Below are 56,019 nucleotides of genomic sequence, written 5' to 3'. Positions count from 1 at the left end.
GGCACGCGCCTACGGGACGACCGCCGAACTCTTTCCGCGGATGGGCCACAACATGATGGTCGAACCGGGCTGGCCGGACGTCGCCGAGCGCATCTGCGGCTGGCTGGCGGGCAGAGGCCTCTAGCACGTTAGTTTTCGCGGGCCTTCAAAAAAGTGTGGGAACGCGTCGTACCGGTTGCTCCTACCTGTGAACGCGGCACACGGGCTGCGACAAACCGAAGGAGCAACCATGAACGCCACCACCTTCCGCACCATCGTCAGCGCGGGCGTCGGCGCCGCCGCCATCGCCGCAGGGGCGCTGACGCTGAGCGCACCGGCCTCGGCCGCCACTAGCATCCAGCAGTCCTGCGAACAGCACCCCGGCTCGTACGCCGCGGGCGCGGTCAAGGGCGTGTACAGCACTGTGAAGCGCGGCTGGGATCGCGACCAGATCTGCAAGGTCTACGACGCCAACGGCAAGCTGCTCGGCACGACCACGGTGACCGACTATTACTACTACCGGCTCGCCGGACCCATCGCGCCGCCGCCGGTGAAGTCTGCGGTCTGACCTACTGGCGGGGCCGGCCGGACGAGTCCGGTCGGCTTCGCCGTGGTCACCACCCGGACTCTTCGACATGTGGACTAGTGAAGTCACTGGGCCACAGCAGATCTCGGTATCGCGCGGCGAACTCGAGTCCGTCGTGTCGTAGTCGACGAAATTGCAGATAACGCCCCGCGGACCACCTCGCGTCCTACCGTGAACTCATGTCAGAAGCGATCGAACTCTCGCACCCACCCGAAGCACTGCTTCGCGCGTTCAACCCCGTCCTGCACCTCGCGCTGCGCACACCCCTGGGCTCCGCGCTAAAGGACTTCATGGTCGTCAGCTTCACCGGCCGCAAGTCTGGACGCCACTTCTCGGTGCCCGTCAGCGCGCACCGCGTCGGCGACGACCTGTACGTCCTGCTCAGTGCTGGGTGGAAGTACAACTTCCGCGACGGCGCGCCGGCGGACGTGCTCTACGCGGGCAAGACCACGGCGATGCAGGGGTACCTGATCACCGACGCGGCAGCCGTCGCCGAACTGGGCCACCGGGTCGCGGATTCATACGGGCCGAAGAAGGCCCAACGCTCAATGGGACTGAAGTTCCGCGACGGCACGGTACCCACGATCCCCGAGTTCACCGCGGCCTCGAACCGGCTCGGCCTCGCCGCCATCCGGTTGACCTCGTCGCCGAATTGAATACTGGTCCGGCAGCTTTCGCGCTTCACGGTCCGAGCTGACGTCGAAGTGCCCAGCTCTGAGCGACAGTGTCGCTCAGAGCTGGGCACTAGGACCCTATTGCCAACTGTCGGGGTCAGAATGGAAGTGGAATCCAGATCCCGAAGAAGTAGAAGCCCCACTGGTTGTAGCCCTGATCCCAGATTGGCTGCTCCTGGAAGCCCCAATAGTTGATCGGCGGCGGGGGCGGTCCCCACGCGGGTGGCAGCGGTCCGATCCACGGCGGAGGCGGCGGTGCACCCCAGCCCCACGGCGCGGGTCCGTCGCCCCAGGGCGCTCCGTGCCAGCGCCCATGCCAGTCGTTGTCACCGGGATTCCACGGCGGACGCCAGTCGTGATTGCCGGGTCCACCACCGTGGAAGTCACCGGGTCCACCACCATGGAAGTCAGGTCCACCTGGGCCGCCACCATGGAAGTCACCCGGTCCGCCACCGTGGAAATCGGGCCCACCTGGCCCGCCTGGGCCCCCGTGCCCACCGGGTCCACCTGGGCCGCCACCAGGGAAGTCGGGCGGTGGTCCATCGTGCCCACCAGGTCCACCAGGTCCACCGGGTCCCCCGTGCCCACCAGGTCCACCAGGCCCACCGGGTCCGCGTCCTTGCGGAGGACCTTCTGGTCCGCGACCGCCGCCACCTCCGCCGCCACCACCTGGCCCACCGCACTGAGCACCTGGAGCTCCGCATGGACCTCCAGGTGGGGCCGCGTTGGCGACCCCGGCTTGGAAACCGATGGTGGTGATGCCGAGCGCGCAGCCAACCGCTGCGGTGGCGATCCTTTGTCTGAGTTTCATGTCATAGGCCTTTCGCATCGAGCGATGCCCCCAACCCGTAAGCAAAGCTAAGTAACCAACCTGTGAAAGAGCTATGCGCCCGCTAGCTAGCACATGTGTCCCCGATCGCTAGGGCACACCACATCGAAAGTCGCTGCAAGGTGGGCACTTTGAAGCGCCGAAGTTCTACTCATGCCACCACCGGTCCCGCGCGACATCTGACGGCGCCCATCGTCATCAGCGCGTTTGCACCGATTCGAGCAAGGGCGCAGCAATACTGGATCTCCGCGCGACCAAGGGAGTGGTGCCCATGCTCTGGCTTCTGCAGCTGCCTGCCCCACTTCTCGGGACCGTCACGGTGGCGGTCGTGATCGCACTGTCGGTCGGCGGGCTGATCGTGTTCCGGAAAACGGTGTCGCACACCCGGCTCGAGAATGCGAATGCGGTCTCCGGTCAGGTCTTTCAGCTCGCAGGCGTGCTGTATGCGGTGCTCGTCGCCTTCGTCGTGGTCGTGGTGTGGGAACAGTTCGGCGACGCCGAGAATGCCACCGTGGCCGAGGCCAGCGCCGTCGCCGACCTGCTCCGGGATTCCACGGCCATCCCCGCGGCGTACCGACCGGAAGTGCAGCGCAGCCTCCTCGCGTACGACGACGACGTGATCAACGACGAATTTCCGCGCATGAGCCGCGGCGAGACGATCGAAGAGGAGTCCGACCACACGACCGAGCTCTGGAACGCCTTCCTCAAGGTCCAGCCGGAGACCCGCAACGAGATCGCCTTCTTCGACCACGACATCGTCAAGTTGAACGACCTCAGCGCCAACCGCAAGCTACGGGTTTCGACAGGCGAGTCGGCGATTCCCGGTGAGCTCTGGGTGCTGCTCATCGGTGGCGGTGCCGTGGTGATGGCGTTCACCTTCCTGTTCGGCACGCGGGATCTCCTGGTTCATGCCTGTGCCGTGGCGCTGACGGCCGGCCTGATGGGCTTCGTCATGTATCTGATCTTCGCGCTCGAGCATCCGTTCGTCGGCGCGCTGTCGGTGAAGCCCGACCCGTACGTCAACGTGCTCCAAATCTGGAAGGAAGACCAGCCATCGAAGTAAGTCACGGTTAAGCCGGCAAACACAGGGGTACTTTCGCCAGATGAGAACTAGCCACGTAACACGGGTACTCGGGGCGGCGGTCGTCGCCACCGGAGCAACCCTCGTCTGCACTTCCGTACCGCCCGCGTCGGCCGCACCCTGCCCCGACGTGGAGGTCATCTTCGCGCGCGGGACCGACGAGCCACCCGGCGTTGGCAACGTCGGCCAGGCACTCGTGGACGCGTTGCGCGCGCAACTGGGTCCGAAGTCGGTCGACGTATACCCCGTCGACTACGCGGCCAGCAGCGACTTCACCAACCGCGAGGCGTTCGCTGAAACGGTCATCGCCGGCGTCAGGGACGCCGGGGCGCACGTGCAGTCCACCGCAACGAACTGTCCCAACACAAGGATCGTGCTGGGCGGCTACTCCCAGGGCGCCGTCGTCGCCGGATACGTCACGGCGGCCGAAGCGCCGGCCGGCGTGCCCGCATCGTTGGTGCCGGCGCCGCTGCCGCCCAAGCTGGCCGACCACGTCGCCGCAGTCACGTTGTTCGGCAAGCCATCGCCGGCGTTTCTCACGCAGTACGACGCCCCGGACCTGACCATCGGCCCGAACTATGTGTCCAAGACCATCACCCTGTGCGCACAGGGTGACACCATCTGCGACGGCTCGCCGGGCGGCCTACCGACGATGGCGCACATTTCTTACCCGTTCAACGGAATGGCCGGTCAGGCAGCGGGATTCGTCGCCGACCACATGGCGCCCACCACCTGAGCGCCTATCGCTGCGGAGGTCGTGGAGGCCTCGGCGGCGGCCCTTGCGGCCGTAGCCGAGTGGTCGGCGGTTCGTGGGACTCCAGCGGGCGTGGACGCGTCCTCGGCCCTGGGTAGTACGTCGGAGGTCGCGGGGGCGGCGGCGGTTGTGGCGCGCGGCTCGGCGGCTGCAGCGCCCGGCGAGGAGGACGCATCCGCATCGCTTGCGTCTCGTCGTCAGTCCAATCCCGTTGCACCAGAACGTCTTGCGAGATGCGCTCCAATGCGTCGTGGACTTGGCCACGATCGGGGCGGGCCTGCAACCCGGTCGACTGGGCGAGCCGCTGGGTGAGCCAGTTCATCGTCTCTGCGCGCACGACTTCGACCTGATGCGACCCGGCGGAGGTCAGCCAGAAGTTGTCTCCGCTGCGCTCGGCATAACCCGTGGCAGCGAGCCGGTCGAACGCCGGCGCGAGGATCTCGCGTGGCACCCGGACGTGCTCGGCGACGTCGCCCAGCCGAGCCTGCCCGGCGGCCTGCCCGAAGCGGTACACCTGCATGAGCGCCCACAATCGGCCGATGTCGAGCTTGGCCCCCGGACGCTCCGCCAAGGCACGCAATTGCATGCCGGAGCCTTGGCGAATCAGCCGGCCGACGGCGTTCTCCAGCAGTTGGTCCGGCGAGTCGGTGGTCGGCATCGCGAAGCCCTCACCTAGATCGATGGCGGTGCTGACGGCGTTGTCGCGCAACGGAACTTGTTTGAGCATCAAGGCCAACACGAATCCGACGATCGCGACCGGCGCGGCATACAGGAACACGAGGTCGAGCGCGTCGGCGTAGGCCGCCGCGATCGGCGCGGCCATTTCCGGCGCCAGCTTGTGCAGTGCATCAGGAGACTGCGCCGCCTCGGCTGGAGCGCCGCTTTGTGCGACGGCGTCCGCGAGCCGGCTGTGCAGGAAGTTGTTGAAAAGCGAGCCGAATACGGCCGCACCGAATGAACTGCCGATGGTGCGGAAGAACGTCACACCGGAGGTCGCCACACCGAGATCGCTGAAGTCGACGGTGTTCTGCACGATCAGCACGAGCACCTGCATGCTCATCCCGATGCCAGCGCCGAGCACCACCAGATACAGCGACTGCACCAGAGTCGACGTGTCTGGGCCCATCCGCGACAACAACACGAAACCGATTGCCATCACCGCTGATCCGACCACGGGGAACAACTTGTATTTCCCGGTGCGGCCGACAATCACACCGCTGCTCAGCGACATCGTCAGCATCCCGGCCACCATCGGCAGGGTGTGCAGCCCCGACGTCGTCGCCGAGACGCCGTCGACGAACTGCATGAACGTCGGCAGGAACGTCAACGCGCCGAGCATCGCGAACCCGACGACGAACGACAACGCGCAGCACACGCTGAAGACCGGCTCGCGGAACAGCCGCATCGGCAGAATCGGTTCCTGCGCCCGCAGTTCGACGGCGATGAAAGCGCCTATGGCAACCAGGGATCCGACGAAGAGCCCGATGATCATCGGCGAACCCCACGCGTAGGTGCTGCCGCCCCAACTGGTCGCCAGGGTGAGCCCCGTCGCGCCCAGCCCGATCAGGACGATTCCGGCGTAGTCGATGACTGGCTTCGCCATCCGGCCGAGGTTGGGGATGGCGACGACGGCCACCACGATGACGACGACCGCCACTGGCACGTTGATCCAGAACGCCCAACGCCAACTGAGGTGGTCGGTGAAGAACCCGCCGAGTAGCGGGCCGATCACCGTCGTGACACCGAACACGGCTCCGAGGGCACCCTGGTACTTGCCGCGTTCACGCAGTGGGATGACTTCGCCGATGACCGCCGTCGCGGTGACCATGATGGCCCCACCACCGACGCCCTGAAGGGCGCGCGCAGCCACCAGCATCTCGAACGAGCCAGCCAGGCCGCACAGCACCGAACCGGCCATGAAGAACAGCACCGCGGCGATGAAGATCGTCTTGCGGCCGATCATGTCGCCGAGCTTGCCGACGATCGCCGTCACGATGGTCGACGCAAGCAGATAGCTCGTCACCACCCACGCCTGGTGGCCGGCACCGCCGAGATCAGCCACCACCGTGGGCAACGCCGTCGCCACGATCGTCTGATCAAGCGCGGCCAGCAGCATGCCCAAAACCACGGCCGTGAAGATCAGATTGCGCCTCGGTCCCGCCACCTCGGCGTCACTGGTCTGCGGCGGCTGCGGCGGCCCGGTCGTCGTTGCCGTCATACGTCGTCCTCGCTCGGTGTCGTTTCAAAAGTCGATCCCGTATAGCCATTGTGTAGGAGCGCTACGCATCGGCCGGTCAACGAATCGCTCGCATCGCTTTTGCGGTTGCTACCTCTTGAGAAGTAGCCGACTCGGGCTGTTGGTTCGATTCGCCAGTGGGCGTTGAGCGCACCTCAAAAGTGGCTACCCGAGCGCGTCGTCGCAGCGCACAGCCTCCTACCGGTGGGTACGAAATTCGCTGCGCGTCGACCGCGGGGGTGCCGCAGCAGTGGCCACGCGACGTCCCGCGGCTTGCTATGGAATTCTCCGCAACTGATCCCGTTGCATCCACAGCTGGTGAGCGGCCCGGACCTAGTTCCCGTCACGGCCGAAACACACATTTACGCAGGTGTAGGAGTTTTAGCCGACTCGGAAACCGCCCTATTCACGCGACGAATTCCGTAGTACCGTCGAAAAATCAGTCTCGCCCATGGAAGGGGAGGCGCCATGAATGACATAGGCACATCCCGCCGCTATCGCCCGGATCCGTCCGGAATCGGGCAGCCGGAGACATGGGGACGCGCAAGCGCGAATGCGTCCCTGACATCGAATTGCGTCATCATCGCCGTCGTGGGCGAGCTCGACGCGAGCAACACACCTCAGCTGTCCAGCTATATCGAGCGGCACCAATTCATCGCCGACCGGCTCTATCTCGACTTGCGTGAAGTGACGTTCTTCGCGACCGCCGGACTTGCCGTGCTGTACCACGTCAAGCACGAGCGCGAAGAGCACGGTGCGCCTTGGCGATTGGTCGCAGGCCCCGCGGTCCGCAAGCTGTTGCGCGTATGCAACGCCGGTGGCCTGCCACGCCTCGACAACCTGGATGGGATGCTCGGGCGGGTACGCCCGCTCAGCGCGTCGTTCGCTGTCACAGGTCGCTAACTCGCGGCGCTACAACAACTTTCGCGGTCTTCTCGTCGAGGTGGGCGGCGGGGACATCAACCAGGTCCTCGCCGGTCCAATCTGGTTGGGCGACAACAGTTACGCGACAGATGCTTATGCGGTCGCGAATGACTCGATGTGGTCGATCACAGTGTTCAGTGCGGTCTGCAGTGGCTCGCCGTCGCGCAGTGTCTTGGTGAGCAGCAACCCACCCTGCAGTGTGGTCAGCAGAGTCGTCGCCAATCTGTCGGTGTCGGCGTCGGCGACGAGTTCGCCGCGGTCCTTCATGGCGGCGAGGCCGCCATGAATGGCGCCTTGCCACCGCTGGTAGCTCGCTGCGAGGTCGGCTCTTGCCGCGCTGTCGCTTTCGGCCAGTTCGCTCGCCAGCGAGCCCAATGGGCAGCCGCCCCGGAAGTCGTTGGCGCGTTGCACGTCGACGACCACGTCGGCCCAGCCGCGCAATGCGTCGAAGTCGTCGAGGCGCGCCAGCAGAGGTTCCTGGAATCCGAGGATCGCGTCACTCCAGTACTCGATGACGGCGCGGGTGAGCGAGCGCTTGTCGCGGAAGTAGTGGTACACCTGCGACGCGCTGACTCCCGCGGCGACCTGGACGTCCTCGGTACTGGTGCCTGCGACCCCACGCTCGTGCATCAGGATCGCGGCGGCGGCCACGATTCGGTCCCGGGTGGCCTGGCCCTTTCGGGTGATCATCGTTAGAGGTTACCGATTCTGGAGTTGACAATCCAAAAATCGAAGCGTTTTGTGGAGTGATCAATCCAATTAAGCATCGGAAGGCGGTCGCATGACGACGCACACACCCACCATCGCCGAGCAGGCAGAAGCGATGATCGTCGGCGCAAGCTCGGCGATGCCCGCGGACGTCATGGGTGCCTTCGCTGCCGAGCAGGCCGCACTGGACGCGGGCGGCGTGCCGAACGGCGTCGTCGTGCCGGGAACGGCCATGCCCGATGGCGACCTGCTCGACGTCCACGGCAGACCCACCTCGCTGGCTCGGCTGCGAAACGGCAAACCCGCGGTCGTGGTGTTCTACCGCGGGGCCTGGTGCCCGTACTGCAACATCACGCTGCGCACCTATCAAGCCGAGCTGGTGCCTGCACTCGCCGAACGCGGCTTCGAGTTGATCGCCGTCAGCCCGCAGAAGCCAGACGGATCGCTCAGCTCCACCGAGTCGAACGAACTGACCTATGCGGTGGCATCCGATCCGGGCAATCAGCTCGCGGTCGCGTTGGGCATCCTGATCGAGCCGTCGGCCGATTCCATTGCCGCACAGATCAAATTGGGCCTGGACCTCACCGAGATGAACGCCGATGGCGGAAAGACGCTGCCGATGCCGACGGTCGTGGTGGTCGACGCCGCGGGCGTCATCCGATGGATCGACGTGCACCCCAACTACTCGACCCGCAGCGAGGTATCCGACATCCTGGCCGCCGTCGACGCGGTGAGCTGAATCCGTGGCCGAACAGCGCCACTACAAGGTCGACTGGCGCTTCATCTCGCTCCGAATGATCAACGCGCACATCACCGTCGGCGTTGAGTTGGTCAAGCTGAGCTAGCCGAGCGGGGACGAGTACGACGGGGTGACCGGAGCTACCTCAGGCAACTTCGGGAGCTCCGGAGCCTCCGGAGCTTGGGCCGGGGGCGTGTAAGCCGGGACGGGCGCTGGCTCCGGAGCAAGCGCAGGCGGCTTGTACTCCGGCTCGGGCTCGGGGGTGTACTTCGGCGTCACCACTTCAATCGAGGGTGGCGACGAAGGAGGGCTCGACGGCGGACTGGAAGGTGGTGACGACGGCGGACTGGACGGCGGGCTCGACGGAGGAGAAGAGGGTGGCGACGACGGCGGGCTCGAAGGAGGGCTGGACGGCGGAGAAGAGGGTGGCGACGACGGTGGGCTCGAAGGCGGGCTGGACGGCGGAGAAGAGGGTGGCGACGACGGCGGGCTCGAAGGCGGCGATGACGGTGGCTTCCACGGCGGAGTCCACGGCGGCTGCTGGCCTGGCGGGAAGACGACGATCGGCGGGAGCGGAATCGGGATCGGGATGATCGGCGGGAACTGCGGGACGACGGGGGCCGGAATCGGCGGGACGTCCACCGGCGGCAGCGGCGGCGCTTCCGGCGCAGGGATGTCGACCGGCGCCGGGGCCGACGGCACGTTGCCATTGCTGTTATTGCCCGTCCTCGAGCGCGGCTGGGCAGGCGCGACGGGCGCCGCAGGCGGCGGGGTCAGCACGGCGACGGGCAGCGACACCGGATCGGGTTGGTGCGGAACCGGCGGCAGGTAACGTCCCGGCACGGCATCGGATTGTGCTGCGGGCGTTGGCAAATCGCTGACCGCAGCGGTGGGCCGGACGTTGATGGCGACCGCGACCGCCAGTGTGGCGAAGCTGATGACCAAGAAGCCGACCGCGCTGCCCATCAACAGCATGCGCGGGGGCGCCGGCGTCACCGCGGCGGTGTACTCCGTCGCATCCTCGTCCTGCTCGGGGATCAACTCGCCGAGCGGAGCGTTCGGCATTTCGTCGTACTCGCCCGACTCCATGGGCAACGGTTCGTCATCGGCCATCGAGTAGGCGAGCTGCGGCCCCACCGAGGCCGCGAGCGCGGTCGCCTCACCGGCGGTCGGAGCAGTCGGCGCCAACTGCGTCGCCGGGCCAGCCGGGTCGACGGAGGGAGCCAGTTGAGTGGCAGGCCCAGCCGGGTCGACGGCGGTCTGCGCCGCTCCCCGTGCGATCGCGAAGCTGGCATCGGCGGGCACTTCCACCGGGATCGGCGATTGGATGCCCGCTGCGACGGACTCGAGGTCGGCGCGATGGCTGACAAGCATCACGCGCAGCGGGGCGTCCGGCCGTCCGAGCACGCCTTCCAACACCGCCGCGCAGGCGACGGCCGCACCGGCAGCCCCGATCGGCGCCGACGCCAGCACCGACGTCGTCAAGGAGTCTTGGCCGACGATCGCGAGCGTCGCGGTCTCGTCGTCCACCAGCAGCAACCCGGCATCGGCTGCGGTGTTCCGGATCAGGGCGGTGGCCGCCTCGTCCTCGGAGACCACCTCGACGTCCTGGACCCCGGCGCTCAACAGCACCCGCCGCAGCGTGTCGGCGCGCGCCGCGTCGTCGAAGTAGAGCCGCGTCGCCGACATCCGGTTGCCCGACTCGGCCACCGCACGGTAGGTGCTGACGATGGTGTCCGACAAGTCGGTCGTCCCATCGGCCAGCAGGTCGAGTTCGTATTGGTCGAGCACGTGGCCACCCGTGGCGGGCGACTCCATCAGCGCCAGCCGGGCGACCGGCCCGGTCACCGCTACCCCGAGGACTACGTCCACAGGACTACTCCTTGCCTCCGTCTGCCCGACCAGACCGTCCACGCTACCGCGAACCCTTGGAACATCCTTGGCGTATCCCGGCTGCCGCTTGTGCACCCGACCCAGAATGAGCACAGTTGAGTTCGTGAGCGAAGCTGGCCCCGCCGTGCCCCGGTCCCAAGTCGGCTACGTCCCCGCCCGGGCCAACCGCGTGCGCGACGGGCTCGCGGTGGCGCTGCTCGTCATCGCCACGCTGCTCCCGTGGAGCATCGAATTCGGCGTCGGCGTCCCCGGCAGTAGCGCGCTCGTATTCGTGGTGCTCGTGGTCGTGACGCTGCTGTCCATCGGTGCCGCCGTCGCCCCCTACGTCGGGCCGTGGGCACTGTCCGCGCCGAAGGCCAATGCCCGCCGCACGGCGACGGTTCGGTACTGGCTCAACGCTCCGTACTTCTTCTGTGTACTCGGCTTCATCGTGTTCCACCTCGTGCAGACCGTTCGCGACGGCGGAACCGGCATGGTGCCCCCTGGCGCCGGACCCGGTATGTGGCTGGGTATCGCGGGGGCGCTGCTCGCAGCACAGCCCGTGCTCACCAGTACGACGTTGGAGCGCAACGACTTCGACGGCTGGTACGCAGCCGCGCGCTTCATCGGCATCGGCTCGATTGTGCTCGCAGCGCTGTCGGTGGTGTTCAACCTCTTCTGGCGACTGCGCTACCTCTTCGTCACCGAGGGCGACATCGGCGGCCAGGACGTGGCCGTCGTCGTCACCACGCTGCTGTACGGCGGGGTGGCCATGGTGGCGTTGGTCATCGGTTCGCTATGGCTGGTGCAGAAGACGGCCGCCGCCCGGCTAGCGACGACGGCGCTGGGCGTCTCGGCCGCGCTTGCGGGCACACTCGTGTGGCTGGTGGGCGTCGGCCGCGACGTCGACGCGTTCCACGGGATCGCCGAGAACACGTCGACCGCAGCCGTCGGCTACGAGGGCTACCTGGCCTGGGCCGCCGCGGCCGCGATCGTCGCACCGACCACGCTCTACGCCGTGTTCCTGATCAAGCCGCCAACGCTGGCCGTGTACCGCGGCGCGGCGCTGAAGTGCTTGACGCTCATCGCCTTTTGGTCGTTCGCGGCGGCCGGACTGCGGGTGACCGACTACCTGATCGCGGTCTCGCTCGACCTGCCGCACCGCATCTACGACAGTTTCGCGCTGACGGCGTTCAACGTCGTCACCGGATGCGTCGCCGTATGGCTGAAACGCCAACTGGCCAAGGGCGGGTTGACGTCGACCGTTATCGCCGCGTTCGCCGGGGTGCTCTCGGTGTTCACCGCCGCGCAGTTGGTCATCGGCGTCGCGCTCGCCCCGCGGTACGCAGACCCAGTGCCGCGCAGCGCCGACGCGATCTACGGCAACGACCTCGCGCAGCAGCTCACGAGCACGTTCGACGTCGTGGTCTGCGTGCTGAGCCTGGCCATCCTGGTCGCGGCGCTCGTCACGGGACCGTTGGCGGGCTACGTGTTGCGGCGGCGGGCTGCAAAGCCAACTCCGGTTGCCGAAGCCGCTCCCCCGACCATCGTGCTCGCCCGGCCGCAGCAGAAGACGGTGCCGAGAATCGTTCGGCTCAACGAGGATTCGACCAGGATGCTCGCCGAGGCCGCCCCCACGGCCACCCTGCGAATCCAACGGCGGCCACCGGCGTCGACGTCGGACCCGGACGCGACCGTGCAGGCTCCTGCCGCCGCGCCGGATCCGTTGGGGACGGTGGCCTGGCCCGTCGATCCCGGCGCGGACAAAAGCTAGCCGGCCGCGGTCAGTCCGAATTCGGCGCTATGCGCGAGCACGAATTCAGGGTTGCGCCAGGCTCAGCCCGCGGCGCCGTTCACCGTCGGCTTGTCGATCATGCCCTTCTCGACGCCCCACTTCGTGGCGATGGTCCGGTACTCGCCGGTCTTGACGAGATGCTCGAGGGCCTGCTGCAACGACTGTGCCAGCCCCGAACCCTTGGCCACCGGCCAGCCGTACGCGGCCGAGTCCGACACCTCTCCGGCCGTTTCCAGCGCTCCCGCACTGAGTTTCACCGCGAAGCCCGTTACCGGCGAGTCGGCCGACATGGCGTCGACGTCACCCTTGACCAGTGCCGCGGTCAGGTCGTCCTGGCGGGTGAACACCACCATGTCGATGGGCGACAGGCCGGCGGCGACGCACGCGTCACTCTTGGCGGGGATCTCCTGGCTCTGCTGTAGACCACCTTGCGCGACACCGACTTTCAACCCGCAGGCGGCTCCCGGGTCGACCGTCGACCCGGCCCGTCGAGCCCACAGATTGCCGGCCTGGAAGTACGTCACGAAGTCGACGAGCTTCTCGCGATCCGCGGTGTCGGTAAACGACGACGCCCCGACGTTGAAGTTCGCGCCCTGTACCGAAGGGATGATGCTTTCGAACGCGGTCTCGCGGTAGTCGGGCACCAGCCCGAGCGTGCGTGCCACCGCGTCCATCAGGTCAACGTCGAACCCTACGATCTTGCCGGAGGAATCCTTGAACTCGTTGGGCGCGTAGGGCACATTGATGCCGACCACCAGCCGACCCGTCCCACGAATGCTCTCCGGGACCGTCGCCGCAATCGCGGGCACCGCCCCGTCGGGCGTCTCGGGCGGCGCCGTACTCTCGGCGACGCTCGCAGGCTTGGCGCCTTCCCGGTTGGGTCCGCCCCACAGCTGCCACGCCCCGACCGCGCACACCGCGACCAGCAGCACCGCAGCACTCGAGCCCAGCAGCATGCGTCGAGAGAACCTTGGGGCGGGCGCCTTCACAGGGCGACGTGCGGAATGCCGCCCAGAAGTCCGTCCGCCCTTGGGTATTGGCGCATTCAACGCACGTTGGGCGGCGGCGGCCAGCTCGGCGGCGGTTTGATAGCGCTTGGCGGGCTTCTTCGCCATGCCCTTGGCGATGACGTCGTCGTAGGCCGCCAACTTCGGGTCGAAATCCGACGGCCTGGGCGGCGGCGCCATCATGTGCCCGGCGATCTGCTGCTCGAGGCTGTCCGCCTGATAGGGCCGGTTGCCGGTGAGACATTCGTGCAGCACGCACGTCAGCGCGTAGATGTCGGCGCGCGCATCGATGGGCCCGCCCTCGAAGCGTTCGGGCGCCATGTAGCCCAACGTGCCCAACGTATTGCCCTGCGTGGTCAAGCCCGCCTCGCTCGCGGTGCGGGCCAGCCCGAAGTCGATGAGGTACGCGAAGTCCCGCTTCGTGATCAAGATGTTCGAAGGCTTGACGTCCCGGTGGATCAGGCCCGCCTCGTGCGCGGCATCCAGGGCCGTCGCGACCTGCTCGACGACCGAGACGGCGAAAGCGGGCTCGACCGGATGCTCGCGATCGGCGAGGATCTCCCCCAGCGTCTGGCCGTCGATCAGCCGCATGTCCAGGTAGAGCCGGCCGTCGATCTCGCCGAATCCGTGGATGGGCACCACGTGCGGGTCGTTGATACCCGCGGCGGCCTGCGATTCGCGGCGGAAGCGCTGCTGGAACGTCTCGTCCTCGGCCATGTGGGGCGGCAGCAGCTTGAGCGCGACGACCCGGTCGGTCTTCGTGTCGTAGGCCTGGTAGACCTCGCCCATCCCGCCCCGGCCCAGCAGCTTCTGCAACTGGTACTTCCCGAAAGGTGTCGCATCCACCGGTGAACTCCTCGGCAGCCGCCAATCGGTGTGTCGATAGAAGCTACCCCACCGTTGCCGACGACGCCGAAAATCTTGCCAAGGACGCGGTCGGATCGGAGTCAGAGAGGACGGCACCGGTAGCCGGAATTGCACCCGCACGGACGGCTGCGCGTGGGCGTTCACCTGACATGAGGGCCAAGCACGCGCTGCTCGAAGAGGTCGGCGCCGCGGGCCACGCCACCGGTGGCGGCGAAACCCGCCGCCACCCGTCGCGCTCCGTCGGTCATGGTCATCGCTTCGCGCACCTTTGTGCGGAGGCGCTCCGCGGACAGTCGCTTCGCCGGCAGGCGGGTGCCGCACCCGGCTACCTCGACGCGCCGTGCAACCTCGAACTGGTCGCGCCCGAACGGCACGACGCACACCGGAACTCCGCGGTTCAAGGCCTTTTGCGTGGCGCCCATACCTCCGTGGGTCACCGCACAGACCGCGCGGTCAAGCACCACGTCGTGCGGAATCAGCTGGCAGACAGTCGCATTGGAAGGCACAGCGAAGTCGTCCGGTTGTCCGGCCGGCATCGTCGCGACCACATGCACCGGCTTATCGGCCAATGCGGCCACCGCGACTTGAACAAGCTTTGCGTCCCCCTGCTTCTCCGATGACGTGGTAACGAGAACGATCGGCCGGTCAATGGCGGCAAGCCAGTCGGGAACCGTCTCGGGTCTCGGGTCGAGCGGACACGGCCCGATCATTTGCACTGCATCGCCGTAATCGACGTGGGGATACTCGAACGGCTTGCCGCTCGCGAGCAGCATCAGCGGCGGGCAGCGCCAAAACTCGTCCATCGAACTGACCCGCCGTAGCTGCAGTTGCTCGCGAATCTCATTGATAGATGGCAATCCACTGTTGACAGGCCCGCTCACCATGGTCCGGACTACGGCGTCACGAACGCGTCCGAACAGATTCGGCAAGGGCCTCAGGCCCGGGCCGAAGGGGGGCATCCCGTCTGCGCGCAGAGGGGGCGTGAATGGCGAAAAAGAGGCCCACGGGATGCCGCTGGCTTCGGCTACCGACAACGCGCCCCAGCACAGCACGTCGATAAGCAGCGCGTCAGGGTCGACGCGCGCAATCGCTTCCGTGACGTCGGGGACTTCGAGCTCTGCGCGCCGGCCGAACACCGCGAAGGCCCGCTTCAGGCCTGCACCCGGATTGCTGGCCTTCCAGTCGTCATGTTCAATCGCCTCGATTCGCGGATCGATTGCTTCCGTCGTGAATCCGAGCCCTTGGCCGATTTCCATGCCGCCGGAGAACGTGTGCAGATGAACCGCGTGGCCCCGGCGGGACAACTCCGAGAGCAGCGCGCTGATAGGCAGCACGTGGCCGAGCGCGGGGGAGGTATATGCCAAAATCGTCGCCATCGATGTCAACCTTCCGCGGTTGCTGGCGCGTTGGCCATCCGACGGGCGTCGGCGAGTCGTCCACGGGCGTCGACGTTTTCGCACAGCTCGAGGTACCGCGTCGCCAGGTCGGCGTACCCATCCGAATCACCCTGCGCGTTGGCCAACAAGGCGCGTGACTTCAGCCACCACAAGTCGGCCGCGGGAATGCCTGGCCGCCGGACTCGCCAATCGTCAACTACACGGTGCGCCTCGGCGAAGTCGTCGTTGCCTCCGCGCTCGATCAGCAGCCCGACGAGAGCCTCAGCGGTACAGCCAACTTCGACTCGAATGCCGCTGTCCATGTGGCGCGCGAACAGCGCGCGAAGATCATCGATCGCGTCGTCGCGTCGCCCCTTGCGCGCGGCGTCTATCGCGAGGTCAGCACCGATGGCCGTCATCACGTTCGTCTGCACCTTGTGCTTCTCGATGCTGGCGCGGGCATGCTCGAGGACTTCGATCGCCTCGTCGTGTGAGGCGTCGGCTGAGCGTAATAACGCTGTGCCGTAGGCGAACTGCGCGTCGATGATGCCGCAGATGTCACCGAACGACTCAGCCCGCCGCAGCGCCTCGCGCATCTCGTCGACCAGGTCATCAGGCTGGTACATGCCCATCGCCGCCATGATGCCCCCAAAGCTGAGAATGATTGCGTAGCTGACCGGAGGCAGTTCCCGAGCATGCCGGAGTCCCTCTTGGAGATGCCGTCGGCCGTCCTCATAGTCGCCGAGGCACATCTCCATGACACCCCGCCATGCGAGAGCGCCCGCGAATTCAATTGTTAGTTCTTGTTGAGGCCGTGCCAGGATCGCACCAACGCCCGCTAGCGCCGCGTCGAACTCGCAGTTGGCGTAATGCGCTCGGGCCACGGCGATGCGAATGATGTCGATCTCTGGTAGCGCGTCGCAGTCAAGATGGTTGAGGATTTCTTCGACTTCCGACGCCAATGCGAGCGTCTCGGGAACGCGGATGTCGTTGAAGGTAAGCGAAATAATGCGTCCAGCGGTTCCGATGGCTAGCGACTTCAGGTCGCCGGCTTGCAAGGACAGTTCGCGAAATTCGCGATACTGCTCATCAGCGTCAGCGGCACTGCCAACGAAGGACTCCGTCGAGCTCAGCATGGTGCGTGGCGCAAGCCGCATGCCGATGACGTCGTCGTGGTCATCGGGCAGCTGGTCGGCGATGGGGCGTGCACGCAGCCACTGAGCGCGTGCGGCCGGAATGTCGCGCGGCCGAAGCCATCCCGCTGCGCGCATGTGCCATCGGTACGCGTCGGCGAGTTCGCCGCCCGCTTCGAGGTGTGTGGCGATCAGCGCTGCGTTTTCGTCGGCGGCGGAAGTGTCGCGCGCCTCAATCGCCGCGGCCAACCGGCGATGCGCCTGCGCGCGGACGGCGCTCAACTGTGATTCATAAGCAACCGTGCGCACCAGCGGATGCCGGAAGCAATACCGTTGCCGCGGAACGAATTCGGTCTGATCGATCAACTCCGCCGACACCAAGTCCGCCAACGCAGACGACCCCACATCGGGGAGCAGAACATGCAGGGTATCGACGTCGAACCGGGTACCGATCACCGCCGCAGCATTCACGATCGCCTTCGCCTCTGCCGGCAGCCGATCGATGCGCGCCGCCAGAACGGCCTGTACCGTCGCCGGAACACCGATCTCATCGACACCGCCGACAACTCGATAGCCGCCGCGGCTACCCGAGATCACACCGCGGTCGCCCAGATCCCGCACGATCTCCTCGACGAAGAACGGATTGCCAACCGCCGCCACGGCAATCCGCTTCACCAACGCTGCCACCGACGGGTCGTTTCCGAGAAGCTGACACGCCAGCCGCACCGCCATCGCGTCAGAGAGCGGTTGCAGCGTGATCGTGTCATCCGGATGCTGTTGCAGCGCACCGTCGCTTTCGGGCCGGTACGTCGTGACGAACATCGACGACGTCAGCTTGAGCGCGTCGGCGAAATCCGCTAAGACCTCGTCGCTGGGAGCATCAATCCAATGCGCATCCTCCAAGAGGAACAGCATGTGTCCAGACCCCGCCCGCACCGCCTGGGACATGACCTCCACCAGTCGGCGACGACGGCCGTCGACACTGACCTGCAATTGCGGCACACCAGGATCGTCGATGCCCATCACATCGAACAGGATTTGCGCGTCTGCCGAATCCGATGTCAGCGCCTCACCGCATTGAGCCAGCACCTGCTCGCGGGCATCCGCGTCACTGAGGCCGTCAACTCTGAACATCGCGCGCAACAACCTTGCCAAGGCACGAAACGCCACCCCGGTGGTGTGAGACTCACACCGGGCCAGAACGACGTGCGTGCCCCGACGCTCGGCCATCGCGCTGAACTCAGCGATCAGCCGACTCTTGCCTAGGCCCGGCGCGCCCACCACCGCGACCAACTGACTCCGACCGGTGTCGAAAAGCCCGTGCAGCCGCCCAAGGTCGGCGTCGCGGCCCACCATCGCACCTTCGTTGCGGCCCACGACCGTGCGGCCCGATTCCACCGCGAGCAGTCGCCGCGCGGATACCGGCACGTCGGCACCCTTGATCACAACCTCTTCGACAGGACCCAGCCGGGCGGCGCCCTCCACCAGCCGCGAGGTGGACAACGAACACAAGACCCCACCCGCCGGCGCGGCAGACTCCATGCGCTGTGCCATGCCGACCGAGTGACCGACCGCCGTGTAGCGGCCCGGACCTGAACCGATCGAACCGGCGATGACCTCGCCGGAATTGAGCCCGACGCGAAGCTGCAAGCGAACACCATCGCGACGAAACACCTCGGCTGCGAACTCCTCGGCGCCCGACTGGATCTCGAGCGCCGCAATACACGCCCGCAGCGCATGATCCTCCAGCGCCATCGGGGCGCCGAAGAGTGCCATCAAGCCGTCACCGGTGAATTTGTCGACCGTCCCTTGATAGCGCTGCACCACTGCGGCCGCACGATTGAACAACTCATTCATGATGTCCCGCAGCCGCTCCGTCGGCAGTACCGCGGCCAGCGTCATCGAACCAACCACGTCGGCGAAGAGCACGGTCACCTGCTTGTACTCAGCCGACTGGGCGGCCTGGGTCAGTCTCGTACCGCACTCACTACAGAACTTGGCCGTCGGACTCGACGTCGTGCCGCAGGAACCACAGCACGGCCCCGACGCGGTCAGTCCACCGCCTCCATCCCCGCTGCGGTCCACATCAACATCGTTTCACCGCTGGTCAGCGATGTGCGCGATATCGCATTACCGCCTCTGAAACGAAGTTTCGCCTGTGTCTCTCACTGCGAGGTGGCGCGGAAGAGTTCCGTTTCCTCGGCAAGCCCCTTGAGGTGCCGGAGACCGAGGCTTTCAAAGCGCAACCCCGAGCCGGCTGAAAGATCGCGCACCGTGCGACTCGTGAGCACTTCGTCGGGTCCAGCGATCGCACCTATCCGTGCACCGACGTGCACCGCCATGCCGCTCCACTCGTCGCCGCGTCGCTCGCATTCGCCCACGTGGATTCCCGCGCGGATGAAGATGCCGTGCGCAGCCAACGCGGGCGCGAGTTCGAGCCCGCAGCGGACCGCCTTGGTAGGGCCGTCGAACAGCGCGAAAACACCGTCGCCCGTGTGCTTCACACGACTGCCGCCGTACTTCATGAGAACGCTGTCGACCAATTTGTCATGCGCGTTCAACTGATGTCGCCACCGCGCGTCGCCACGGGCACTGAGCAATTCCGTGGAGCCGACGATATCGGTGAACAGCACCGTCTTGAGCAGTCGTTCATCGACGACGACGCTGGGCCTGCCGGTCACGAAGTCGAGGATCGCCGAACCCAGCGTGTCATCAAGCAGACCGTGCGGCCCCGGTGCCAATTCCTCGAACTCAGCTCCGGGAATGCGGGCAGCCAACGCGGCAACGCCATCGAGTGGAGCCATTCGATCGCCCAGACGCCCGAGCAGCAGAGTCGGGGCGCGGATCGAACCAAGCACGCCGCGAACATCAATCTCCAAGAGCGCCTTCCACAGCCACGCCGCCATCGTCGGACTGGCGCTGGTCCGCTGATATCGACCGTAGTAGTCGCGAAATCCCGGTATGTCGGCAATTTCGTTGAAGAAAACCTCGGCCAATGCCCCTTCACCCCAATGACTTTCGATGTCCTCGAGATGGAGTGCCTTCTCTTCGGCCGTGAATCCCCATGGATGATCGGGCGGCTCGCGAGTGAACCGGGCCATCGCGCCGTAGATAACCAGCGACTGCACGCGTTCGGGGTAAGTCGCGGCGAACAGGAGGCTCATCGGGCCCCCCTCGGACTGTCCGAAGAGCGCGGGACGATCGACATCGGCGGCGTCGAGCACGGCATGGAGGTCATCCATGCGCTCATCGAGTGGCGGGACGTGGCTGGCCGGATCGGAAAGGCCCGTGCCCCTCTTGTCCCACACCACGATGCGCATGGCGTCCGAAAGTTGTGCGATGACTGCAGTTTGCGGTGTCGCCGGATCGTCGTACATCTCCACGTTGCTGAACCAACCCGGGTTCCAGACCAGCGTGGTGTCGCCTTCCCCAAACTCGCGGTACGCCAGGCGGACATCCCCGTTCCGCGCGTACCGCACGCGCCCCCCGTTCACCTGGCCATTCTCTCATTTCACGACCGGTGCGCGGGGAGATTGGCCTTTCGTCAGGCGGCGGCGCGCTCGCCGACGGCTCGGCGGCGCAGGCTCGAGGACAGCAGCGCGGGCGGAAGGTAGGCCTGGTCGAGCGTGCCGATGTCGGTGCCCGGCGCGACGATCTCGTCGATGCGGTCGAGCACGTCGTCGGACAGCGTCACGTCAAGCCCGTCGAGCAGTCCGTCGAGCTGCTGCATGCTGCGCGGCCCGAGCAGTGCGCTCGTCACCCCCGGATGCGTGATCGCGAACGCCATCGCAAGGTGTGTCATCGGCAGGCCCGCCGCTTCGGCGAGCGGAATCAACTGCTCAACCGCGTCGAGCCGACGTTCGTCGCTGAAGGCCTTCAAGAAGCCGGCACGAACCAGGTCGGTCTGCTGCCCCTTGCGGACGCGGCCGGTGAGCATTCCCTGCCCGAGCGGACCCCACACCATCACTCCCATCCCGAAGCGTTGCGCGGTCGGCAGCACCTCGGATTCGATGGCGCGGTTGAGGATTGAGTAGGGCGGCTGCTCGGTGCGGAATCGCTCGAGCCCGCGTCGCTCGGCGACCCATTGGGCGTCGACGATGTCGGAGGGGGGCGTGTTGGACGACCCGATCGCGCGGACCTTGCCGCTGCGGATGAGGTCCGAGAGCGCCGACAGCGTCTCCTCGACATCGGTGTCGGGGTCGAGCCGGTGGACCTGATACAGGTCGATGTAGTCGGTCTGCAGACGGCGCAGCGAGTCCTCGACCGCGGTCATGATCCAACGCCGTGAGGCACCACCTTGATTGGGGTCATCACTCATCGGGCGACCGAACTTGGTGGCGAGCACGACGTCGTCGCGCCGTCCCTTCAGCGCCTTGCCCACGACGACTTCTGAACCACCTTGGGGCGGAATCGAATACGCGTCGGCGGTGTCGACGAAGTTGATCCCGGCGTCCAGCGCCTTGTGGATGATGCGGATCGAGTCGTCGTGGTCCGGGTTGCCGATGGATGCGCCGAGCAACAGCGTGCCCAGCGCGTAGGGGCTGACCTGCATGCCGGTCCGGCCAAGGCTGCGGTACTGCACGAGCTCTCCTGACGTCGGGTGTAGGTCCATTCGGTGACGTACTCTCGACGTAACCGGAATGCCTTTCCGAAACTATATGGAAAGCAATTCCGGTATGCAAGCCTATTTGGAAAGTCATTCCGGTTAACGGCACGAGACGGGCGGGAACATGGCATCGACGGAAACCGAGTCGGCCGAACCCGCGCCGCGGCGGCAACGCTCGGATGCTCAGCGCAACGTCGGCGCCCTGCTCGAGGCAGCGAAGTCGGTGTTTGCCGCTTCGGGAGTGGACGCCCCCGCGAAGGAGATCACCGATGCGGCCGGAGTCGGAGTCGGAACGCTCTACCGGCACTTCCCGCGGCGCTCGGACCTGGTGGCGGCCGTGCTCGAACGCGAGATCGACGCGCTTGCCGATGCGGGTCCGGCCTTGAGCGCGGCACACGAACCGACGGCGACGCTGGTGAAATTCCTTCACCGGTATACCGAATTCGTCGGAACCAAAAGGGGACTCGCCGCAGCCATGCATTCGGGCGATCAAGCGTTCGACGCCCTGCGTGGCTACTTCATGCAGCGCCTCGAACCCGTTGTCACGACCCTGCTCGAGGCCGCCACCGCGACCGGTGAGATCCGTACCGACGTCAGCGCCACGGAGGTGCTGCACGCCGTCGCCCTGTTGTGCCAACCCCTGCCTGGTGAGGAACTCGCGCACAACCAACGCTTGGTCGCGATCTTCGCCGATGGGTTACGCGTCACGAGCGGCACCCAGCGGTGACGCTGATCCCATCCTCGGCCGCTAACTTGCTGGATACTCGCTCCGGACGAGGTCGTAGAACGCGTACGCCGGCACGCCGATTTGGGCCGCCAGCGCGTCCGCGTAGTGCCGCGCGATCGTCGGCCCCTGCAGGCGCTCATCGAAGCTGCCGGTGAGGTCCACCGCGATACGACACCCGAACGTGTCACTCATCAAACCGTCGTCAACCTCAACGCGCACAACATCTTTGGGCACAGGCAACCGCGCGACGGCCTCGCGCACCTCGGCCGCCCCCGCTGCCATGTCCACGTAAACCGAGACGAAGGACCTCATCGTCTAATTGTCGCCTGCGCAAGTCGTGAGCGCGGCCCATCCAGCGGCGAACCCCCGATGGTTGGCGTGGCCTTCATCACGCGTTCACCGACTTGTTAGAAGTAGTTAGCAAGGCGCACGATATACGGGTGGTTAATTCAGAAGAAGAGGATCGGCTCATCGGTGCCGCCATCGGCCGCCTGACGAACGGTCACCCGGACGTTCCCGTGGGCACGGTGCACGACATCGCTACGTCAGTAGGACAACGTTTCGCCGACGCCCCAATTCGCAGCTTCGTCCCTTTGCTCGTCGAACGCCGGACCAAAGAAGAGCTGGCGTACCTCACCGACGCCACCTCGAATTCGGCCTAGACCGGCTCCCACGGCAGCCCCGTTCCGACCGCGGGCGTGACCTCCGAATCCCCTCGTTCCGGAGGTCACGCGTTCATGGAGCGGGCGGTCTGGACACATGCGTGACCGGATAACGCGCGACATTACCTACACGTCAATATCCTGGCAATAGCTAAGCCCCGGCGAGATTTTTCATGATCTGCGATCTTGGGCGTAGGCCCTTACCTGCGGAAACCTCGATCTTGATGCCCCGCACAGCACGATGCCCCTCGCCAGTTGGCGAGGGGCATCGTGGTGGCTACTTGCTCGGTGTGGCTACGCGCAGACCTGCACGAATCCCAACGGGCCGCTCACGCAGGGTGGGCCGTAGCCCCCGTAGCCGTAGTAGGGCGGCGGCGGCGGTGGTGGCGCCCAGTAGCCGGGGCCACCACGCCAACCTCCGTCGTGATCCCAACCGTGCCCGTGCCCGTGACCCCAGCCGGGATCTTGGGCGAACTGGCCTCCGGGCACCGGCGCGGCGCTTGCCACGCCAGTGCCGACACCGAAGGCGCCGAAGCCAAGCGCCCCGGCGATGGCGACACCCGCTGCGATGGACTTAAGACTCTTCATTACGAACCCCTGATAACACTTGCGTCAATAAAATTCCGACTACGAAACACCCCGACATGATTCAAAGTCATTGCAGGACACCAGGCGTCGACCTCATTGCCTACCCCTGGGATCCGTGTTTCACGTTACTCCAAATTCCATGTGAGGACGCTATGAACAACTTAGGTAAGTGGGCTAGCTATTCCCCGTGAGCCGAATCGACCGGGACCACCTGCGAGTTTGGCCGGTCAGACGGTCCGGCAACGCTATGTTGTCCGAAGCTTCCGCGTTGTCGGAAACTGCACGGGGCCCCAATCCGAAGGATCCGCCACAGATGCGCGTTGACGGTCGCGACGTCGCCGTTTCCGGCCGTCTGCTGCAACCGCTCACCCGGCGCACCAATGACATCCTGCGACTTTCCCTCGCGACGGTCTTTCTGGCCGCGGTCATCGCCAGCTCGCTGATCACCCGCCGCGACTGGGTGGCCCTCGAACGCTCCGCCTCGGGCATCGTCGGATTCCTCACGCCCACCCAGTCCAACCTGGTCTATCTGCTCTACGGCCTGGCCATCCTGGGCCTTCCCTTCGCCATCTTCATCGGCCTGATCCTCGCCAGGCAGTGGAAGATGCTCGGCGCCTACGCCGCCGCAGGCCTGCTTGCGGTGCTTTCACTGTCCGTCAGCAGCAGCGGCTTCGCCGCGCCCAAGTGGCACTTCGATCTATCCGAACGGTTGCGCACCACCCTGTCGCAGTTTCTCGACGACCCGAGGTGGATCGCGATGCTCGCAGCGGTGCTCACCGTCTCCGGACCGTGGCTACCGGCCCGCTGGCGACGGTGGTGGTGGGCGCTGCTGCTGGCGTTCGTGCCCATACATCTGGTGGTCAGCGCCATCGTGCCCGCGCGGTCGCTGTTGGGTCTGGCCGTCGGCTGGTTCGTCGGCGCGCTGGTGGTGCTGCTGGTCGGCACGCCCGCGCTGGAGGTGCCGCTCGACGGTGCCGTACGGGCACTGGCTCGCCGTGGCTTCCTCGCCAACGCACTCACCGTCATCCGTCCCGCCGGCCCGGGGGCGCTGATCTTGGCCGCGCGCTCGACGGGATCCGACACCGCCGAACTCGAGTTGTACGGACCCAACCAGCGCAGCGGCGGCACGCTGCGCCAACTCTGGCGCAAACTGCGCTTCCGCGGCGGCGAGACCGCGCCATTGCAGATGTCACTGCGCCGCGAGGTCGAACACCGCGCCCTGATGACGATGGCCGCGACCGATCTCGAGGTGTCCAGCACCACCACGCTCGCACTGGCCACCCTTGACCGCGATTGGACACTGTTTGCCCGCACCCCGGATCGCGGCACCCCGCTCGCCGAATGCGTGGAGTCCACCCCCGTCGCGAACGTCTGGAAATCGCTTCGGGTACTTCACGACCAACAGATCTCGCACGGCACGCTGTACTCCGATGCGCTGACCGTCGAGGACGGTCGCGTCCTGTTCGGCGGATTCGGCAACGCCGAGTACGGAGCCACCGACACCCAACTCCGTTCCGACATCGCGCAATTGTTGGTGACGACCTCGCACCTCTACGACCCACCGTCGGCCGTCGCCGCTGCCATCGAGGTATTCGGCCGGACCGAAGTACTCACCGCGTCCCGGCGGCTCGCGAAATCCGCCATGCCGCAACGACTGCGGAAATCCGTCGGCGACGTCGGCGCGCTCATCAAGACCGTGCGCGCAGAGGTCATGCACCAGACCGGGGCCAGCGCGATCCCTTCGGAGACCATCACCCGCTTCGCGCGCAACCAGGTCATCCAGATGGTGCTGCTCGTCGCGCTGGTGTACGTGGCCTACCCGTTCATCAGCACCGTGCCTGCATTCTTCGGTGAACTGCGATCCGCGAACTACTGGTGGGCTTTACTTGGGCTGGCGATCTCGGCCGTTACCTTCGTCGGGGCCGCCCTCGCGTTGTGGGCCTGCGCCGACGGAAAAGTCAGCCTGCGCGACCTCACGATCATGCAGCTTGCCAACACCTTTGCCGCCACCACCACCCCGGCAGGCGTCGGAGGGCTGGCCCTGAGTACCCGGTTCCTCCAGAAGGGGGGATTGACCGCGATGCGGGCCACCGCGGCCGTCGCCCTGCAGCAGGTCGTTCAGGTGATCACGCACGTCACACTGCTGATCGCGTTCACGGCGATCGCAGGCGCTTCCGCGAACCTGGAGAAGTTCGTCCCGTCGGCCACGGTGCTGTACCTGGCCGGAGGCGTCGCGCTCGGGTTGATCGGCGCATTCATGGCCGTGCCGCGGCTACGACGCTGGCTGGCGACTGAGGTGCGTCCGCGGTTGAAGGAGGTCATCGTCGACCTCAAGGAGCTGGCGCGCGAGCCGAAGCGACTCGGTCTGATCGTACTCGGCTGTGCGTCAACCACTCTGGGCGCGGCGCTGGGGTTGTGGACAGCCATCGAGGCGTTCGGTGGCGACACGTCGTTCATCACGGTGACGGTCGTGACGATGATCGGAGGCACGCTGGCATCGGCCGCCCCCACCCCCGGGGGTGTCGGCGCCGTCGAAGCCGCCCTCATCGGTGGCCTCGCGGCCTTCGGGGTACCCGCGGCCATCGCGGTGCCGTCGGTGCTGCTCTACCGGATCATCACCTGCTGGTTGCCGGTGTTCGCCGGCTGGCCGGTCATGAGGTGGCTCACCAAGAAGGAAATGATCTAACGTTTGAGAACGCGTTCTCGCAAAGCGGTATTGCAGTAGACGGTCAGCGAGAATACGATTCTCGCTGACTGTTCCACCCGGAAAGCTCGCAACGACGGGAGCTCGACATCGACGCCTGGATTCTCGACGCCGTCCGCACACCGCGCGGCAAGGGCCGCCCCGACGGCGCCCTGCACGGCATCCACCCGCAGGCCCTGCTCGCGCAGTGCCTGAGCGCGCTGGCGGCGCGGACCGGCTTCGAACCCGCCGAGGTCGACGACGTCATCGCGGGCAACGGCATCCTGGCCGGTGATCATGGCGACGACATCGCCCGGCTCGCCCTCCTGCTGGCGGGTTGGCCCGAATCGGTGCCCGGCATGACGTTGAACCGCTTCTGCGGATCCGGCCAGCAGGCCATCACGGTGGCCGCCTCCGCGGTCGCCTCCGGCGCCGAGCAGCTCGTCGTCGCAGGCGGGGTCGAATCGATGTCACGGTGGGGAGTCGGCGCCGGCATCCCAACGATAGACGGCGACAACCCTGGCTTCCGCAACCGCTACCCCACTGTCCCGCAGGGTATTTCGGCTGACCTTATCGCCACCCTCGAGAGCTTCACCCGCGCGGACGTCGATGCCTTCGCCGCGGAGAGTCAACGCCGCGCGGCTGCGGCCATCGCCGACGGCCGTTTCGAACGCTCGGTCATCGCCGTCACCGATGACAACGGCGCGGTAGTCCTGAAACAGGACGAGCATCCCCGGCCCGGCACCACTGCCGAGAAGCTCGCCGGCCTCAAGCCCGCATTCGCCGCGATGGGCACGGCCTCCGCCGACGGCGAAGCGCGCACGTTCGACGAGATCTGCGTGGACCGCTACCCCACCATCGACGCCATCGACCACGTGCACCATGCGGGGAACTCCTCCGGCGTGGTCGACGGCGCGGCCGCCGCAGCGGTCGCGTCCTCCGCATGGGCGAAGGCCCACGGCGTGACACCGCGTGCCCGCATCCGCGCCACCGCCGCCATCGGCAGCGAGCCGATCATCATGCTGACGGCGCCGGGTCCCGCCGCCCAACGATGCCTCGACAAGGCAGGCATGCGCGTCGAGGACGTCGACCTTTGGGAGGTCAACGAAGCCTTTGCGGCCGTGCCGCTCAAGACCATTCGCGACCTCGGCCTCGATCCCGAGCGCGTCAACGTCAACGGCGGCGCCATCGCCCTCGGCCACCCCATCGGTGCCACCGGCGCCATGCTGATCGGCACCGTGCTCGACGAACTCGAGCGCCGCGACCTGACCGTGGGTCTGGTCACCATGTGCACCGGCGGCGGTATGGGCACCGCGACCATCATCGAACGGGTGTGACCGTGCCAGAGACAGTGGACCTCGACGGCGCTGGCGACGGCGTCGTCGTGCTGCGACTGAACCGGCCCGACCGGCTCAACGCCATCAACTCGGTCATGCGGGCCGAACTGATCCAGACGCTGGCGGCGCTGGCGACCGACGACGACGTGCACGCCGTCGTGCTGACCGGTGCCGGGCGCGGATTCTGTTCCGGGCTGGACACGCGCAACTTCGGCGACATACCGGCGGCAGAAGACCCAGCGATTGACCGGCTGCGCTTCCAGGAGTCGATGGCCGCACTGCCCGAGGCGATTCGCGCGCTCCCACAACCCGTCATCGCCGCCGTCAACGGGCCGTGCGTAGGTGCTGGGTTCGCGCTGTGTTTGGCAGCTGACATCCGAATCTGCTCGACCGCAGCATCATTCGGTAACGGAGCGATCCTACTTGGGCTCTCGGGCGCGGAAATGGGTATGAGCTACCACCTGCCCCGCATCGTCGGCACGAGTGTCGCCGCCGACTGGATGCTCACCGGACGCACCGTATCTGCAGCGGAGGCGGACCGGCGCGGGTTGGTCAGCGAACTCGTCGATCCCGACCAACTGCGTGCGCGTGCCCTCGAATTGGCGGCTACGGTCGCCGGCCTTTCGCCGCTCGGCGTCCAGCTGACCAAGCGTGCACTGCAGGCCAACACCGATGCGTCGCTCGACTCCGCGCTCGAACTCGAAAACCGCAACCAGGTGCTCAGTCACGCTGACGCAGCACGGATGAGGACCTAGCCGTGTCGTGGGATTTCGAGACCGACCCCGAGTGGGCCGAACAATTGCACTGGGTCGAGGATTTCGTGCGCACCGAGTGCGAACCGATCGACTACGTCGTGAAGGAATCGCACGACCTCGACGATCCCGTGCGCCAGGCGCTGATTCCGCCGCTGCAGCAAGTCGTCAAGGACCGTGGACTGTGGGCCACCCACCTCGGCCCGAACCTCGGTGGTCCCGGGTACGGCCAGATGAAGCTGGCCCTGCTCAACGAGATCCTCGGGCGGTCGGAGTGCGCGCCCATCGTATTCGGCTCGCAGGCCCCGGATTCCGGCAACAGCGAGATCCTTGCGCACTACGGCACCCCCGAGCTCAAGGCCCGCTACCTCGAGCCGCTGCTCGACAACCGCATCATCTCCTGCTTCTCGATGACCGAGCCGCAGGGCGGCGCCGACCCGAAGGTGTTCACCACCACCGCCGTTCAGGATGGCAACCACTGGGTCATAAACGGCGAGAAGTGGTATTCGTCGTTCGCATCGAAGGCGTCGTTCATCATCGTCACGGCGCTGACCGACCCGGACGCCCCGCCGTATCAACGCTATTCGATGTTCGTCGTCCCCGGGGACACACCGGGCATCAACGTGCTGCGCGACGTCGGGCTGGGCTATCAACCACTCGGTGGCGGCGGACGCGAGGGCTACGTACGGTACGAGCAGGTGCGGGTACCCGACGATCACATGCTCGGCCCCCGCGGCGGCGCGTTCGTCGTCGCGCAGACACGGCTCGGCGGAGGACGCATCCACCACGCCATGCGCACGGTCGGGTTGGTGCGACGGATCTACGACATGATCTGCGAGCGCGCGGTGTCGCGGTACACCCAGGGCGAGGTGCTGGCCAACAAGCAGATGGTGCAGGAGATGATCGCCGACTCATGGATGGAGATCGAGGCCTTCCGCCTGCTGACACTCCAAACCGCTTGGAAGATCGACAAGTTCAACGACTACAAGGCGGTACGCGCCGACGTCTCGGCTGTAAAGGCGATGATGCAGAAGGTACTTCACGACGTCTCGGCCCGCGCGCTTCAGATCCACGGCTCGCTGGGCACCTCGCATGAGATGCCGTTCGTTCAGTACCTGACGGAGTCGTTCGTGCTCGGCCTCGCCGACGGCCCAACCGAAGTGCACAAGGTGACGCTGGCGCGCCAGCTGCTCAAGGACGTCGCGCCTGCCCCCGATATGTTCCCGTCGGAGCATCTGCTGCGGCTGCGCGAGGCCGCGGAGGCCAAGTTCGCCGACAAGCTCGCAGGGATTCCGCGCGGCTAGGTTTCCGGACCACTACATGGCTCGAAAACTCAGTATCGCGGGTGATACTACGTTTCGACGTTGGTCCATGGTTGAGTTGCGCGCTCGAGCAACCGGCCCACGACAGGCGCCATCGCTTCCAATTCCGGCTTGGGCGTTGACCTTCGGCGGTTGTGCTTGACGATCAGCGCCCAGGTGGCAGCCGACTTGAAGCAGGCCAACGCCATGAACCACTCGACGTCGGGTACCTCGCCGTAGCAGCGCAGCAAGTCAGTGCGCGGTGGCACGGCGTCAACATATGCTGACGGACGCGAATAGGTGGCCGGGTCGGCGTTGACGAGGAACCACCCGACGTCGATGCGCGGATCGCCGACCGACCAGATCTCCCAGTCGATCACCGCGGCGACGTCGGCTCCGACCGCGAGCAGGTTGCCCAGCCGGAAGTCACCGTGCACGACGCTCGGACCCATCCCCGCCGGGAGCCCGGCGCGCAGCAGGTCAGCGGTCTCGGACCACGCCGGAACCAGCTCCTGGTCGACCGTCCGTAGCGTGGCACACCAGCGCTCGACTTCGGCTGCGGGATCGACGACCGGTTCGTCGCCTACGCCGAGGTGTTGCGGAGCGAGGCGATGCAGCGTTGCCATCGCGCTCGCGGCATTTCGATAGCGCTGCGCGACAACCTCGTTCGGCGTTGCGGTGACGTCGTCGAAGAGCGGCTCGAAGGACTCGCCGCCAACCATTGTCATCACGAATAGCGGCGGTACGTCCGGCGGGGCGCCTGCGTCCTGCCACCGCACACGGGGCACCGGCACATCCGTCGACCGCAATGCATCGATCATCCGCGCCTGCCGCAACACGTCACGGTGCCCGACCGGTTCGTGGCCGGCAGGCGCGACCTTGACCACCACGCGCTCGCCGTCCATCAGCCCCTGAAACGTGAGGCTAGACGCGCCACCCGCCAGCGGCCGCACGTCGGTCACCCCGATGGCGGCCAGCCGGTCATACACCAGGCCAACCGATTTCGCGCAGAAAGGGCTGCGTCTGGGCGATCCGACCCGTCATCGTCTTCGGGTCGCCGGTGCACAACGTGAACGCCGTCTCGGTGATCAGCGCGATGTCCTCGGTGTCGGTCTTCGCCAGGTCCAGCGTGCCCGCTCCCGGGGTAGCGACCGGATTGGTCGGGGCGGCGGCGTTGACGGCGATGCCGTCGTCATACAGTTCGGCCGCAAGGCTTTTCGTCAAACGGTTCAGGGCAGCCTTGACCGTTCCGTAGATGCCGAAGCCAGCGGTCGCGTCGAACTCGGAGAACGGCGGCCCCGGTGGCAGGTCGCCGCCGACCGATGTCACGTTGAGGATCCAGCCCCGTCCGCGTTCGCGCATCGCCGGGACGGCCAGCTGGCTCAGATGCAGCGGAGCGACGACGTGCATTTCCATCATCAGTCGGACCCGCTTCTCAGGGAATCCGTCGAGCGGGCGCAGGAACGTCACCGCCGCGTTGTTGACCAGGATGTCCGGAGCGCCGACGGATGCCACCACCTCGGCGAAGAGTCGCTCGCGGTCTTCGGTCGCCGAGAGATCGGCCTGCACGGCGATCGCCCGTCCCCCGGCGGCGGTGATCTCGTCGCGGGTCTGCAACAGGGAACCGTCGTACTTCGGGTCGGGTTCCAGCGTGCGGGCCGTCAGCGCCACCGTCGCGCCCTCGCGGGCCAGCCGTTGCGCAATCGCCTTGCCCAGCCCACGGCTACTGCCGGTGACGAGTGCGACCCGGCCGTCGCAGGCTCCCATGTGTCCGTCCCTTCCCAACCGCGGAAATGGATTCTCGATAATGGAGAATGCCGTTATCATTGGCCCGCATGAGTATAGGCAGGGGCAGCACATGACGGAATGGTTTCTCTACGTCCCGCAGAGCCGACAGAGCATCGACGACCTGGTCGTCCGCGCGCAGACCGCCGAGTCGGCGGGATTCGACGGCATCGCCTTCCTCGACCACCTCGAGACGCCGATGGCGCCGGCCAGCCCGATCTGGGAGGCGATGACCGTCGCGACGTGGGTGGCTGCGCGGACAGAGCGGCTGCGGATCGGGCACTTGGTGCTGTGCGACGCGTTCCGACATCCCGCGGTGCTGGCCAAGCAAGCCGTCACACTGGCCGAGGCCTCCGGCGGCCGCTTCGAACTCGGGCTCGGATCCGGCTCGATGCCAGACGAACTCGCCAAGTTCGGCGTCGGGGCCGCGACGACGGGCGCGCGCGTCACGGCGCTCGGCGAAACCTTGGAGGCACTCGCGCAGTACTGGGCGCCCGACGGCGAGCGCGCACAGATACCGACGCCCAGCCAACGCATCCCGATCGTGCTCGGCGGCGTCGGGCCGCGGATGCTCGGGCTGGTCCGTCGGCACGCCGACTGGTGGAACCTCCCGGCCAACGCCGTTCACCGACTGTCCGAGCTAAGGCCGTCCATTGGGTCGGCACGCGTCTCGGTGCAACAGATGGTCGGGTTCGTGCGAAGGGGCGACGACGCCGAGGCCGTGACCGCCAAGGCACAGCGGCTATGGGGCATCCTCGGGGCTGGCCTGGTGTGCGGGGATGCCGCTGCCTTGAAAGAATATTTCGCTGCTCTGGAAGGCCAAGGAGTGCAACGCTTCTACGTGTGGTTCGCCGACTTCGCGCCGCCGGAGTCGATCGCCGAGTTCGGCGAATCGGTCATCGCCTGATCTGCGATGCCTAGAAAAACCGGCAGATGAGGAACCCGACCCTGAACACCAGGGCGATGAGGCCGATGATGCTCGCGATGACGCCGAGCACGACAGCCGCGATCGTCGACTTGCGGTTGGTGGCCTCTTCGTACTGGGCCGCGTCCAAACCGGCCAGGCCCAGCGTGATCGCCAGGCTGCCGAACAGCAGTCCGACCAGCAGCGGACTCGTTATCAGAGCCAATATTCCGAGCCCCAGCGCGGTGTAGCCGATTCCGTTCCTGGCGGCGCGTGCGGGCGGCGCCTGCAATGGTGTGGTCATGTGGGGCGATCGTAGTCCTGAGTCCTGGCGATGGACTGTGGCTCGGCTTGCAACTCGAATGCCACTCCCGAGACAACAGCCCTCGTCAACCGCGTCCAATTCAAGATCGACGCTGATCAGCCCTGGGGAAACGTCGCCTCGGCAAGCTGGAGAATCTCCGCTCGATCGGCGGCTACCAGAAAGCCCGCTGCGATCGCTTGATCGAGCGACGACGTGAACCGCTCGAGGTAGTCCCCGACGCCGCCGGGATAGAGCCGCTGCAGAGTGGCGGCGTCGAACACCTCACCCGAACCGAAGAGCGCAGCCATTTCCGTCTCGCCGCTGCCGATGCCCGACGTGTTGGCCACCGGAACGTCCACCCACGGCGTCCGAATGCCGCCCTCGGCAATGCCATTCGCATCAAGAGTGAACGAAAGGGGTTCCGACTCGGTCACCGCCAGCTGCGGTCCGGTCGGCGCAGGCTTGCCAGTGCGCACCCAGCCGAGCAGCGCGGCGAGCGCGGCCTGGAGAACGTAGTGGTGCTGGGGCGCGAAGTTGATGAAATGCGACAGCTGTTGTCCCATCAGCACATTGGTCGGCGCGTAGGCCTTCACGATGTCATCCAGCGGTGCCAATCCGTTGTCGATGAAGCCCACCTGGATCGTGTAGTTGTCGGCGTGCGCACTACCGGGCACCTCCCACACCCGCAGGAAGTCGTAATCGGGCTGTCTCGCCGGGTAGTAGCCCGAGATGACCAACGCGCCAACCAAGTCGGTTTCGGTGATGAACGCCAGCGTCGGCGCTCGCAAGTCGTCCCGGAACCGAACGGGCTGAGTCGACGCTGCACCTGACTCATCGAGCAACGAGTCCCCATCAAGTGGGGCGGCCGGTCCGAACCGGGAGTGGACCAGGTAGCCGTCATAGACTTCTTCCAGTGGATCGACGGCATTGACATAGGTGGTCAAGAAGATCGCCGATTGCGACTCCCCCACCGCCAGCACGATTTCCGGGTTCAGTTCCCCGAGCACTCCATTGTCTTCGGCTTCCCACACAAGCCGGCCGACCTGAGTGAAGATGTCGTAGGCGAACGCGTCGCCGGGATGGTTCAGACTCGAATAGCGTTCGGGGTTCTGCGTCTTGAGCGACATGTCGAAGCCGAGGCTGAGTCCCCCACCGTCGATGCCCACCCGTTGCGCCGAGACCCCCACGTAGGCGTAGCCCGCGCGCACGATTTCGCGGTGGGCCATCGACCAGAACGCCGGAGCGTCTATGCCGCCGCTCACATTGAGCCATTCGACGACGACGGTTCCGTTGAAGGCGGCGTCGTCCTCCGGCGTGAGCGCCACGATGCGCGTCGTGTAGGCCGCAGCATCGGCCCCCACCACGTCCCAGTGTCCATCCGAACCCAGCGTTCCGACCGGCGCGTACGACGATGCCGTCCCCGAAACGAAGAACTCCTCGGCGCGATAGCCCAGGGTGGCGATGTCATAGGCGCCTAGCAAGAAGCTCGGCACACCTGCAATCGAGCTGACCTTAGGATCCGTCATGACCACATGAAAGCACACCGGCCGGGGCTTGACGCTCGGTCAACGGCAGCTGACATAGAGTCAGGGGCCATGGGCACCCAACGGCCTCGCGATGCCGCCCAGACACGCGCCGACATCCTCGCGGCGGCGCGCAACCGGTTCGCGACCGAAGGATTCGAACGCACCACCCTGCGTGCCATCGCGGCTGACGTCGGAGTCGACGCGGCCCTGGTCATTCGCTACTTCGGCAGCAAGCAGGACTTGTTCGCGACGGCCACCGAGTTCAGGATCGAACTGCCGTCGCTGGCCGGCGTCGAACCCGATGACATCGGGGCCAGGTTGCTGCCGCGGTACTTCGCCGTATGGGAAGAAGACCAGGCCTTCCTCGCGCTGTTGCGCGCGGCGATGACGAGCCGCGTCGCGGCGGACACCCTGAACCAGACGCTCGCCACGCATGTGGCGCCGACGTTGCATGCGATCACCCCGGACAATCACGACGTACGGATTGCGTTGACGGATGCGTTCGTCATCGGACTTGCCATGACGAGATCGGTGCTACCCGACCTGCCGGTCGCGGACCTCAGTCGCGAAGAACTCACCCGCTGGGCAGGCCCCGTATTCGAACAACTACTTGCCGGACAGGTCCCGTCGTGACGACACCGACGACGCGTGACCGCAATGCCAGCCAGACGCAGGCCGACATCCTGACCGCCGCCCGTCGTCGCTTCGGAGCCAGTGGGTACGAACGCACGACGCTGCGCGCGGTCGCGGCGGACGTCGGCGTCGACCCTGCGTTGGTGATCCGGTACTTCGGCAGCAAGCAGGAATTGTTCGCAGCTGCGGTCGACTTCACGATCGACCTGCCCGACATGTCCGACGTCGACCCCGCCGAGGTCGCAGGCATCCTCTTGCCCAAGTTCTTCGCGGTCTGGGAGGAGAACGAGACGTTCGTGGCGCTGTTGCGGGCCGCCACGACGAGCGCCATCGCCGCCGAGACTCTTCGTGAGGTATTCGCGAAACAGGTGGCGCCCAAACTGCTTACCGCCGTGGCCGACCATCCGTTGCAGCGGATCGGGTTGATGGGATCCTTCGTCATCGGGCTGGCCACCACCAGATACGTGCTCGAAAACCCGCCGATCGCGAACATCAGCCGCGACGAACTGAGCCGATGGGCGGCGCCCGTCATCACGCAGCTTCTGGTGGGGCCTGCGCCGGCGTAGCGCTTCGGCGGCCTGCTCGTCACACTCATCCGTTCAAATAGCTAACCAATGGCTAGCTATGTCAGCTAATCTTTTCCAGTGCACGTTGGCCGATCCATTCACTTTGCCCACCTCGGCCAGGGACCCGACCGTGATGCGAGCTCGCAAAGATGTTGAAGACAGCGAGGCGTTGGCTCCATTCTGAAGACCACTACTACTGGATCACGTCATATCTCGCGGCCAGAGGACTCCAGCGCGCCACCTGCCGGTTGATCGCGGCAAACCTGCTCGGACTGAGTGCCGTTCCACTGATCTTGATGCTCAGCGACCTCGGCCCGACTGGTGCGCGCAACCGTTGGCTGGCCGTCGCGATATCGATCTGCTGCGTGGCGATGGGATCGCTGTGGTTGAGGTCCGGTTGGCCAACTCGCTTGCAGTCCCAGCTATGCGTGGTGGTCGGGAGCCTCTGCATCGCCGCGGCCTGCCTCATCGAGGCCAGCCCCGGACTCGGCTTGGTAGGAGCCAGCACGTTCATCGTGGTGTCGTCGTTCACCGCGCTGTTCCACGACGGGCGACTGCTGGCGTACACGTGGTGCATCGCGGCGGCGACCATCGTCGCGCTGACGGTCCGTTTCGGCGGTGTCGAACCCGCGGTCACCGTGTGCGGGATAGCGCTGTTCGTGCTGACCAATCTGTTCGTGGTGTTCGTGTGCCGCAACCTGGTTCGAATGGCCAACACGCAGATCCACTACAGCGAGCTCGAGCCGCTGACCGGCTTGCTGACGCGCGAGGCGTTCTTCGATCGCGTCGCGACCATGGTCGCCGCCCGCGACCGGGACGACGACCGCTACCTCGCGATCATCGTCGTCAGCCTCGACAGCTTCTCGCTTTTGACGGCGATGCACGGCGCCGCTGGCGGCAACGAAGCGCGGGTGGCGGTCGGGCACCGCCTCGGCGAGACGCTGCGGCGCGACGCGCTCCTCGCGCACGTCGGCGAGTCCGAATACCTGGTCGCCGACACGTTCACGAGTGCCGACGCCAACGTGCTCACCGACCGACTGCAACACAGCGTCCGCACCGCTCCGTACCGACTGACCGCCAGCATCGGCGTGGTGGCCACGCCGATTGCCCCGCTCGTCGGGCACCCCCCGCACGACGTCATCGAGGAACTCATCACGATCGCGACGTCCAACATGTACGTCGCGCGCACGAAGGGCGGCCAGCGCACCAGGGCCACCGCCGACCCGCGGCTGACGTCGCTGGAGGACGTCGATTCCAGCGACTGGGACGACGACGACCTTTCGGCGTAGTGCGGCGAGTGCGATTAAACGCACGGGCATCGGGTATCAGGGGTTGGTCAATCCACGTCAGGATCCAGACCCGCACAAGGGAGTCACGCAATGATCGGAACCATCATCAGCGCCATCGTCGTCGGGCTCATCGTCGGGGTGCTCGCCCGCCTCGTCATGCCCGGTAAACAGAGCATCGGCGTCATCATGACCGTCGTGCTGGGTGCGATCGGCTCCTTCCTTGGCACCTGGGTGTCCTACAAGCTCGGTTACTCCAACCAGAACGGCGGGTTCAAGATCATCCCGTTCTTGGTCGGCATCGTCTTCGCCGTCATATTGATCGCCGGCTACCTCGGCATCACGGGCCGCCGCGCGGGGTCGCGCACGCCCCGCTAGATCGCTGCACGCCGACCGCGGGTAACCACGGAGTGACCCACGTCACGTTCTGTCACGAATCGCCGTGCTGCGGTGTCTTGAGGGCATGACTCAACACACCAAGGTCGTCGTCATCGGCGGCGGCTACTCGGGAACATTTGCGGCCAACCATCTGCGGAAGGTCGGCGACGTGGAAATCACCCTGGTGAACCCGCGGCCGAAGTTCGTCGAACGGATCCGACTGCACCAACTCGTGGCGGGCACCGCCTCCGCCACGGCCGACTACGGCAGGCTGCTCGGCGAGGGCATCCGTCTCGTCGTCGACACCGCCACCCGCATTGATACGGCCTCGCGCAAGCTGCAGCTCGCAACGGGTCGCGCACTGGACTACGACTACCTCGTCTACGCGGTCGGCAGCACTGGCGCGGTGCCTGCATCGGTACCAGGTGCGGTCGAATTCGCCTATCCGATAGCGGAATTGGAGCACGCTCAGCGACTGCGCGCCGCCCTTGACGAGCTACCCTCCGACGCCCGGATCACCGTCGTCGGCGCCGGGCTGACCGGGATCGAGACCGCCACCGAACTCGCCGAGCAGGGCCGCAACGTCACGCTGGTGTGCGGCGGTCAGCTAGGACCGTCGCTGTCCGCACCGGGCCGTCGCTCGGTCGCCAAGGTGATGGCCAAGCTTGGGGTCGTCGTGCTGGAGGCCGACGTAGTGACGGAGGTCCGACCGGACGCCGTCGTCTTCGCCGACGGCGCGGTACGTCCGAGCGCGGTGACGATCTGGACCGCAGGCTTCGGCGTGCCGGAGCTGGCGTCGGCCAGTGGACTGCGCACAGATGCGATGGGACGGCTGCTCACCGACGAGACGATGACCAGCATCGACGACCCGCGGATCGTGGCCGCCGGTGACTGCGCCGCACCATCGGGCCGGCCGCTGCGCATGAGCTGCCAGGCGGCCGCGCCACTCGGCGAGCAGGCCGCCGACACCGTGCTCAGCCGCATCGCCGTCACCACGCCGACGGTGATCACCCCGGCCTTCGTGGGGTCGTGCATCAGCCTGGGCCGACACGCCGGCACCTTCCAAATCGCCCGCAAGGACGACACTTCGGTCAACTTCTACCTCGGCGGCCGCGCCGCCGCCGCACTGAAGGAGGCCATCTGCAAGGGCACCCTGTGGGGCCTGCGACAAGAGGCCCGTAAACCCGGCTCCGCGTTCTACTTCAAGGGCCGTGCGCGTGGCGAGCAGCCAGTGGAGGCGGCGCAAGCGGTCACCGAACAGTGAACACCGAGGGTCCAATCTCGGCAGGCGACGACCACGCGCAGCGCTTCACCCATCTACGGCCGCTGCTATTTACGATCGCCTACGAAATACTGGGCTCGGCAACCGAATCCGATGACGTGCTTCAGGACAGTTACCTGCGGTGGGCCGACGTGGAGCTCGCCACCGTCCGCGACACCAAGTCCTATCTGGCGCAGCTGGTGACCAGCCAGGCGCTCAACGCGCTACGCGCACGGGCACGTCGTCGCGAGGACTACATCGGACCGTGGCTGCCCGAGCCACTACTGCTCGCCGAGCACGACGCATCAGCCGATGTGGTACTCGCCGAGTCGATTTCGATGGCGATGCTGGTGTTGTTGGAAACGCTCACCCCGGACGAGCGTGCGGTGTTCATCCTGCGCGAGGTGTTCGGCTTCGATTACGACGAGATCACCGGCGCAGTAGGCAAATCCGAGACGGCGGTGCGTCAGATGGCGCACCGCGCCCGGGAGCACGTGCATGCCCGACGCACGCGGTTCGGACCCGTCGACACCGCACGCACGGCGCAGCTCACCGCACAGTTCATGACCGCGGCCAGTACCGGCGACATGGATGGATTGCTTTCGCTGCTGGCGCCCAACGCCACCTGGACCGCCGATAGCGGGGGCAAGGCCGCCGCTTCGCGCAGGCCAGTCGTCGGCGCGAAGAAGGTAGCCGCAGTCCTCATGGCCTTCTTCCGTTTCGGACGGCGCACGCCAGATGTGCGGTTCGACATGGTGAATTGCAACAACGCGCCCGCGATCGTCGTCCACCGCGGCGATGTGCTCGAAGGCGTGTTCCTCATCGAGATCGTCGACGACAAGATCACCAACTTGTACGCGATGCGCAACCCGGACAAGCTGTCCGCGTTCGCCATTCCGCGGACGATCAGTCGTTGAAACGAGATTTGTAGGCGACTTGCGCGGGATGCTTTGTTCGTTTGAGCCACTTCGTGCCATGGGCGTGCTACTCCGTCCTTATGTCGGATGTTGATTTCTGCGTGGTCGGCGCTGGATTTGCAGGCCTGACTGCCGCTTTGCGCTTGAAGCAAGCAGGCCACTCGGTGGCATTGCTCGAGGCCCGCGATCGCGTGGGCGGACGTACCTTCACCGAGGTCCGGGACGACGGTTTGTGGATCGACCGCGGCGGCGCGTGGGTCGGCCCCACTCAGGATCGCATTCTCAAACTGATGACCGACTTCGGCGTCGGTAGCTACAAGCAGTACGCCGACGGCCAGGCGATGATGGTCATCGACGGAAAGCAGTACCGCTACAGCGGCCAGATTCCGTGGACGATGAGTCCTTGGGCCACAGTCAATCTCGGTGCAGGCATGGCCGAGCTTGAACACTTATGCAAATCCATCCCACTTGCCGCGCCGTGGGAGGCGAAGAACGCGGCCAAGCTGGACCAGATCAGCCTCGCCAAGTGGCTCGACGGCCATGTGGCGTCGAAGCCGGCGCGCGATCTGCTCGAGACCGCGGTGGCCGGGTGCTACACGTCGGCAGCATCGGAGGTCTCCATGCTGTTCGTCGCATACCAGCTAGCGTCCGGCGGCGGACCGGGATTCGTGTTGGGCATCAGAGGCGCCTCACAAGATGCTCGTCCCATCGGCGGCATGGGTGCCATCTATCACGCCGTCGCCAACGAACTCGGCGACGCCGTCCATCTCAGCGCGCCAGTGCGCCGCATCGTCCAGGGCGCCGACGGAGTGGCGGTGCACGCCGACGGCATTTCAGTTCATGCGGACAAGGTCATCGTCGCGGTGCCGTTGGCGATCGCCAGTCACATCCTCTACGAGCCGATGCTGCCCACCGATCGATCGTTCCTGCACCAACGCATGCCCAGCGGTGCGATATTCAAGATCAACATCGTCTACGACGAACCGTTCTGGCGTGACGACGGGCTGTCAGGGCAATCGGCGGCCCCCGGCTCACCCGCCACGATCACCATCGACGCATCGGGGAATCAAGCCCGGCCGGGAGTGCTCTGTGTGATCGTCGAGGGGCCCATCGCCAGGACGTTGGACCGGCTGGACGCGACCGAACGGCGGAGCGCGGTGCTTTCCGAACTCGTCACTCGGTTCGGCAAAAAGGCCAACGCCCCAATCGATTTCATCGAACAGAACTGGAGCCGGGAGCAATATTCAGGAGGTGGCATGCTCAGTCACGCGCCCACCGGTGTGCTCACCGAATTCGGACATGCGCTGCGAAGGCCGTGCGGCCGAATTCACTGGGCAGGCACTGAGAGTTCGAGCGTCATGTGCGGATGGGTCGACGGGGCGGTGCGCTCGGGTGAACGTGCGGCCGCAGAGGTCTCAGTCCTTGGCGCGCAGTGCCTTAGCGGTACGGCGGACGCCCTCCGAAGGCGCTGAAGCCAGTACTCGGTCGACGAACAACTCGAGGTCCGGCTCGTTGATATCGAGGCCGAGTAGGAATCGCAGGTAGATCGGCGCCAGGATGCAGTCCACAATCGCCGTGGGGTCGTGCGCCGGTTCGCCACGGCCCTGGGCTCGGTGCAGCATCGCCTGGAACTGCGCGGCACGGGCAAGTAGCGGAGCGGAACGCTGCTCGTCGCTGAGGTCGCGGGCGCCGATCAACGCGTGCAGGAACGCCAATCCGCCCGGTCGCGCGATGTCGGCGGCGGCGGCGCGCGCGTAGGTGAGCAGGTCGCCGCGCAGGGTTCCAGTGTCGGGTAGCGGGGAGAGGTCGGTGAGTCTGGACGCTTCGATATCGAGAATGACGGCTTCCAAGCTGCCCCATCGCCGATAGATGCTGGTCGGGTTGACCTCGGCGCGCCTGGCGACATCGGCGACCGTGAAGCCGCCGGGGCCCAACTCGGCCTGCAGCGCGTCCACGGCCTCGTGGACCGCCGCCGCGACTCTGGCGCTGCGTCCACCGGGGCGCCGACGAACCTCTTCGTCTTCGGTCACGGAGTGCAGCTTAAAGCATCAGCTCTTGCTTTTACGTCGAGACGGTCATACCGTGTGCTTAAAGCAATTCAAAATGACTTAAGGAGCACCTCATGGAACCCGTCCTCTTCCCCACCGACACTTCCTTCTGGTTCGAGACGCTGCGGGTGCTCGGAGCCACCGCGTACGGCGGAGCCGACATCGGCGAGGTGCTGGTCACTGCCCAGGCCATCACGGCCGGCGACTACGACAGCTGGTACGACGAGTGGGCGGCCACCGCCGACCGGATCGCCGCCGAGGCGGAAAAGGCAAACGCCGCAGGCCATCTCGTCAGCGCGCGCGACGGCCTGATGCGTGCGAGTAACTACTACCGCTCGGCCGACTTCTATCTCCACGAGAACCCCGACGACCCACGCATCAAGCACGCTTACAGTCGAGCCCGCGAATGCTTCGTCGCTGCGGCCGCCCTGCTCGACCCGCCCGTCGAGCCGATCGAGATCCCCTACGACGACACAGTGCTACACGGCTACTTCTACCCCGCCCTTCGTCGCGATGGGGACACCGGGCCGAGCCCGACGATCATCATGCACAGCGGATTCGACGGCACGTGCGAAGAAATGCACTGGATGGGCGCGGCCGCCGGCCAGGAGCGTGGCTACAACGTCGTGACGTTCGACGGCCCGGGTCAACCGGCAGCGCTGCACTTCGACGGACTGGTCTTCCGGACCGACTGGGAGCACGTCGTCACACCCGTACTGAACTGGACGTTGGACCGAGCCGGCGTCGACCCGGACCGAGTTGCGCTACTCGGTGCATCGATGGGCGGCCTGCTGGCGCCGCGCGCCGCCGCCTACGAACACCGGCTCGCTGCCTGCATCGCATTCGACGGCGTCTACGACCTCGGGCTCACCGTCACTCAATCGATGCCCGGTACCCGCGCCGAATCCGAAGCCGTGCTGCGGGCCGAGTCCGCGCCGGAAGTGGACGCGATGATCGCCCAACTCATGGCGTCCGATCCGAACATCCGCTGGGCCGCCACTCACGGCCAGTACGTCATGGGCGTCGACAGCCCCCGGGCCTTCTTCGCCTCATACCTGGACTACACGCTCGCCGACGGCATCGCCGAACAGATCAGCTGCCCGACCCTGGTCTGCGATGCGGCCACCGACATCTTCTTCGAAGGCCAACCCCGGCTGCTGTTCGACCACCTCACGTGCCCGAAGACGTTGCTGGACTTCACCGCCGAGGAAGGCGCCGGTGCGCACTGCCAGGTCGGCGCGGGGCGCCTGGCCTTCGCACGCATCTACGACTGGCTCGACGACACCCTGGCGACCGCGTCGCGGAAGGCGTCCCCTCGTGTGGTTGGAGGCCGACCGATCAAGGTTTGAAGGTCGACACTGTCGGTGTAGAGCTCCCCACGGGCGAGTCCGTCGTCGGCGTCGGCCACGGCGGCGGCCATTTCTGCGGGCAGTCCCACCCCGATCAGGAAATCGGTGTAGTCGCTGACCGGCATGTCTCGGTATGCGACGTCGATGCCGAGGACCTCACTGATCGTGGCGGCCAGTTCGGTCAGGGTGAATGCCGATCCGCCGAGTTCGTAGGTGGCGCCCGTGTGCCCATCCTGTGTGAGTACGGCGACGGCGGCGGCGGCGTAGTCCCGTCGGCTGGCGGCGCTCACCCGACCGTCGCGCGCGCTACCCACCAGCGCGTGATATTGACTGATCGTCGCCAACTGGTCGGTGTAATTCTCCAGGTACCAACCATTGCGGAGGATGACGAACGGCAGACCGCTGTCACGCAGGTACTCCTCGGTGCGCCGGTGCTCGTCAGCCAGCTGCATCCGCGCCGTCGACGCATTGACGATGCTGGTGTAGACGACCTGCGACACCCCGGCGTCGCGCGCCGCGTCGATGGCGTGGCGATGATTGTCGAACCGCTGACCAACCGTTGCCGTCGAGACGAGTAACAGCTTCTCGGCGCCGGCGAACGCCTCCTTCAACGTGCTCGGGTCGGCGAAGTCGGCGCGGCGCACCGTCACTCCCTCGCGCGTGAGAGCGGTGAGTTTCTCGGTATCGCGGCCGGTCGCGACGATCGTGTCCGGCGATGTGCCGGCAGCAATCAGCTGTTCGACGACGAGCCGGCCGAGCTGGCCGGTGGCTCCGGTGATGACTATGGACATGGTCTTGCCTTTCGGTGTGGGGTTAGCGTGTGGGGTTTAGTGGGCGCGCAGGCGGATGACGGGCAGTTCGCGGTCGGTTTTCTGCTCGTATTTCGCGAAACGCTTTGCGGTGCTGGTGATGTGGCGCCACGCGTGCTGGCGGTCCCTGCCGTGCAGCTGCTCTGCGCTGACCGCGATGGTGCGCCCGGCGAGCTGGATTTGGACGATGTCGGGGTGCGCGGCCAGGTTGTAGTACCAGGCGGGGTTCTTCGCGGCTCCGTTCGCGGACGCGACGATCAGCCAACTGTCGGCGCCATCGGGGAAGTAGGCGACCGGGGTCTGGCGCGGGGTGCCGCTCTTGGCGCCGACGGTGGTGAGGACGAGCGCCTCCATGCCCATCACCTTCTCGGCGTTGCCGCGAATCCGGCTCATGTTCCAGCGGTTCATCCAGGCCATCACCTTTCCGCCGGGCTGACGGGCACCGCGGGTGCCGTGCTTGGTGTCAAAGCTCATCAATCTCTCCTTCTGCTCTCGTTTTTCGTTGGTTGACGGTTCAGGGGTGTAGCGGACTGCGCAGACGGGTGGCCTCGCGGCGGTGTTGGCGTGCTCCGATGAGGCGGTAGGCCAGTCGGACGGGTGCGGGTACGCGAGCCAGGAAGTCGGTTCGTTCCTGCGGGGTGGTGTCTTCGAGGAGGTAGCCCAGCGCGATGAGGCGGCGGGTTAGGGGTATCGACACCAGTCCCCGTTCGCCCACCTCCTGGTATTCGGCGGCGGTGATGACGCTTTCCACGATCGGCAGGACCGCCGCTTCCTCCTCGTCGAAGTGCTCGTTCAGTCCGGCCGAGAGTCGTTCCAGCAGCTCGATGAGTGCCGTGCTGGTGTTCGCGGTGGGCGCGTCCTGCCACGCGGTGAACGCCGCAGTGGCGTGCTCGAGCAGCACCGCGAGGCGATGATGCTGGCTGTCCATGCGGGCGAGCAGATCGGCGTGGAACCGAGTCCGCGCCGACAGCCTCGGCCAGAGCAGTTCGTCCTCGCCCAGGTGGTGGTGATGGAGCATGTCGAGAACTTCGCGGGCACGCCCGGCCACAGGGTGGGCCCTGGAGACGTCGCCGGCAGGTACTGCAGCGACGAGTTGGGACAGCAGTACGCATTCGCGGCGAAACATGCGGTGCACGATCACCATGTCGCTGGTGTCGCACAGTTTTGGCGCGTCGTTCGGCGCGCTCATAGCCGCCCGCGCCGCCGCGTTGATCGGCCGCTCGGGGTCCCCACCGCGGATCAGGCTGATACCCATGGCGATGCTCCTTCTAATGGATGGTGCAGATGTCGGACCTCGACGCCGATGTCGAGACAACGTCAGAATCACTGACCAAATTAGTCAATAACATTGACCATGTCAAGAGCAAGCGACACCCTCCTACCCGGATGGGTCGCCAGCGTCCGGGGACCGCGGGTGGAGCCGCAGCGCGGCTAGGGTTTGTGCGCGTAGGGGTCGGTGATCTCGCGGAGTTGATCCAGGATCTGGTGCAACAAGGTGAAGTTGCGGGTGCCCAGATAGGCCGCCCACTCCGCGAGGATCTCGGCCGATGTCGCCATGGCCACCTCGGCCGCTCGGCGGCCACGTTCCTCGATCACGATCAACCGTGCGCGCCCATCGGTCGGGTCGGGGACCCGGCGGACATAGCCCAAGCGCTCCAGTTGATCGACGAGTACCCCGGCGCTCTGTTTACTCATTTGCGCCTGATCAGCGAGGTCCGTGAGACGCGAACCGTCCGGCGCGATGCGCTGAAACACCCGGACCTGAGCCAGGGTCCAGTCATCGAACCCGGCGTCCTGGAGCGCCCGGAAGATCCGGTCCTCCATGTACCGGTACGGGATGAACAACGCCACCCCTAGATCCACCTGCTGCGCGTCGTCCATACCGTTCTCGGCTCCATCGCCCACCCGCCCCATGAGAAAGACACATTACGTCACCACCGCCGCACCAGAGCACCGCCGACACGACCGCCAAGCCGTCTCCGCGGCGCTGCGCGTACTGCGTCCCGCGGGCGTATGCGGTGCCCGTCAGTGACGTCGCACCTGTTGCCATTAGCGCGATTCTACGACTAGATTAGTCAATGTAGCTGACTATTGCATAGGCGAACAGAGGAAACACCATGACATCGATACCAACCCTGGCGGGCAAGCGGGCCCTCGTCACCGGAGGCAGCCGCGGAATCGGCGCCGCGATCGTGCGGCGTCTGGCCTCCCAGGGAGCCACCGTCGCGGTGAACTATCGATCCGATCGAGCCGCCGCCGACGCACTCGTCGGCGAACTGACCGACCAGGGGTGGGCGGCGGCAACCTTCCCCGGCGATGTCAGCGACCCGGCGCAGACCCATGAGTTGGTCGGCGCGGTGGTGTCGGAGTTCGGCGGCCTGGACCTGTTGGTCAGCAACGCCGGCGTCGAACACTTCGGAGCGCTGGAAACCATCACCCAGGCCGACTTCGATCTCCTCTTTCAGACCAACGTGGCCGGACAACTGTTCGTCACCCAGGCCGCGGTGGCCGCGATGACCGACGGCGGCCGGATCGTGCTCAGCTCCTCGGTCAGTGCGCGCCTTGCCGTCCATCACCACGCGCTCTACGCGGCAAGCAAGGCCGCCATCTCGGCCATGGTGCGCAATCTGGCTCCCGAACTCGCCGACCGAAACATCGCCATCAACGCGATTGCGCCGGGCGCCACCGCCACCGCGATGGCCATCCGCTACGCCGCCAACTACACCCACCCGGCACTGGCCGACGTCCCCTTCGACAAGCTCATCCGCTCCATGAGCGCACTCGGTCGGTTGGGTGAACCAGACGAAATCGCCGCCGTGGTCGCGTTTCTGCTCTCCCCAGATGCGTCTTTTGTCACCGGCACCACCATCGAATCCGACGGCGGCTGGAACTAAACATCCAACGAACTTGGACTTCCCCTAGGACACCCAGTGGCCGACGAGTTGGGCCCATCGGCGCGAGATCGTCTTCTCCATGTCGTCACGCCTACGCCGCGTGTTCACGTCGTCAGGTTGGACACCTCCGATACTGAGCCGCGCCAGTTCCTCGACCTGATCTCGCTCGAGTCCGAACTGCAGCAGCGGCTCGAGCTCCAGCTCGGTGTCGAGCTCGTCGGGCAGCGTCGAGCGGGCCAGCAAGACGGCAGCGTTCTCCTCGCCGACCTCGAGCAGCAGCGCTACGAGACCAGCCTTCGCGACCTTCACACCGGGCGGCGGATCGACAGCTCGATCCCGTTGTCCCGCATGACGGTTCGACATTGCTCTGGCGTGTAGTCGAAGTTCTCCAGGTCCTTGATGTAGGCCGAAGGTTCGGCCAGACCTTCGACGTGGGGGAAGTCCGACCCCATGACGATGCGGTCGACGCCCACCAACCTGAGCAGGCTCGCGAGTTCGTCCTCGTAGAACGGAGACACCCACACGTGGCGCTTGAAGGTTTCGCGCGGATCCTCCTAGTAGATCTGCGGAATCTGACCGAAGGACTTGGTCAGCTTCTCGAAGAGGTGGAACACCCACGCCGACCCGCTCTCGATGGACGCCATCCGAAGATTGGGAAAGCGGAGGAAGAGTCCGTTGTGCAGGTGATTGGCGAACGTGTCCTGAATGGCGTCGCCGGAGAACAGCGTTCGGAAGCTCAACAACGCCTGGAAGGACATCATGAAATCCGGCTCGCCCCACGCCGTCATGAACTTCGAGTAGTAGGTCTCGCCCGAGTGGTAGCAGGCCGTGACGCCGGAGTCGTTGACCAGCTGCCAGAAAGCGTCGAACATCGGGGCGCCGGGTGCGCGCATGCCGACCTCGGTCGTGACGGGGCCAGGGATCATGACGATGAACCGGGCGTCACGGTCGAGCGCCCACTGCAGTTCGCGCACGGCGTCGTCGGGCCGGCACAAGGTGATGTACGGGGCGGCAAAGATGCGCTCCTTGTATGCGAAGCCCCAGTCCTCCTCCATCCAGCGATTGAAGGCACGGAAAGTAGCAACCGTGGCATCGAAATCGGGCAGGAGCGCCTGTTCCATGCCGACACCGAGCGTGGGTAGCAGGATGGTGCCCTGCATTCCCTGCTCGTCCATCAGTTTCAGTCGGGCGTCGCGGTCGCGATACGCGGGGGGAATGGCTTCGAGTTCGCCGAACAGCGAGTTGAGGTCAGCGCCCTTCGGATTGCGCCCGCGGAAGTACTCGTCGAGCGCTCCGGGCTTGCCGACTGGGTCGAATGTCGGGTTCGGGATGAACCTGTTGACCTTGCCACCGACCATCAGCCGCTTCCGGCCGTCGATCTCGGCCCATTGGATACCGCGCTTCTTGAACTCCCGTTCCATGTGACGGGTGAACGCGTCCTCGGCTTCGTAAAAGTGGTTGTCGCAGTCGAAGAACTTAAATGGCAGTTGGGCCGTCATCGTGACCACGTCCTTTCGGCGGTTGTTTGCGGAGGGCTGACTTCAGTCAGAGCTACTTCCGTGGAAGCCCGAGAATCATCGACGCAATGACCGTCAGCTGTATCTCGGGAGTGCCACCGCCGAGGAGTTCGGACGGCATCCAGAGGTACGGCTGCACGACGGGCGGGTCGGATTCTGCGAGCATCGCCGTCCGGCCGGTCAGGGCCAGCGTCGCGGTCCAGGCCCGACGTAGCAACAGCACCATGGCGTACTTGGCGATGCTCGACGTCGCGCCTGGCGTCTGTCCCTGCACCAGGCGCAGGGTTTCCCGCAGCACCATGGCCTTGATCGCGGTGGTGAAGGCCTCGACGTCGCCGAGCGCCCGTAGGGCCGCATCCTGTTCTGGCCCCTCGAGATTCGCGATCTGCCGCAGCGGACCAGACCGATCGATGGTGACGTAGTTGCCGATTGCCGTGCGCTCCACGGCCATCGTTGCCACCGCCAGGTTCCAGCCGGCGTCGGGCTCACCGACCAGCATGTCGTCGGGCACAAACACGTCAGTGAGGAAGACTTCGTTGAAATCTGCGTTGCCGCTGGCTTGTTTGATCGGGCAGACCTCGATGCCGGGCCAACTCATGTCGACCAGGAAGTAGCCGATCCCGCGGTGCTTCGGCGCCTCCGGGTCGGTGCGGGCCAGCATGGCTCCGAACTGCGCCCGGTGTGCCGACGAGGTCCAGATCTTGTGACCGTTGACCAGCCAGCCGCCGTCGACCTTGACCGCACGGGTGGTCAGCGAGGCGAGGTCCGAGCCTGCGCCGGGCTCGCTGAAGAGCTGGCACCACTGGACGGTGCCGCGCAGGATGGAATCGGCGAAGCGCTCGCGTTGCAGGCCTGATCCGAAAGTGAGGATCGTCGGCAATATCCATTCGGCGATGCCGAGCGACGGCTTGATCAGCTGGGGCCGCTTCTCGAACTCTTCGCTGATGATCACCTGCTGCACGGCCGAGGCGTCGACGCCCCACGTCGCGGGTAGCTGCGGGGCGACCAGCCCCGCGTCGGCAAGTAGATCCCGCTGCGTGCCGGTGGCCAGACCTGGGGCGCGATCGTCGTCGGAAGGATGTTCGTTGGTGAGCGTCGCGGCCCGATCCAGTGTTGCGGCAACCTGTTTGCGAAACTCGGCTTCGACGTCGCCCAGGTTCAGTGCCGTGGAGCGCTTGATGGTGCGGGACAACTCCCCGACCTCGCGGCTCCATCGCGTCGTCGGCCCGAGTGACGCCGCCAGGCTGGTGGCGCGCCGCCAGTACAGGTGCGCGTCGTGCTCCCACGTGTAGCCGATCGCGCCGAACATCAGCATTGAGTCGAGCACCAGGTCTGGACTGGTGGCGATGGCCATCAGTCCTGCCGATGCCGCGGCCAGCCGGTGCTGTTCGAGTGATTCGTCGTTGGCGCGCACCGCATCCCACGCCGCGGCCGCCGCGAGCTCGGTGTTGACCCGCAACACCGCCGCCTTGTGCTGCAGGGCCTGGAACGCGCCGACCGGCCTTCCGAACTGTTCACGGGTTCGGATGTAGTCCGTGGCCTCCTCCGCACACTGGCGCACGGTGCCCGCGGTCGCGCACGCGGTCAGGGCAACGACGAGGCAGCGGGCCCGCACGGTGTCGATTCCGGTGAGCGGCGTCGCCGCAAGGTCGGTGAGATAAAGTTCGCCGACATCGGTGCACAGATCTGTGCCCTCTTGCGGTGTGACGGTGACGCCGGAATTGCTTGTGTCGAGCGCGAACCAGAGTTCGCCGTCGACGGTGTGGGCGGCCAGCAGAACCCGTTGCGCTGCACAGATTCCCAGCGTGCTCTGCGTCGAACCCGACAGCTGCCAGCCTGCCCCGTCGGTGGTGGCGCGGACGTCGGAGTGTTCGGGCAGCACCACGGCCGCGGTGGCTCCCGCGGCCAACTCGGCCAGTAGTTCCCGCGCATCGCCCAGTGCGGCGACCGCGCTTGCCGTCGCGGTGGACAGCAGCGGTCCGGGCAACAGCGCCGCGGCGGCCGCCTCGATGACGCAGGCCATGTCGGCCAAGGTGCCGCCCTGCCCGCCGATCTCATCCGGCAGGTGCACGGCGTGGAAGCCCTGTGCGGTGAATTCCTCCCACCAGGTGGGCAATTCGCCGGCAGCGATGGAGTCGGCCGATGCCCGGGTCTTGTCTATCGGGGCGTGCCGACCGGCGAACCGGGTGACGGCATCGACCAACTGCTCCTGCTCGGTGGTGATCGCCAGTGCCATCGAGCGTCAGCCCTTCAGTCCGAGGATGCGGGCGGCGTTGCCGTAAAGGAACTTCGGCCAGACCTCGTCCTTGAAGGCGACCTTGGGCATGTCGCTGAAGATGCGCTCCAGCGACAAGCCCATGGGGAAGTAACCGGCATAGATGATCTTGTCCGCGCCCCGCGAGTTGGCGTAGTCGATGATCGCCTTCGGGTAGTACTTGGGCGCGAACGCCGACGTTGAGTAGTACAGGTTGGGCCACTTCAACATCAGCTTCACCGCGAGCTCTTCCCAGGGTTCACAGCCGTGTCGCGTCACGAACACCAGCTCCGGGAAGTCGAACATCACCACGTCTATCCGTGAAACCTCTTGCGGTGCAAAAGGAATACGTGGACCCGGCACACCGGCACAGACGAAGATGGGGATGCCGAGCTCCACGCAGGTGGCATAGATCGGATACATCTTGGGGTCGTCGATGGGCACCTGCGGGAACGTTCCCGAGGGGAAGACCGACGTCGCCCGGATCCCGAACTGCTCGTACTCTCGGCGCAGCGCGTTCACCGAACCCATCACGTCGTTCGGATCGACGATCGCACCCGAAGGAATGAAGCGATCGGGAAACGTCTTCAAAGCCAGCTCGGCAGAGTCTTCCCCCACGCCGATCATGGCCTGCTCGATGTTGAACCGATCCATCTGCTGGAGCAACAGCGACACCGGATCGTCGGTCGGCAAGCCCTTCGGCACGTCCTTGAACATGTACTCGACCGGGAAGTCGAAGTCTTCCTTGGACTCGCGGTCCTTGGTCTGCTTGCGGATGAAGTCGTACTGAGCGGTCCCCGCGTGCGGGAATCCGATCATCGTGTCGATCACCGGCAGACCAACGGGTCCGGCCATGGCGTCCTCCGATCATGCGGGGCGGGCTTCACACACCAGCTACTGACAGCACAATTATTGAAACACGGTTCTACTTACTTCGTGAAATTCGCCCCTGCCAACAGGCGGAACCCCATAGATTCCCATGTGGAGGGCTACCATCCCAGGAAGTACGAGAGAAGTTGGTTCTCGAACATCGATCAGATCGCCGTTCGAGTCGAGCGGGAGGTGGACCGTTGAACACGCCCGATACCGGCATCGCGGCACGAGGAACATCCGGTGGTGAGAGCACCGTGGTTGCACTAGCGGACATGACGAGCAACCAGTTGATCCGCCGGGCTCGAATCCTCGAAGAGGTGATCGAATTGATCGCCGACGTGGGCGCCGACGCGGTTCAGATGCGTGACGTCGCCCAAAGATCGGGCGTGGCACTGGCCACGGTGTATCGGTACTTCAGTTCGAAGGACCATCTTCTGGCGGTGGCCTTGGAGGACTGGCAAAAGCGACTAACTAGGCGCATCAATGCATCCGCCGGCAAGGCACCGGCCGATCCCGTGCCGGGCGTGCTCGACTATCTACAGCGGGCCCTGCGCGCCTTTCACCGCAACCCCGAGATGACCGCGCTGATGCTCAAAACGGTCACCTCAACCGATCCGCACGCAACGTCAGCGATCGATCACATGAACCAAAACAACGTCGAGATGTTCAGTCGCCTTCTCGATGGCGTTGCCCCAGCAGACATTCCGTTCATCACCTTCGGTCTCAACGCGGCACTGAGCAGTGCACTCGTCGCGTTGCTGACTCGCAAGTTGTCGTTGGACGAATCCCTAGGCCGAGTCGAGTGGGTCGCACGCGCGCTTTTGACGGAGGGCCGTCTTTCGCAGGCCCGGTGACAAGCGACTTCACGTGGCACGTGAAACACCGACATACCGTTGTCGCGCCGGTGTCTGACGCTGGCGGCATGAACAAAAACGAGAACATGGTTGTTACGAACTCGGTTGCTGCGGATGCGGCGCTCGCGGTGTGGTTGGAGATGTGGAACACAGACAGTGAGATCGCGCGTCGGATCTGCAGCGACGATTTCCGGATTCACTTCCTGAACTCCGCTCAGGATGGGTCGAACCCGGGCGACCAAGTGCTGGGCGCGGAGAGTTTCGCTCGGTTCCTCGATCGGTGGCGCGAGCAGCATCCGGATGTGGTGTTCACCGCGGTCACGCGGGCCGTGGACGGCGCACACGGGCGGATGCTGTGGAACATGCAGGTCGGGGAAGTCGCTGCGGGCGGGATCGATGTCTTCGACTTCACCGAGGATGGGCTGATCCGCGAGGTGTGGTCGGTGAACGGGAACCGCGCGCACCTCACCTGAGACCGGGCAGACTGAAATTCGTGAGGAGAGCCGAGCGGTTGTACGCGCTGGTCGACCTGCTGCGGGGATCACGCCGGCCGTTCTCGGCCGCTCGGCTCTCGGAGGAGTTCGAGGTGTCGAAGCGCACCATTGAGCGTGACATCCAGTCGCTTCAGCTTGCGGGGGTCCCGATCTACGCCGATTACGGGGCGTCGGGCGGGTATTCGATCCTGCGGGAACACTCCCTGCCGCCGCTGAATCTCACGGTGCCAGAGTCGCTGGCGGTGCTCGCGGGGCTTGGGTTACTGGAGACCTCGCCGTATGGTTCGGCGGCGCGTCGGGCGCGGGCGAAGGTCCTCGCGATCAGCCGCGAGGATCAGCTCGCGCCAGTCGACGAGGCGTTGGCGTCAATGTTCGTCATCGACGCCCAGTCGCCGTCCGAGGCGGCGACGTCACTGATTCCCGAGGCGATCGCCGCGCGCCGGGTCGTACGGTTGGAATACACCGCAGAGGACGGCGAGACCCACACCACCCGTGACGTGGAGGCGATGGGTCTGCTGCGCGGAGGTGATACGTGGCTGTTCGTGGGATGGTGTCGGCTGCGCGAAGGCATCCGCGGATTTCAGCTCCACCGCATCCGGCACCTGGAGATCACCGGAGCGGTTTTTCCCGAACGCGATTCTGCAGTGCTGGACGCGGATCTCTCGCGATGGCGCACTCGGCGACTCGGGTAATCCGTGACAATTCCGGACCCCACAAACGCAGTCAGGCCCCCTCGAAGGGGGGCCTGACGTGTGTGGCAGGTGCAGGATTCGAACCTGCGTAGGCGTAAGCCGACGGATTTACAGTCCGCTCCCATTGGCCGCTCGGGCAACCTGCCTTGCTGCAACCAAATCCCGACCCAGATTTGGTGCGAGTAGCAGGGTACAACGAGGATGGTCCCAAGACGAAAACGCACCACAGCGCAGGGAGGAGCGGATCCAATGGCGGATTCATCATTCGACGTCGTCAGCAAGGCCGATCGCCAGGAGGTCGACAACGCCTTGAACCAGGCGGCCAAGGAGCTATCGACGCGGTTCGACTTCCGCGGCACCGACACCACCATCGAGTGGAAGGGCGACGACGTCATCGAAATCGTCAGTTCCACCGAGGAGCGCGTGAAGGCGGCCGTCGACGTGTTCAAGGAGAAGCTGATCCGCCGCGACATCAGCATGAAGGCCTTCGACGCGGGCGACCCGCAGCCCAGCGGCAAGACCTACAAGGTCAGCGGCACCATCAAGCAGGGCATCGACAGCGAGCAAGCGAAGAAGATCACCAAGCTCATCCGCGACGAGGGTCCCAAGGGTGTCAAGGCGCAGATTCAGGGCGACGAGATTCGCGTCAGCTCAAAGAAGCGCGATGACCTTCAGGCGATCCAAGCCCTGCTGAGGGGCGCCGACCTCGACGTCGCGCTGCAATTCGTCAACTACCGCTGACTACCAAAGGCATTGCTCGCCAACGCAATACCCGCGAGGTGAACTGTCCGCGCAGCGCAGGGTAGTGCGACCGGGATAAGCTCGGTCAGTGGGTCCAGTCGACAAGGTGGCGGAGCGGCGGCAGCAAAGAGCCGATCTCCCACCCGGCTTCGGCAGCGTCGCGCGCGCGAACGGGCTGACGCCACATCCCGCGACCGAGCCGGCCTTCACGAATATGACGTTCCGGGTCGCGCCAGAGCCGTGGTACCGCACGAACGCGGCGAAACTCGCGCTCGTGATCCTTGGCCTCGGTGCCGCCGTCGCGTCACTCGTCGTCCTGCTCTGGCCCAGTTCGACGCCCGAACGTGCGCCTCAGGACGCGGGTAGCACGTCGGCCCCGGCTCCGTCGCCAAGTGCCTCGCCGACGCAATCCGCGCCACCCAGCACCGAGCTGTCGCCTCCTCCCCCTGCGCCGCCACCGCCACCCTCCGCCTCGGCTTCGGCCGACCAGATGGCACCACCGGCCGCGCCGCCCAGGTACTACCCGCCCCAATACGACGCACCGACCCAGAAGAAGCCCCAGACCGACGTGACCCGGGCACCGATGAGCGTCGCCCCTTCGGTCACGGGGCCGCAGGCGCCAAGCGGATCGGCCGTCCCTGGCCAACAACGCAAGCAGCACGGCTTCTTCGGTTGACACCTAACTCGCAAACCCGCCACCACCCACCGCCGTCGGCAATACCCTGATCGACATGGCAGCAGCGCAACGCGAACCCAAAGTCGTCGTCCTCGGTGGAGGCTCGTGGGGCACCACGGTGGCGTCCATTTGCGCAAGGCGCGGGCCGACGCTGCAGTGGGTGCGCTCCGAGGAGACCGCCAACGACATCAACTCCAAGCACCGCAACTCGAAGTACCTCGGCAACGAGGTCGCGCTGTCGCCGACCCTGCAGGCCACCACCGACTTCTCCGAAGCCGCCGACTGCGCCGACGTCATCGTGATGGGCGTGCCGTCGCACGGGTTCCGTGGCGTGCTTGAACAACTCGCCAAGGAGCTACGGCCGTGGGTGCCGGTGGTGTCGCTGGTGAAGGGGCTCGAGCAGGGCACCAACATGCGGATGAGCCAGGTCGTCGACGAGGTACTCCCCGGCCACCCCGCGGGCATCCTCGCCGGACCGAACATCGCCCGCGAGGTCGCCGAGGGCTACGCCGCCGCGGCCGTGCTCGCGATGCCCGACCAGCACCTGGCCGCCAATCTCGCAAACCTGTTCCGCACCCAGCGTTTTCGCACGTACACCACCGACGACGTGGTCGGTGTCGAGATGGCGGGCGCGCTCAAGAACGTCTACGCCATCGCCGTCGGGATGGGCTACTCGTTGGGCATCGGCGAGAACACCCGCGCAATGGTGATGACCCGCGCGGTGGCCGAGATGTCAAAGCTCGGCGTCGCCATGGGTGGCCACCGCGACACGTTCGCCGGGCTGGCCGGCATGGGCGACCTCATCGTCACCTGCACCAGCCAGCGCAGCCGCAACCGTCATGTCGGCGAACAGCTGGGCTCCGGCAAGACGATCGAGGAGATCATCGCCGCCATGAACCAGGTCGCCGAAGGCGTGAAGGCCGCCAGCGTAATCATGGAGTTCGCCGCCGAGTACGGAATCACCATGCCCATCGCCCGCGAGGTCGACGGTGTGGTCAACCACGGGTCCACCGTCGTGGACGCCTACCGCGGACTGGCCGCTGAGCAACCAGGCCACGAGGTGCACGGCTCTGGGTTCTAGCGCCGTCAGTTGGAGTACGGGTTCTTGCCTTCGCCGGTGTTCAGCAGCAGCGGGTTGCTCACGTCGGTGACGTAACTGCCTGCCGGGCTGATGACGAAACCGGCGCCGTCGAAGGAGTTGCTGCAGACCGTCATCGTGCCGTCTGTTCCGCACGACACGTTGCGATAGCCGATGCGAGATCCCGCAGGCAAAGGCTTCGGCGGCGTTTCGAAGACGTACAGCTGGCCGCCCATGCTGGCGAACTGCGGCTGCCCCTGCTGGCCACCGGTCACGACGTTGGCACCGTCTGGCGCGCCGGGAATGGCTCCATTGCACCCGTAGTTTCCGGTCCCGCGGCTAATCATGCAGGTGACGCCGTTGGCGATCGTGAACCCGTAGATCTGCCCGTCCTTCGTCGCGTAGTCCGACGGCGCGACTGGGGTGAATGCGTTGACGTTTGGTAGCGGCGGGGGCGGGGGCGGCCCTGGTTCCGGATCGGCGGTGGCCACACCAGGCACACCGATCACAGCTGCCCCCGCAGCGACCAGGCCGATCAAGATTCTGTTCAGCACCCGCTCACCATAATCCGTGGCATGAACGGACGCAGCGGCACCAGCGCAAAGATCGATGCGGGAGTCGCTCCGTCACTCGGGCCACAGCGTCAGGGGAAGCCACTCGAAGTGCCCGGCTTGGAGCGACACCATCTGCTTGGGGCGATTGTCGCTCCAAGCCGGGCACTTCGAACGTCGCCTGGCGGAGCGACTGGAGTGGCCCGCGAACGACGGCTCAGTAGTTACCCGGACCCCGGCCCGCCATCTGCTCGAGCCGCGCGATGCGGTCCTCGATCGGCGGATGCGTCGAAAACATCTTGCCGATCTTCTCCCCCGACCGGAACGGGTTCGCGATCATCAGGTGCGCCTGATCGGCCAGCTGCGGTTCCGGCGGCAACGGCGCGCGCTGCACGCCCGCGCTGATCTTGCGC

Annotated in this window: 57 protein-coding genes and 1 tRNA gene (2 of these 58 running past the window's edge); 30 read left to right on the top strand and 28 right to left on the bottom strand. The window is 66.0% G+C overall.

The features are described from left to right. The 3 genes from SLQ30_RS29150 to SLQ30_RS29140 form a co-directional block, all read left to right on the top strand. On the top strand, positions 1–124 hold the final stretch of the coding sequence (locus tag SLQ30_RS29150; protein WP_319450342.1) for an alpha/beta hydrolase. It extends 656 nt beyond the left edge of the window; the window shows 124 of its 780 coding nt (coding positions 657–780); its start codon lies beyond the left edge, outside the window; it ends in the stop codon at positions 122–124. Positions 125–229: 105 nt separating this feature from the next. Further along, positions 230–547 carry a hypothetical protein gene (locus SLQ30_RS29145; RefSeq protein WP_319450343.1) on the top strand — a complete coding sequence of 106 codons (318 nt, stop codon included), beginning with the start codon at positions 230–232 and terminating at the stop codon, positions 545–547. Positions 548–744: 197 nt separating this feature from the next. Beyond that, entirely contained in the window at positions 745–1,221 is a 477-nt protein-coding gene (locus SLQ30_RS29140) for a hypothetical protein (RefSeq protein ID WP_319450344.1), read from the top strand. 115 nt (positions 1,222–1,336) lie between these two features. On the opposite strand, the gene SLQ30_RS29135 is transcribed toward SLQ30_RS29140, so the two are convergent. Further along, complete coding sequence (locus SLQ30_RS29135) at positions 1,337–2,050, bottom strand: chitin-binding protein (RefSeq protein WP_319450345.1); 714 nt, start codon at positions 2,048–2,050, stop codon at positions 1,337–1,339. Positions 2,051–2,339: 289 nt separating this feature from the next. Between SLQ30_RS29135 and SLQ30_RS29130 the strand changes: the two genes are divergently transcribed. Beyond that, the gene (locus tag SLQ30_RS29130; protein ID WP_319450346.1) at positions 2,340–3,131 is read left to right on the top strand and encodes a DUF4239 domain-containing protein; all 792 of its coding nucleotides are present in this window, start codon (positions 2,340–2,342) and stop codon (positions 3,129–3,131) included. Between the two features lie 40 nt (positions 3,132–3,171). Next, a complete protein-coding gene (locus SLQ30_RS29125; protein ID WP_319450347.1) occupies positions 3,172–3,885 on the top strand; it encodes a cutinase family protein in 714 nt (237 codons plus the stop codon). Positions 3,886–3,889: 4 nt separating this feature from the next. Here the strand turns inward: SLQ30_RS29125 and SLQ30_RS29120 are convergent, their stop codons facing one another. After that, a complete protein-coding gene (locus SLQ30_RS29120) occupies positions 3,890–6,121 on the bottom strand; it encodes an MDR family MFS transporter (protein WP_319450348.1) in 2,232 nt (743 codons plus the stop codon). A 486-nt stretch (positions 6,122–6,607) separates the two neighbouring features. Between SLQ30_RS29120 and SLQ30_RS29115 the strand changes: the two genes are divergently transcribed. Further along, positions 6,608–7,042, top strand: coding sequence for an STAS domain-containing protein (locus SLQ30_RS29115; protein ID WP_319450349.1), 435 nt, complete (start codon positions 6,608–6,610; stop codon positions 7,040–7,042). A 114-nt stretch (positions 7,043–7,156) separates the two neighbouring features. Here SLQ30_RS29115 and SLQ30_RS29110 read toward each other — a convergent pair whose 3' ends face one another. Then, positions 7,157–7,753 (bottom strand): TetR/AcrR family transcriptional regulator, encoded by a 597-nt coding sequence (locus SLQ30_RS29110; RefSeq protein ID WP_319450350.1) that lies wholly within the window; start codon positions 7,751–7,753, stop codon positions 7,157–7,159. A 91-nt stretch (positions 7,754–7,844) separates the two neighbouring features. On the opposite strand from SLQ30_RS29110, the gene SLQ30_RS29105 reads away from it, so the two are divergent. Beyond that, complete coding sequence (locus SLQ30_RS29105) at positions 7,845–8,510, top strand: peroxiredoxin-like family protein (RefSeq protein ID WP_319450351.1); 666 nt, start codon at positions 7,845–7,847, stop codon at positions 8,508–8,510. Between the two features lie 102 nt (positions 8,511–8,612). On the opposite strand, the gene SLQ30_RS29100 is transcribed toward SLQ30_RS29105, so the two are convergent. Next, positions 8,613–10,382: a hypothetical protein gene (locus tag SLQ30_RS29100; protein ID WP_319450352.1), complete on the bottom strand. Its 1,770-nt coding sequence runs from the start codon at positions 10,380–10,382 to the stop codon at positions 8,613–8,615. 124 nt (positions 10,383–10,506) lie between these two features. On the opposite strand from SLQ30_RS29100, the gene SLQ30_RS29095 reads away from it, so the two are divergent. Beyond that, positions 10,507–12,156, top strand: a complete 1,650-nt coding sequence (locus SLQ30_RS29095) for a hypothetical protein (RefSeq protein ID WP_319450353.1) — start codon at positions 10,507–10,509, stop codon at positions 12,154–12,156. A gap of 62 nt (positions 12,157–12,218) precedes the next feature. Here SLQ30_RS29095 and SLQ30_RS29090 read toward each other — a convergent pair whose 3' ends face one another. The 5 genes from SLQ30_RS29090 to SLQ30_RS29070 form a co-directional block, all read right to left on the bottom strand. Further along, positions 12,219–14,030, bottom strand: coding sequence for a bifunctional serine/threonine-protein kinase/transporter substrate-binding domain-containing protein (locus SLQ30_RS29090; protein WP_319450354.1), 1,812 nt, complete (start codon positions 14,028–14,030; stop codon positions 12,219–12,221). A 161-nt stretch (positions 14,031–14,191) separates the two neighbouring features. Continuing rightward, a complete protein-coding gene (locus tag SLQ30_RS29085) occupies positions 14,192–15,427 on the bottom strand; it encodes a glycosyltransferase (RefSeq protein ID WP_319450355.1) in 1,236 nt (411 codons plus the stop codon). Positions 15,428–15,432: 5 nt separating this feature from the next. After that, entirely contained in the window at positions 15,433–18,645 is a 3,213-nt protein-coding gene (locus tag SLQ30_RS29080) for an adenylate/guanylate cyclase domain-containing protein (RefSeq protein ID WP_319450356.1), read from the bottom strand. 80 nt (positions 18,646–18,725) lie between these two features. After that, positions 18,726–20,054, bottom strand: a complete 1,329-nt coding sequence (locus SLQ30_RS29075) for an adenylate/guanylate cyclase domain-containing protein (RefSeq protein WP_319450357.1) — start codon at positions 20,052–20,054, stop codon at positions 18,726–18,728. Positions 20,055–20,104: 50 nt separating this feature from the next. Then, the gene (locus tag SLQ30_RS29070; protein ID WP_319450358.1) at positions 20,105–21,142 is read right to left on the bottom strand and encodes an aldo/keto reductase; all 1,038 of its coding nucleotides are present in this window, start codon (positions 21,140–21,142) and stop codon (positions 20,105–20,107) included. 148 nt (positions 21,143–21,290) lie between these two features. Between SLQ30_RS29070 and SLQ30_RS29065 the strand changes: the two genes are divergently transcribed. Further along, complete coding sequence (locus SLQ30_RS29065) at positions 21,291–21,893, top strand: TetR/AcrR family transcriptional regulator (RefSeq protein WP_319450359.1); 603 nt, start codon at positions 21,291–21,293, stop codon at positions 21,891–21,893. A 21-nt stretch (positions 21,894–21,914) separates the two neighbouring features. Here SLQ30_RS29065 and SLQ30_RS29060 read toward each other — a convergent pair whose 3' ends face one another. Beyond that, entirely contained in the window at positions 21,915–22,205 is a 291-nt protein-coding gene (locus SLQ30_RS29060; RefSeq protein WP_319450360.1) for a hypothetical protein, read from the bottom strand. A gap of 128 nt (positions 22,206–22,333) precedes the next feature. Between SLQ30_RS29060 and SLQ30_RS29055 the strand changes: the two genes are divergently transcribed. After that, a complete protein-coding gene (locus tag SLQ30_RS29055) occupies positions 22,334–22,555 on the top strand; it encodes a three-helix bundle dimerization domain-containing protein (protein WP_319450361.1) in 222 nt (73 codons plus the stop codon). Between the two features lie 294 nt (positions 22,556–22,849). Here the strand turns inward: SLQ30_RS29055 and SLQ30_RS29050 are convergent, their stop codons facing one another. Then, the gene (locus tag SLQ30_RS29050) at positions 22,850–23,143 is read right to left on the bottom strand and encodes a hypothetical protein (RefSeq protein ID WP_319450362.1); all 294 of its coding nucleotides are present in this window, start codon (positions 23,141–23,143) and stop codon (positions 22,850–22,852) included. A gap of 313 nt (positions 23,144–23,456) precedes the next feature. On the opposite strand from SLQ30_RS29050, the gene SLQ30_RS29045 reads away from it, so the two are divergent. The 4 genes from SLQ30_RS29045 to SLQ30_RS29030 all read left to right on the top strand — a co-directional run bounded on the left by SLQ30_RS29045 (position 23,457) and on the right by SLQ30_RS29030 (position 29,219). Next, positions 23,457–25,829, top strand: coding sequence for a lysylphosphatidylglycerol synthase transmembrane domain-containing protein (locus SLQ30_RS29045; protein ID WP_319450363.1), 2,373 nt, complete (start codon positions 23,457–23,459; stop codon positions 25,827–25,829). A gap of 170 nt (positions 25,830–25,999) precedes the next feature. Further along, positions 26,000–27,163 (top strand): acetyl-CoA C-acyltransferase, encoded by a 1,164-nt coding sequence (locus SLQ30_RS29040; RefSeq protein ID WP_413468211.1) that lies wholly within the window; start codon positions 26,000–26,002, stop codon positions 27,161–27,163. Beyond that, entirely contained in the window at positions 27,160–27,918 is a 759-nt protein-coding gene (locus tag SLQ30_RS29035; protein ID WP_319450364.1) for an enoyl-CoA hydratase/isomerase family protein, read from the top strand. The genes SLQ30_RS29040 and SLQ30_RS29035 overlap by 4 nt, the downstream gene beginning before the upstream one ends. Positions 27,919–27,920: 2 nt before the next feature. Beyond that, a complete protein-coding gene (locus SLQ30_RS29030) occupies positions 27,921–29,219 on the top strand; it encodes an acyl-CoA dehydrogenase family protein (RefSeq protein ID WP_319450365.1) in 1,299 nt (432 codons plus the stop codon). 47 nt (positions 29,220–29,266) lie between these two features. On the opposite strand, the gene SLQ30_RS29025 is transcribed toward SLQ30_RS29030, so the two are convergent. Then, positions 29,267–30,205 carry a phosphotransferase family protein gene (locus tag SLQ30_RS29025; protein WP_319450366.1) on the bottom strand — a complete coding sequence of 313 codons (939 nt, stop codon included), beginning with the start codon at positions 30,203–30,205 and terminating at the stop codon, positions 29,267–29,269. Next, positions 30,198–30,983 carry an SDR family oxidoreductase gene (locus SLQ30_RS29020; protein WP_319450367.1) on the bottom strand — a complete coding sequence of 262 codons (786 nt, stop codon included), beginning with the start codon at positions 30,981–30,983 and terminating at the stop codon, positions 30,198–30,200. The genes SLQ30_RS29025 and SLQ30_RS29020 overlap by 8 nt, the downstream gene beginning before the upstream one ends. A 91-nt stretch (positions 30,984–31,074) precedes the next feature. On the opposite strand from SLQ30_RS29020, the gene SLQ30_RS29015 reads away from it, so the two are divergent. Next, on the top strand, positions 31,075–31,908 hold the full coding sequence (locus SLQ30_RS29015; RefSeq protein ID WP_319450368.1) for an LLM class flavin-dependent oxidoreductase: 834 nt from the start codon (positions 31,075–31,077) through the stop codon (positions 31,906–31,908). 10 nt (positions 31,909–31,918) lie between these two features. Here the strand turns inward: SLQ30_RS29015 and SLQ30_RS29010 are convergent, their stop codons facing one another. Together SLQ30_RS29010 and SLQ30_RS29005 are read right to left on the bottom strand one after the other, a co-directional pair. Continuing rightward, a complete protein-coding gene (locus SLQ30_RS29010; RefSeq protein WP_319450369.1) occupies positions 31,919–32,209 on the bottom strand; it encodes a hypothetical protein in 291 nt (96 codons plus the stop codon). Between the two features lie 116 nt (positions 32,210–32,325). Further along, complete coding sequence (locus tag SLQ30_RS29005; RefSeq protein WP_319450370.1) at positions 32,326–33,735, bottom strand: alpha/beta hydrolase domain-containing protein; 1,410 nt, start codon at positions 33,733–33,735, stop codon at positions 32,326–32,328. Positions 33,736–33,804: 69 nt separating this feature from the next. Here SLQ30_RS29005 and SLQ30_RS29000 point away from each other — a divergent pair, with 69 nt between their 5' ends. The 7 genes from SLQ30_RS29000 (at position 33,805) to SLQ30_RS28970 (ending at position 40,248) form a co-directional block, all read left to right on the top strand. Beyond that, positions 33,805–34,368, top strand: coding sequence for a TetR/AcrR family transcriptional regulator (locus tag SLQ30_RS29000; protein WP_319450371.1), 564 nt, complete (start codon positions 33,805–33,807; stop codon positions 34,366–34,368). Then, on the top strand, positions 34,365–34,934 hold the full coding sequence (locus tag SLQ30_RS28995; protein WP_319450372.1) for a TetR/AcrR family transcriptional regulator: 570 nt from the start codon (positions 34,365–34,367) through the stop codon (positions 34,932–34,934). The genes SLQ30_RS29000 and SLQ30_RS28995 overlap by 4 nt, the downstream gene beginning before the upstream one ends. Positions 34,935–35,083: 149 nt before the next feature. Further along, positions 35,084–36,223: a GGDEF domain-containing protein gene (locus tag SLQ30_RS28990; protein ID WP_319450373.1), complete on the top strand. Its 1,140-nt coding sequence runs from the start codon at positions 35,084–35,086 to the stop codon at positions 36,221–36,223. A 90-nt stretch (positions 36,224–36,313) separates the two neighbouring features. Continuing rightward, positions 36,314–36,598: a GlsB/YeaQ/YmgE family stress response membrane protein gene (locus SLQ30_RS28985; protein ID WP_319450374.1), complete on the top strand. Its 285-nt coding sequence runs from the start codon at positions 36,314–36,316 to the stop codon at positions 36,596–36,598. Positions 36,599–36,683: 85 nt separating this feature from the next. Then, positions 36,684–37,862, top strand: coding sequence for an NAD(P)/FAD-dependent oxidoreductase (locus tag SLQ30_RS28980; protein WP_319450375.1), 1,179 nt, complete (start codon positions 36,684–36,686; stop codon positions 37,860–37,862). Continuing rightward, a complete protein-coding gene (locus SLQ30_RS28975) occupies positions 37,859–38,776 on the top strand; it encodes an RNA polymerase sigma-70 factor (RefSeq protein WP_319450376.1) in 918 nt (305 codons plus the stop codon). Before SLQ30_RS28980 ends, SLQ30_RS28975 begins: the two co-directional genes overlap by 4 nt. A gap of 80 nt (positions 38,777–38,856) precedes the next feature. Next, on the top strand, positions 38,857–40,248 hold the full coding sequence (locus tag SLQ30_RS28970) for a flavin monoamine oxidase family protein (RefSeq protein WP_319450377.1): 1,392 nt from the start codon (positions 38,857–38,859) through the stop codon (positions 40,246–40,248). Here the strand turns inward: SLQ30_RS28970 and SLQ30_RS28965 are convergent. Continuing rightward, entirely contained in the window at positions 40,192–40,806 is a 615-nt protein-coding gene (locus SLQ30_RS28965) for a TetR/AcrR family transcriptional regulator (protein ID WP_319450378.1), read from the bottom strand. The genes SLQ30_RS28970 and SLQ30_RS28965 overlap by 57 nt on opposite strands. Before the next feature lie 92 nt (positions 40,807–40,898). On the opposite strand from SLQ30_RS28965, the gene SLQ30_RS28960 reads away from it, so the two are divergent. Beyond that, positions 40,899–42,173, top strand: a complete 1,275-nt coding sequence (locus tag SLQ30_RS28960; RefSeq protein ID WP_319450379.1) for an alpha/beta hydrolase family protein — start codon at positions 40,899–40,901, stop codon at positions 42,171–42,173. On the opposite strand, the gene SLQ30_RS28955 is transcribed toward SLQ30_RS28960, so the two are convergent. The 4 genes from SLQ30_RS28955 to SLQ30_RS28940 all read right to left on the bottom strand — a co-directional run bounded on the left by SLQ30_RS28955 (position 42,089) and on the right by SLQ30_RS28940 (position 44,863). Continuing rightward, positions 42,089–42,964, bottom strand: coding sequence for an SDR family oxidoreductase (locus tag SLQ30_RS28955; RefSeq protein WP_319450380.1), 876 nt, complete (start codon positions 42,962–42,964; stop codon positions 42,089–42,091). The genes SLQ30_RS28960 and SLQ30_RS28955 overlap by 85 nt on opposite strands. A gap of 36 nt (positions 42,965–43,000) precedes the next feature. Further along, positions 43,001–43,456: a nitroreductase/quinone reductase family protein gene (locus SLQ30_RS28950; RefSeq protein ID WP_319450381.1), complete on the bottom strand. Its 456-nt coding sequence runs from the start codon at positions 43,454–43,456 to the stop codon at positions 43,001–43,003. Positions 43,457–43,496: 40 nt separating this feature from the next. Next, positions 43,497–44,237 (bottom strand): hemerythrin domain-containing protein, encoded by a 741-nt coding sequence (locus SLQ30_RS28945; RefSeq protein WP_319450382.1) that lies wholly within the window; start codon positions 44,235–44,237, stop codon positions 43,497–43,499. Between the two features lie 176 nt (positions 44,238–44,413). After that, positions 44,414–44,863 (bottom strand): MarR family winged helix-turn-helix transcriptional regulator, encoded by a 450-nt coding sequence (locus SLQ30_RS28940; protein ID WP_319450453.1) that lies wholly within the window; start codon positions 44,861–44,863, stop codon positions 44,414–44,416. Between the two features lie 236 nt (positions 44,864–45,099). On the opposite strand from SLQ30_RS28940, the gene SLQ30_RS28935 reads away from it, so the two are divergent. Continuing rightward, entirely contained in the window at positions 45,100–45,876 is a 777-nt protein-coding gene (locus tag SLQ30_RS28935; protein ID WP_319450383.1) for an SDR family NAD(P)-dependent oxidoreductase, read from the top strand. A gap of 24 nt (positions 45,877–45,900) precedes the next feature. Here SLQ30_RS28935 and SLQ30_RS28930 read toward each other — a convergent pair whose 3' ends face one another. Genes SLQ30_RS28930 through SLQ30_RS28910 form a run of 5 tightly spaced genes read right to left on the bottom strand, consistent with a single transcriptional unit; the run spans position 45,901 to position 50,502 of the window. Then, positions 45,901–46,185 carry a hypothetical protein gene (locus SLQ30_RS28930; protein WP_319450384.1) on the bottom strand — a complete coding sequence of 95 codons (285 nt, stop codon included), beginning with the start codon at positions 46,183–46,185 and terminating at the stop codon, positions 45,901–45,903. Continuing rightward, the gene (locus SLQ30_RS28925) at positions 46,182–46,400 is read right to left on the bottom strand and encodes a hypothetical protein (protein WP_319450385.1); all 219 of its coding nucleotides are present in this window, start codon (positions 46,398–46,400) and stop codon (positions 46,182–46,184) included. Before SLQ30_RS28925 ends, SLQ30_RS28930 begins: the two co-directional genes overlap by 4 nt. 30 nt (positions 46,401–46,430) lie before the next feature. Further along, a complete protein-coding gene (locus SLQ30_RS28920) occupies positions 46,431–47,375 on the bottom strand; it encodes an amidohydrolase (protein WP_319450386.1) in 945 nt (314 codons plus the stop codon). A 52-nt stretch (positions 47,376–47,427) separates the two neighbouring features. Continuing rightward, positions 47,428–49,629 (bottom strand): acyl-CoA dehydrogenase, encoded by a 2,202-nt coding sequence (locus SLQ30_RS28915; RefSeq protein ID WP_319450387.1) that lies wholly within the window; start codon positions 49,627–49,629, stop codon positions 47,428–47,430. Positions 49,630–49,635: 6 nt separating this feature from the next. Beyond that, positions 49,636–50,502, bottom strand: a complete 867-nt coding sequence (locus SLQ30_RS28910; RefSeq protein WP_319450388.1) for an amidohydrolase family protein — start codon at positions 50,500–50,502, stop codon at positions 49,636–49,638. Between the two features lie 290 nt (positions 50,503–50,792). On the opposite strand from SLQ30_RS28910, the gene SLQ30_RS28905 reads away from it, so the two are divergent. From SLQ30_RS28905 to SLQ30_RS28895, 3 genes are all read left to right on the top strand, one after another. Continuing rightward, positions 50,793–51,374, top strand: a complete 582-nt coding sequence (locus tag SLQ30_RS28905; protein ID WP_319450389.1) for a TetR family transcriptional regulator — start codon at positions 50,793–50,795, stop codon at positions 51,372–51,374. Positions 51,375–51,442: 68 nt separating this feature from the next. Next, complete coding sequence (locus tag SLQ30_RS28900; RefSeq protein ID WP_319450390.1) at positions 51,443–51,847, top strand: nuclear transport factor 2 family protein; 405 nt, start codon at positions 51,443–51,445, stop codon at positions 51,845–51,847. Positions 51,848–51,867: 20 nt separating this feature from the next. Continuing rightward, positions 51,868–52,560, top strand: a complete 693-nt coding sequence (locus SLQ30_RS28895; protein ID WP_319450391.1) for a helix-turn-helix transcriptional regulator — start codon at positions 51,868–51,870, stop codon at positions 52,558–52,560. 63 nt (positions 52,561–52,623) lie between these two features. Here SLQ30_RS28895 and SLQ30_RS28890 read toward each other — a convergent pair. Next, positions 52,624–52,706 (bottom strand) — tRNA-Tyr (locus tag SLQ30_RS28890). Between the two features lie 103 nt (positions 52,707–52,809). On the opposite strand from SLQ30_RS28890, the gene SLQ30_RS28885 reads away from it, so the two are divergent. The 3 genes from SLQ30_RS28885 to SLQ30_RS28875 all read left to right on the top strand — a co-directional run bounded on the left by SLQ30_RS28885 (position 52,810) and on the right by SLQ30_RS28875 (position 55,058). Then, positions 52,810–53,301, top strand: coding sequence for a YajQ family cyclic di-GMP-binding protein (locus SLQ30_RS28885; protein ID WP_319450392.1), 492 nt, complete (start codon positions 52,810–52,812; stop codon positions 53,299–53,301). 88 nt (positions 53,302–53,389) lie between these two features. Then, complete coding sequence (locus SLQ30_RS28880; RefSeq protein WP_319450393.1) at positions 53,390–53,977, top strand: hypothetical protein; 588 nt, start codon at positions 53,390–53,392, stop codon at positions 53,975–53,977. A gap of 55 nt (positions 53,978–54,032) precedes the next feature. Further along, positions 54,033–55,058 carry an NAD(P)H-dependent glycerol-3-phosphate dehydrogenase gene (locus SLQ30_RS28875; RefSeq protein ID WP_319450394.1) on the top strand — a complete coding sequence of 342 codons (1,026 nt, stop codon included), beginning with the start codon at positions 54,033–54,035 and terminating at the stop codon, positions 55,056–55,058. Positions 55,059–55,063: 5 nt separating this feature from the next. Here SLQ30_RS28875 and SLQ30_RS28870 read toward each other — a convergent pair whose 3' ends face one another. Continuing rightward, the gene (locus tag SLQ30_RS28870) at positions 55,064–55,609 is read right to left on the bottom strand and encodes a hypothetical protein (RefSeq protein ID WP_319450395.1); all 546 of its coding nucleotides are present in this window, start codon (positions 55,607–55,609) and stop codon (positions 55,064–55,066) included. Between the two features lie 214 nt (positions 55,610–55,823). Continuing rightward, on the bottom strand, positions 55,824–56,019 hold the 3' portion of the coding sequence (gene htpX, locus SLQ30_RS28865) for a zinc metalloprotease HtpX (RefSeq protein ID WP_319450396.1). It continues 683 nt past the right edge of the window; 196 of the gene's 879 nt are visible here — the last part of the coding sequence; the start codon falls outside the window, past its right edge; it ends in the stop codon at positions 55,824–55,826.

The organism is Mycobacterium sp. RTGN4, from assembly GCF_033804635.1.
Classification (GTDB): domain Bacteria; phylum Actinomycetota; class Actinomycetes; order Mycobacteriales; family Mycobacteriaceae; genus Mycobacterium.
This window is presented reverse-complemented; position numbering and strand designations above follow the sequence as displayed.

Bases quoted from the DNA above. Each gene is read 5' to 3' on its own strand.
- SLQ30_RS29145 (WP_319450343.1), top strand. From the start codon at position 230: ATGAACGCCACCACCTTCCGCACCATCGTCAGCGCGGGCGTCGGCGCC.
- SLQ30_RS29140 (WP_319450344.1), top strand. From the start codon at position 745: ATGTCAGAAGCGATCGAACTCTCGCACCCACCCGAAGCACTGCTTCGC.
- SLQ30_RS29135 (WP_319450345.1), bottom strand. From the start codon at position 2,050: ATGAAACTCAGACAAAGGATCGCCACCGCAGCGGTTGGCTGCGCGCTC.
- SLQ30_RS29130 (WP_319450346.1), top strand. From the start codon at position 2,340: ATGCTCTGGCTTCTGCAGCTGCCTGCCCCACTTCTCGGGACCGTCACG.
- SLQ30_RS29125 (WP_319450347.1), top strand. From the start codon at position 3,172: ATGAGAACTAGCCACGTAACACGGGTACTCGGGGCGGCGGTCGTCGCC.
- SLQ30_RS29120 (WP_319450348.1), bottom strand. From the start codon at position 6,121: ATGACGGCAACGACGACCGGGCCGCCGCAGCCGCCGCAGACCAGTGAC.
- SLQ30_RS29115 (WP_319450349.1), top strand. From the start codon at position 6,608: ATGAATGACATAGGCACATCCCGCCGCTATCGCCCGGATCCGTCCGGA.
- SLQ30_RS29110 (WP_319450350.1), bottom strand. From the start codon at position 7,753: ATGATCACCCGAAAGGGCCAGGCCACCCGGGACCGAATCGTGGCCGCC.
- SLQ30_RS29105 (WP_319450351.1), top strand. From the start codon at position 7,845: ATGACGACGCACACACCCACCATCGCCGAGCAGGCAGAAGCGATGATC.
- SLQ30_RS29085 (WP_319450355.1), bottom strand. From the start codon at position 15,427: ATGGCGACGATTTTGGCATATACCTCCCCCGCGCTCGGCCACGTGCTG.
- SLQ30_RS29065 (WP_319450359.1), top strand. From the start codon at position 21,291: ATGGCATCGACGGAAACCGAGTCGGCCGAACCCGCGCCGCGGCGGCAA.
- SLQ30_RS29060 (WP_319450360.1), bottom strand. From the start codon at position 22,205: ATGAGGTCCTTCGTCTCGGTTTACGTGGACATGGCAGCGGGGGCGGCC.
- SLQ30_RS29050 (WP_319450362.1), bottom strand. From the start codon at position 23,143: ATGAAGAGTCTTAAGTCCATCGCAGCGGGTGTCGCCATCGCCGGGGCG.
- SLQ30_RS29045 (WP_319450363.1), top strand. From the start codon at position 23,457: ATGCGCGTTGACGGTCGCGACGTCGCCGTTTCCGGCCGTCTGCTGCAA.
- SLQ30_RS29020 (WP_319450367.1), bottom strand. From the start codon at position 30,983: ATGGGAGCCTGCGACGGCCGGGTCGCACTCGTCACCGGCAGTAGCCGT.
- SLQ30_RS29015 (WP_319450368.1), top strand. From the start codon at position 31,075: ATGACGGAATGGTTTCTCTACGTCCCGCAGAGCCGACAGAGCATCGAC.
- SLQ30_RS29010 (WP_319450369.1), bottom strand. From the start codon at position 32,209: ATGACCACACCATTGCAGGCGCCGCCCGCACGCGCCGCCAGGAACGGA.
- SLQ30_RS29005 (WP_319450370.1), bottom strand. From the start codon at position 33,735: ATGACGGATCCTAAGGTCAGCTCGATTGCAGGTGTGCCGAGCTTCTTG.
- SLQ30_RS29000 (WP_319450371.1), top strand. From the start codon at position 33,805: ATGGGCACCCAACGGCCTCGCGATGCCGCCCAGACACGCGCCGACATC.
- SLQ30_RS28990 (WP_319450373.1), top strand. From the start codon at position 35,084: ATGTTGAAGACAGCGAGGCGTTGGCTCCATTCTGAAGACCACTACTAC.
- SLQ30_RS28985 (WP_319450374.1), top strand. From the start codon at position 36,314: ATGATCGGAACCATCATCAGCGCCATCGTCGTCGGGCTCATCGTCGGG.
- SLQ30_RS28980 (WP_319450375.1), top strand. From the start codon at position 36,684: ATGACTCAACACACCAAGGTCGTCGTCATCGGCGGCGGCTACTCGGGA.
- SLQ30_RS28970 (WP_319450377.1), top strand. From the start codon at position 38,857: ATGTCGGATGTTGATTTCTGCGTGGTCGGCGCTGGATTTGCAGGCCTG.
- SLQ30_RS28960 (WP_319450379.1), top strand. From the start codon at position 40,899: ATGGAACCCGTCCTCTTCCCCACCGACACTTCCTTCTGGTTCGAGACG.
- SLQ30_RS28955 (WP_319450380.1), bottom strand. From the start codon at position 42,964: ATGTCCATAGTCATCACCGGAGCCACCGGCCAGCTCGGCCGGCTCGTC.
- SLQ30_RS28950 (WP_319450381.1), bottom strand. From the start codon at position 43,456: ATGAGCTTTGACACCAAGCACGGCACCCGCGGTGCCCGTCAGCCCGGC.
- SLQ30_RS28945 (WP_319450382.1), bottom strand. From the start codon at position 44,237: ATGGGTATCAGCCTGATCCGCGGTGGGGACCCCGAGCGGCCGATCAAC.
- SLQ30_RS28940 (WP_319450453.1), bottom strand. From the start codon at position 44,863: ATGGACGACGCGCAGCAGGTGGATCTAGGGGTGGCGTTGTTCATCCCG.
- SLQ30_RS28935 (WP_319450383.1), top strand. From the start codon at position 45,100: ATGACATCGATACCAACCCTGGCGGGCAAGCGGGCCCTCGTCACCGGA.
- SLQ30_RS28920 (WP_319450386.1), bottom strand. From the start codon at position 47,375: ATGACGGCCCAACTGCCATTTAAGTTCTTCGACTGCGACAACCACTTT.
- SLQ30_RS28915 (WP_319450387.1), bottom strand. From the start codon at position 49,629: ATGGCACTGGCGATCACCACCGAGCAGGAGCAGTTGGTCGATGCCGTC.
- SLQ30_RS28910 (WP_319450388.1), bottom strand. From the start codon at position 50,502: ATGGCCGGACCCGTTGGTCTGCCGGTGATCGACACGATGATCGGATTC.
- SLQ30_RS28905 (WP_319450389.1), top strand. From the start codon at position 50,793: ATGACGAGCAACCAGTTGATCCGCCGGGCTCGAATCCTCGAAGAGGTG.
- SLQ30_RS28900 (WP_319450390.1), top strand. From the start codon at position 51,443: ATGAACAAAAACGAGAACATGGTTGTTACGAACTCGGTTGCTGCGGAT.
- SLQ30_RS28885 (WP_319450392.1), top strand. From the start codon at position 52,810: ATGGCGGATTCATCATTCGACGTCGTCAGCAAGGCCGATCGCCAGGAG.
- SLQ30_RS28875 (WP_319450394.1), top strand. From the start codon at position 54,033: ATGGCAGCAGCGCAACGCGAACCCAAAGTCGTCGTCCTCGGTGGAGGC.